Annotated in this window: 58 protein-coding genes, 4 tRNA genes and 2 pseudogenes (2 of these 64 cut by a window edge); 24 read left to right on the forward strand and 40 right to left on the reverse strand. The window is 67.6% G+C overall.

The genetic code is table 11. The annotated features are described in order from the left end of the window. Positions 1–462: the 5' portion of a 50S ribosomal protein L10 gene (rplJ, locus tag ACFWUR_RS04700; protein WP_378901898.1), read on the reverse strand. The gene continues 72 nt to the left of window position 1, outside the view; the window shows 462 of its 534 coding nt (coding positions 1–462); its start codon is at positions 460–462; its stop codon lies off the left edge, out of view. A 415-nt stretch (positions 463–877) separates the two neighbouring features. On the opposite strand from rplJ, the gene ACFWUR_RS04705 reads away from it, so the two are divergent. After that, complete coding sequence (locus ACFWUR_RS04705; protein ID WP_378901900.1) at positions 878–2,476, forward strand: MFS transporter; 1,599 nt, start codon at positions 878–880, stop codon at positions 2,474–2,476. A 96-nt stretch (positions 2,477–2,572) separates the two neighbouring features. Here the strand turns inward: ACFWUR_RS04705 and rplA are convergent, their stop codons facing one another. From rplA to ACFWUR_RS04755, 10 genes are all read right to left on the reverse strand, one after another. After that, on the reverse strand, positions 2,573–3,286 hold the full coding sequence (gene rplA, locus ACFWUR_RS04710) for a 50S ribosomal protein L1 (RefSeq protein ID WP_301903705.1): 714 nt from the start codon (positions 3,284–3,286) through the stop codon (positions 2,573–2,575). An 81-nt stretch (positions 3,287–3,367) separates the two neighbouring features. Next, a complete protein-coding gene (gene rplK, locus ACFWUR_RS04715) occupies positions 3,368–3,802 on the reverse strand; it encodes a 50S ribosomal protein L11 (protein ID WP_378709880.1) in 435 nt (144 codons plus the stop codon). A 216-nt stretch (positions 3,803–4,018) separates the two neighbouring features. Continuing rightward, on the reverse strand, positions 4,019–4,840 hold the full coding sequence (gene nusG, locus ACFWUR_RS04720; protein WP_378902489.1) for a transcription termination/antitermination protein NusG: 822 nt from the start codon (positions 4,838–4,840) through the stop codon (positions 4,019–4,021). 112 nt (positions 4,841–4,952) lie between these two features. Beyond that, positions 4,953–5,324, reverse strand: coding sequence for a preprotein translocase subunit SecE (gene secE, locus ACFWUR_RS04725; RefSeq protein WP_378901902.1), 372 nt, complete (start codon positions 5,322–5,324; stop codon positions 4,953–4,955). A gap of 31 nt (positions 5,325–5,355) precedes the next feature. Beyond that, positions 5,356–5,428: transfer RNA gene (locus tag ACFWUR_RS04730), tRNA-Trp, on the reverse strand. Positions 5,429–5,622: 194 nt separating this feature from the next. Next, positions 5,623–6,696 carry a fused (3R)-hydroxyacyl-ACP dehydratase subunits HadA/HadB gene (locus tag ACFWUR_RS04735; protein ID WP_378902492.1) on the reverse strand — a complete coding sequence of 358 codons (1,074 nt, stop codon included), beginning with the start codon at positions 6,694–6,696 and terminating at the stop codon, positions 5,623–5,625. Between the two features lie 160 nt (positions 6,697–6,856). Then, on the reverse strand, positions 6,857–7,027 hold the full coding sequence (gene rpmG, locus ACFWUR_RS04740; protein WP_056814348.1) for a 50S ribosomal protein L33: 171 nt from the start codon (positions 7,025–7,027) through the stop codon (positions 6,857–6,859). A gap of 36 nt (positions 7,028–7,063) precedes the next feature. Further along, positions 7,064–7,139: transfer RNA gene (locus ACFWUR_RS04745), tRNA-Met, on the reverse strand. Between the two features lie 59 nt (positions 7,140–7,198). Then, positions 7,199–7,271, reverse strand: a tRNA-Thr gene (locus ACFWUR_RS04750). A gap of 242 nt (positions 7,272–7,513) precedes the next feature. Continuing rightward, positions 7,514–7,596 (reverse strand) — tRNA-Tyr (locus ACFWUR_RS04755). 176 nt (positions 7,597–7,772) lie between these two features. Here ACFWUR_RS04755 and ACFWUR_RS04760 point away from each other — a divergent pair. Beyond that, positions 7,773–8,264, forward strand: a complete 492-nt coding sequence (locus tag ACFWUR_RS04760) for a YajQ family cyclic di-GMP-binding protein (protein WP_101465562.1) — start codon at positions 7,773–7,775, stop codon at positions 8,262–8,264. Between the two features lie 117 nt (positions 8,265–8,381). Here the strand turns inward: ACFWUR_RS04760 and htpX are convergent, their stop codons facing one another. Together htpX and ACFWUR_RS04770 are read right to left on the reverse strand one after the other, a co-directional pair. Beyond that, positions 8,382–9,245: a zinc metalloprotease HtpX gene (gene htpX, locus ACFWUR_RS04765; protein ID WP_378901904.1), complete on the reverse strand. Its 864-nt coding sequence runs from the start codon at positions 9,243–9,245 to the stop codon at positions 8,382–8,384. A gap of 174 nt (positions 9,246–9,419) precedes the next feature. Then, on the reverse strand, positions 9,420–10,442 hold the full coding sequence (locus ACFWUR_RS04770) for a polyprenyl synthetase family protein (RefSeq protein ID WP_378901907.1): 1,023 nt from the start codon (positions 10,440–10,442) through the stop codon (positions 9,420–9,422). 145 nt (positions 10,443–10,587) lie between these two features. Here ACFWUR_RS04770 and ACFWUR_RS04775 point away from each other — a divergent pair, with 145 nt between their 5' ends. The 3 genes and pseudogenes from ACFWUR_RS04775 to ACFWUR_RS04785 all read left to right on the forward strand — a co-directional run bounded on the left by ACFWUR_RS04775 (position 10,588) and on the right by ACFWUR_RS04785 (position 12,799). Continuing rightward, positions 10,588–11,865, forward strand: a complete 1,278-nt coding sequence (locus ACFWUR_RS04775) for a geranylgeranyl reductase family protein (protein WP_378901910.1) — start codon at positions 10,588–10,590, stop codon at positions 11,863–11,865. A 41-nt stretch (positions 11,866–11,906) separates the two neighbouring features. After that, positions 11,907–12,373 (forward strand): annotated as a pseudogene (locus ACFWUR_RS04780) (helix-turn-helix transcriptional regulator). A gap of 9 nt (positions 12,374–12,382) precedes the next feature. Further along, on the forward strand, positions 12,383–12,799 hold the full coding sequence (locus tag ACFWUR_RS04785; protein WP_378901912.1) for a VOC family protein: 417 nt from the start codon (positions 12,383–12,385) through the stop codon (positions 12,797–12,799). A 43-nt stretch (positions 12,800–12,842) separates the two neighbouring features. Here ACFWUR_RS04785 and ACFWUR_RS04790 read toward each other — a convergent pair whose 3' ends face one another. Beyond that, on the reverse strand, positions 12,843–13,340 hold the full coding sequence (locus tag ACFWUR_RS04790; protein ID WP_378901915.1) for a DUF2505 domain-containing protein: 498 nt from the start codon (positions 13,338–13,340) through the stop codon (positions 12,843–12,845). A gap of 83 nt (positions 13,341–13,423) precedes the next feature. On the opposite strand from ACFWUR_RS04790, the gene ACFWUR_RS04795 reads away from it, so the two are divergent. From ACFWUR_RS04795 to ACFWUR_RS04810, 4 genes are all read left to right on the forward strand, one after another. Continuing rightward, positions 13,424–13,864, forward strand: coding sequence for a DUF3592 domain-containing protein (locus tag ACFWUR_RS04795; RefSeq protein ID WP_378901918.1), 441 nt, complete (start codon positions 13,424–13,426; stop codon positions 13,862–13,864). Positions 13,865–13,936: 72 nt separating this feature from the next. Beyond that, on the forward strand, positions 13,937–15,079 hold the full coding sequence (locus ACFWUR_RS04800; protein WP_378901921.1) for a glycosyltransferase family 4 protein: 1,143 nt from the start codon (positions 13,937–13,939) through the stop codon (positions 15,077–15,079). A 111-nt stretch (positions 15,080–15,190) separates the two neighbouring features. Next, positions 15,191–15,904, forward strand: a complete 714-nt coding sequence (locus tag ACFWUR_RS04805; protein WP_378901924.1) for a demethylmenaquinone methyltransferase — start codon at positions 15,191–15,193, stop codon at positions 15,902–15,904. A gap of 198 nt (positions 15,905–16,102) precedes the next feature. Further along, the gene (locus tag ACFWUR_RS04810; protein WP_378901927.1) at positions 16,103–20,389 is read left to right on the forward strand and encodes a molybdopterin-dependent oxidoreductase; all 4,287 of its coding nucleotides are present in this window, start codon (positions 16,103–16,105) and stop codon (positions 20,387–20,389) included. A gap of 21 nt (positions 20,390–20,410) precedes the next feature. On the opposite strand, the gene ACFWUR_RS04815 is transcribed toward ACFWUR_RS04810, so the two are convergent. Further along, a complete protein-coding gene (locus ACFWUR_RS04815) occupies positions 20,411–21,454 on the reverse strand; it encodes an aldo/keto reductase (RefSeq protein WP_378901930.1) in 1,044 nt (347 codons plus the stop codon). Between the two features lie 82 nt (positions 21,455–21,536). Here ACFWUR_RS04815 and ACFWUR_RS04820 point away from each other — a divergent pair, with 82 nt between their 5' ends. Then, positions 21,537–22,169 carry a TetR/AcrR family transcriptional regulator C-terminal ligand-binding domain-containing protein gene (locus ACFWUR_RS04820; RefSeq protein ID WP_378901933.1) on the forward strand — a complete coding sequence of 211 codons (633 nt, stop codon included), beginning with the start codon at positions 21,537–21,539 and terminating at the stop codon, positions 22,167–22,169. Between the two features lie 67 nt (positions 22,170–22,236). Here ACFWUR_RS04820 and ACFWUR_RS04825 read toward each other — a convergent pair whose 3' ends face one another. Further along, the gene (locus ACFWUR_RS04825; RefSeq protein ID WP_378901936.1) at positions 22,237–22,824 is read right to left on the reverse strand and encodes a TIGR03086 family metal-binding protein; all 588 of its coding nucleotides are present in this window, start codon (positions 22,822–22,824) and stop codon (positions 22,237–22,239) included. A gap of 182 nt (positions 22,825–23,006) precedes the next feature. Here ACFWUR_RS04825 and ACFWUR_RS04830 point away from each other — a divergent pair, with 182 nt between their 5' ends. Then, positions 23,007–23,237, forward strand: coding sequence for a hypothetical protein (locus ACFWUR_RS04830; RefSeq protein WP_378901939.1), 231 nt, complete (start codon positions 23,007–23,009; stop codon positions 23,235–23,237). Between the two features lie 30 nt (positions 23,238–23,267). On the opposite strand, the gene menD is transcribed toward ACFWUR_RS04830, so the two are convergent. From menD to ACFWUR_RS04845, 3 genes are all read right to left on the reverse strand, one after another. Beyond that, positions 23,268–24,899 carry a 2-succinyl-5-enolpyruvyl-6-hydroxy-3-cyclohexene-1-carboxylic-acid synthase gene (gene menD / locus ACFWUR_RS04835; protein WP_378901942.1) on the reverse strand — a complete coding sequence of 544 codons (1,632 nt, stop codon included), beginning with the start codon at positions 24,897–24,899 and terminating at the stop codon, positions 23,268–23,270. Between the two features lie 266 nt (positions 24,900–25,165). Beyond that, a complete protein-coding gene (locus ACFWUR_RS04840) occupies positions 25,166–25,423 on the reverse strand; it encodes a hypothetical protein (protein ID WP_378901945.1) in 258 nt (85 codons plus the stop codon). A 363-nt stretch (positions 25,424–25,786) separates the two neighbouring features. Further along, the gene (locus tag ACFWUR_RS04845) at positions 25,787–26,233 is read right to left on the reverse strand and encodes a DUF6918 family protein (protein WP_056814402.1); all 447 of its coding nucleotides are present in this window, start codon (positions 26,231–26,233) and stop codon (positions 25,787–25,789) included. 141 nt (positions 26,234–26,374) lie between these two features. On the opposite strand from ACFWUR_RS04845, the gene ACFWUR_RS04850 reads away from it, so the two are divergent. The 5 genes from ACFWUR_RS04850 to ACFWUR_RS04870 all read left to right on the forward strand — a co-directional run bounded on the left by ACFWUR_RS04850 (position 26,375) and on the right by ACFWUR_RS04870 (position 31,060). Next, positions 26,375–27,268 (forward strand): 1,4-dihydroxy-2-naphthoyl-CoA synthase, encoded by an 894-nt coding sequence (locus tag ACFWUR_RS04850; RefSeq protein ID WP_378901948.1) that lies wholly within the window; start codon positions 26,375–26,377, stop codon positions 27,266–27,268. A 13-nt stretch (positions 27,269–27,281) separates the two neighbouring features. Then, complete coding sequence (locus ACFWUR_RS04855; protein ID WP_378901950.1) at positions 27,282–27,674, forward strand: VOC family protein; 393 nt, start codon at positions 27,282–27,284, stop codon at positions 27,672–27,674. A 349-nt stretch (positions 27,675–28,023) separates the two neighbouring features. Continuing rightward, entirely contained in the window at positions 28,024–29,148 is a 1,125-nt protein-coding gene (menE, locus tag ACFWUR_RS04860) for an o-succinylbenzoate--CoA ligase (protein WP_378902495.1), read from the forward strand. Between the two features lie 104 nt (positions 29,149–29,252). Continuing rightward, positions 29,253–30,239, forward strand: coding sequence for an ATP-binding cassette domain-containing protein (locus ACFWUR_RS04865; RefSeq protein WP_378901953.1), 987 nt, complete (start codon positions 29,253–29,255; stop codon positions 30,237–30,239). After that, on the forward strand, positions 30,236–31,060 hold the full coding sequence (locus ACFWUR_RS04870) for an ABC transporter permease (RefSeq protein ID WP_378901956.1): 825 nt from the start codon (positions 30,236–30,238) through the stop codon (positions 31,058–31,060). The genes ACFWUR_RS04865 and ACFWUR_RS04870 overlap by 4 nt, the downstream gene beginning before the upstream one ends. A 55-nt stretch (positions 31,061–31,115) precedes the next feature. Here ACFWUR_RS04870 and ACFWUR_RS04875 read toward each other — a convergent pair whose 3' ends face one another. Continuing rightward, complete coding sequence (locus ACFWUR_RS04875; protein ID WP_378901959.1) at positions 31,116–34,679, reverse strand: BTAD domain-containing putative transcriptional regulator; 3,564 nt, start codon at positions 34,677–34,679, stop codon at positions 31,116–31,118. A gap of 113 nt (positions 34,680–34,792) precedes the next feature. Here ACFWUR_RS04875 and ACFWUR_RS04880 point away from each other — a divergent pair, with 113 nt between their 5' ends. Then, on the forward strand, positions 34,793–35,257 hold the full coding sequence (locus ACFWUR_RS04880) for an SRPBCC family protein (RefSeq protein WP_378901962.1): 465 nt from the start codon (positions 34,793–34,795) through the stop codon (positions 35,255–35,257). Positions 35,258–35,339: 82 nt separating this feature from the next. Continuing rightward, positions 35,340–36,209, forward strand: a complete 870-nt coding sequence (locus ACFWUR_RS04885) for a 1,4-dihydroxy-2-naphthoate polyprenyltransferase (protein ID WP_378901965.1) — start codon at positions 35,340–35,342, stop codon at positions 36,207–36,209. Between the two features lie 12 nt (positions 36,210–36,221). Here ACFWUR_RS04885 and ACFWUR_RS04890 read toward each other — a convergent pair whose 3' ends face one another. The 5 genes from ACFWUR_RS04890 to ACFWUR_RS04910 all read right to left on the reverse strand — a co-directional run bounded on the left by ACFWUR_RS04890 (position 36,222) and on the right by ACFWUR_RS04910 (position 38,978). Beyond that, on the reverse strand, positions 36,222–36,620 hold the full coding sequence (locus ACFWUR_RS04890) for a phage holin family protein (RefSeq protein ID WP_378901968.1): 399 nt from the start codon (positions 36,618–36,620) through the stop codon (positions 36,222–36,224). Positions 36,621–36,675: 55 nt separating this feature from the next. Next, positions 36,676–37,257, reverse strand: coding sequence for a Clp protease N-terminal domain-containing protein (locus ACFWUR_RS04895; protein WP_378901971.1), 582 nt, complete (start codon positions 37,255–37,257; stop codon positions 36,676–36,678). Beyond that, a complete protein-coding gene (locus ACFWUR_RS04900) occupies positions 37,257–37,478 on the reverse strand; it encodes a hypothetical protein (protein ID WP_019049431.1) in 222 nt (73 codons plus the stop codon). Before ACFWUR_RS04900 ends, ACFWUR_RS04895 begins: the two co-directional genes overlap by 1 nt. 91 nt (positions 37,479–37,569) lie before the next feature. Next, entirely contained in the window at positions 37,570–38,655 is a 1,086-nt protein-coding gene (locus ACFWUR_RS04905) for a PLP-dependent cysteine synthase family protein (RefSeq protein ID WP_378901974.1), read from the reverse strand. Then, positions 38,652–38,978 carry a DUF4229 domain-containing protein gene (locus ACFWUR_RS04910; RefSeq protein ID WP_378901977.1) on the reverse strand — a complete coding sequence of 109 codons (327 nt, stop codon included), beginning with the start codon at positions 38,976–38,978 and terminating at the stop codon, positions 38,652–38,654. Before ACFWUR_RS04910 ends, ACFWUR_RS04905 begins: the two co-directional genes overlap by 4 nt. Positions 38,979–39,152: 174 nt before the next feature. Here ACFWUR_RS04910 and ACFWUR_RS04915 point away from each other — a divergent pair, with 174 nt between their 5' ends. From ACFWUR_RS04915 to ACFWUR_RS04930, 4 genes and pseudogenes are all read left to right on the forward strand, one after another. After that, the gene (locus tag ACFWUR_RS04915; RefSeq protein ID WP_056814442.1) at positions 39,153–39,362 is read left to right on the forward strand and encodes a BldC family transcriptional regulator; all 210 of its coding nucleotides are present in this window, start codon (positions 39,153–39,155) and stop codon (positions 39,360–39,362) included. Between the two features lie 115 nt (positions 39,363–39,477). After that, positions 39,478–39,669, forward strand: a complete 192-nt coding sequence (locus ACFWUR_RS04920) for a hypothetical protein (RefSeq protein WP_378901980.1) — start codon at positions 39,478–39,480, stop codon at positions 39,667–39,669. A gap of 79 nt (positions 39,670–39,748) precedes the next feature. Further along, on the forward strand, positions 39,749–40,396 hold the full coding sequence (locus ACFWUR_RS04925) for a hypothetical protein (RefSeq protein WP_378901983.1): 648 nt from the start codon (positions 39,749–39,751) through the stop codon (positions 40,394–40,396). Between the two features lie 134 nt (positions 40,397–40,530). Beyond that, positions 40,531–40,785: pseudogene (locus ACFWUR_RS04930) on the forward strand (NUDIX domain-containing protein); the annotation flags it as partial. A gap of 473 nt (positions 40,786–41,258) precedes the next feature. On the opposite strand, the gene ccsB reads toward ACFWUR_RS04930, so the two are convergent. The 7 genes from ccsB to hemL form a co-directional block, all read right to left on the reverse strand. After that, positions 41,259–42,215, reverse strand: a complete 957-nt coding sequence (ccsB, locus tag ACFWUR_RS04935) for a c-type cytochrome biogenesis protein CcsB (protein ID WP_378901986.1) — start codon at positions 42,213–42,215, stop codon at positions 41,259–41,261. Positions 42,216–42,258: 43 nt separating this feature from the next. Then, positions 42,259–43,887 carry a cytochrome c biogenesis protein ResB gene (locus ACFWUR_RS04940; protein WP_378901989.1) on the reverse strand — a complete coding sequence of 543 codons (1,629 nt, stop codon included), beginning with the start codon at positions 43,885–43,887 and terminating at the stop codon, positions 42,259–42,261. Continuing rightward, entirely contained in the window at positions 43,887–44,696 is an 810-nt protein-coding gene (locus tag ACFWUR_RS04945) for a cytochrome c biogenesis CcdA family protein (protein ID WP_378901992.1), read from the reverse strand. Before ACFWUR_RS04945 ends, ACFWUR_RS04940 begins: the two co-directional genes overlap by 1 nt. Then, on the reverse strand, positions 44,696–44,926 hold the full coding sequence (locus ACFWUR_RS04950; RefSeq protein ID WP_378901994.1) for a hypothetical protein: 231 nt from the start codon (positions 44,924–44,926) through the stop codon (positions 44,696–44,698). Before ACFWUR_RS04950 ends, ACFWUR_RS04945 begins: the two co-directional genes overlap by 1 nt. After that, positions 44,923–45,564, reverse strand: coding sequence for a TlpA disulfide reductase family protein (locus ACFWUR_RS04955; RefSeq protein ID WP_378901997.1), 642 nt, complete (start codon positions 45,562–45,564; stop codon positions 44,923–44,925). The genes ACFWUR_RS04950 and ACFWUR_RS04955 overlap by 4 nt, the downstream gene beginning before the upstream one ends. Continuing rightward, positions 45,561–46,211: a histidine phosphatase family protein gene (locus tag ACFWUR_RS04960; RefSeq protein ID WP_378902498.1), complete on the reverse strand. Its 651-nt coding sequence runs from the start codon at positions 46,209–46,211 to the stop codon at positions 45,561–45,563. The genes ACFWUR_RS04955 and ACFWUR_RS04960 overlap by 4 nt, the downstream gene beginning before the upstream one ends. A gap of 86 nt (positions 46,212–46,297) precedes the next feature. Next, entirely contained in the window at positions 46,298–47,617 is a 1,320-nt protein-coding gene (gene hemL / locus ACFWUR_RS04965; RefSeq protein ID WP_378902000.1) for a glutamate-1-semialdehyde 2,1-aminomutase, read from the reverse strand. A 207-nt stretch (positions 47,618–47,824) separates the two neighbouring features. Here hemL and ACFWUR_RS04970 point away from each other — a divergent pair, with 207 nt between their 5' ends. Next, positions 47,825–48,211, forward strand: a complete 387-nt coding sequence (locus ACFWUR_RS04970) for a hypothetical protein (protein ID WP_378902003.1) — start codon at positions 47,825–47,827, stop codon at positions 48,209–48,211. Here the strand turns inward: ACFWUR_RS04970 and ACFWUR_RS04975 are convergent, their stop codons facing one another. The 5 genes from ACFWUR_RS04975 to ACFWUR_RS04995 form a co-directional block, all read right to left on the reverse strand. Further along, complete coding sequence (locus tag ACFWUR_RS04975; RefSeq protein WP_378902006.1) at positions 48,212–48,436, reverse strand: hypothetical protein; 225 nt, start codon at positions 48,434–48,436, stop codon at positions 48,212–48,214. Positions 48,437–48,512: 76 nt separating this feature from the next. After that, on the reverse strand, positions 48,513–48,776 hold the full coding sequence (locus tag ACFWUR_RS04980; protein ID WP_378902009.1) for a hypothetical protein: 264 nt from the start codon (positions 48,774–48,776) through the stop codon (positions 48,513–48,515). 212 nt (positions 48,777–48,988) lie between these two features. Beyond that, the gene (locus ACFWUR_RS04985) at positions 48,989–49,501 is read right to left on the reverse strand and encodes a hypothetical protein (protein ID WP_378902012.1); all 513 of its coding nucleotides are present in this window, start codon (positions 49,499–49,501) and stop codon (positions 48,989–48,991) included. Further along, positions 49,498–50,475, reverse strand: a complete 978-nt coding sequence (gene hemB, locus ACFWUR_RS04990) for a porphobilinogen synthase (protein WP_378902015.1) — start codon at positions 50,473–50,475, stop codon at positions 49,498–49,500. The genes ACFWUR_RS04985 and hemB overlap by 4 nt, the downstream gene beginning before the upstream one ends. A gap of 42 nt (positions 50,476–50,517) precedes the next feature. Next, on the reverse strand, positions 50,518–51,696 hold the full coding sequence (locus ACFWUR_RS04995) for a serine hydrolase domain-containing protein (protein ID WP_378902018.1): 1,179 nt from the start codon (positions 51,694–51,696) through the stop codon (positions 50,518–50,520). A 253-nt stretch (positions 51,697–51,949) separates the two neighbouring features. On the opposite strand from ACFWUR_RS04995, the gene ACFWUR_RS05000 reads away from it, so the two are divergent. After that, entirely contained in the window at positions 51,950–52,228 is a 279-nt protein-coding gene (locus tag ACFWUR_RS05000) for a hypothetical protein (RefSeq protein WP_378902021.1), read from the forward strand. A gap of 56 nt (positions 52,229–52,284) precedes the next feature. On the opposite strand, the gene ACFWUR_RS05005 is transcribed toward ACFWUR_RS05000, so the two are convergent. The 3 genes in view from ACFWUR_RS05005 to ACFWUR_RS05015 are tightly spaced (each overlapping or abutting the next) and all read right to left on the reverse strand, a layout consistent with a single transcriptional unit that may run on beyond the window. Then, complete coding sequence (locus ACFWUR_RS05005; protein ID WP_378902024.1) at positions 52,285–53,859, reverse strand: uroporphyrinogen-III synthase; 1,575 nt, start codon at positions 53,857–53,859, stop codon at positions 52,285–52,287. Beyond that, the gene (hemC, locus tag ACFWUR_RS05010) at positions 53,856–54,887 is read right to left on the reverse strand and encodes a hydroxymethylbilane synthase (RefSeq protein WP_378902027.1); all 1,032 of its coding nucleotides are present in this window, start codon (positions 54,885–54,887) and stop codon (positions 53,856–53,858) included. The genes ACFWUR_RS05005 and hemC overlap by 4 nt, the downstream gene beginning before the upstream one ends. Continuing rightward, positions 54,884–55,262: the end of a glutamyl-tRNA reductase gene (locus ACFWUR_RS05015; RefSeq protein ID WP_378902030.1), read on the reverse strand. It continues 1,094 nt past the right edge of the window; 379 of the gene's 1,473 nt are visible here — the last part of the coding sequence; the start codon falls outside the window, past its right edge; its stop codon occupies positions 54,884–54,886. Before ACFWUR_RS05015 ends, hemC begins: the two co-directional genes overlap by 4 nt.

Consider the following 55,262-nt stretch of genomic DNA (forward strand, 5'->3'; position numbering starts at 1 on the left):
GGGAGCGTTGAACAGACCGGCCGCCTTGGACAGGTTGCCCTTCATCGCGCCTGCCAGCTTGGCCAGCAGGACCTCACGGGTCTCCAGGTCGGCGATCTTCTCGACCTCGGCCACGGACAGCGCAGCGCCGTCCATGTAGCCACCCTTGATGACGAGTGCCTTGTTGTCCTTGGCGAAGGTCTTGAGGGCCTTCGCGGCCAGGACGGGCTCACCCGAAATGAAGGTGATGGCGGTCGGTCCGACGAACAAGTCGTCCAGGCCCTCGACGCCCGCTTCCGCGGCCGCGATCTTGACCAGGGTGTTCTTGGCGACGGAGTACGTGGCGTCGGCGCCGAGCGCACGACGCAGCTCGGTGAGCTTGCCGACCGACAGGCCACGGTATTCCGTGACAACAGTGGCCGTGGAGTTCTTGAACTGCTCCGCGATCTCCGCGACAGCGGTGACCTTTTCAGGTTTCGCCATACTTCGCCTCCTCTCTGATGTCGGTTTCGTTGGTGCACTACCGAATCAGGGGCCGGCGACAAAACGAACGCCCCGGACGCAAGGCGTACCGGGGCGCAAAATATCTTCGGCCTCAGCTCTCCCTGCGTGGGTCGCCGGCAATGTCGCCGGACCTTCGATCGACACCGAGAAATTCGGCATCAACGACCAACGGTCTTCGGTAGAACGAATGGGTGTGGTCTTCGACGATGTATGCACATCCCGCATGACCGTTGATCACTGTACCCGCACCGGGGCCCATCTGCCAAAACGGGTGCCAGCGGCCCGATTCGGGCGGATTTCTTGTGACACAGACCACTTCATCACTCAGATGTGTCAGTGATCCTACAAAGAAGGTGTTACGTCCAGTGACAGTAATCTGGTTCACTCCAATGCTATGGCAACCTCCATAGTCGCTCCACCAACGCTGCTGGACCGACGTTCGCAGCGGATTCTCGCGCTCGTCGTCATCTGTCTGGCCGAATTGCTGGTGGTACTCGACAACACCATCGTCAATGTCGCCCTCCCCTCGATCGGCGTCCAACTACGGACCGGAGTCTCCGGGCTGCAGTGGGTCGTCGACGCCTACACCCTCACCTTCGCCGGCCTGCTGCTGGCGGCTGGCAACCTCGGCGACCGCTACGGTCGCCGTCGAATCATGATCGTCGGCCTCGTCGGTATCGCGGCGATGTCGGTCGGCGGCGCGCTGGCCGAGTCGATGACTCAGGTCATCGTCGCCAGAGCCGCGATGGGCGTGTTCGCCGCCGCGGTCTTCCCCGCCACCCTGGCCCTGATCATCAACATCTTCACCGACCGGCGCGAACGCGCGCTGGCCATCGCCGCGTGGACCGCCATGGCCGGGTTCGCGATCGCCATCGGCCCGATCTCGGGCGGCTGGCTGCTCGAGCATTTCAGCTGGCATTCGGTGTTCTGGATCAACGTGCCGGTGGCACTGGTCGCCCTCGTCGCGACGCTGATCTGGGTGCCCGAATCACGCGCCGATCACATCGGCAAGCTCGATCTGATCGGCATCGGGCTCTCGATCGCGGGAATCACACTGCTGGTGTGGTCGATTATCGAAGCGCCGCACAATGGTTGGCTCTCGCTCACCACGCTGGGCACCGCGGCGCTGGGCACCGTCCTGCTGGCCGCCTTCGTCACCTGGGAATTGCGCACTGCCGCACCGATTCTCGATATGCGCCTGTTCCGCAACCGCCGATTCTCGTTGCCCGCGCTCGCGATCGCCATCGGCTACTTCTCGATGTTCGGGTTCCTGTTCCTGATCACGCAGTATTTCCAAGGCGTGCGCGAATACACCCCACTCGAATTCGGTATCGCCTCACTGCCGTTCGCGATCTCGATCGCCATCGGCGCGCCGATCGCCACGCTGCTCGCCCAACGCATCGGCACCACCGCGGTGATCGTGTTCGGCCTGCTGCTCACCGGACTCGGGCTCTATCTGGCCAGCCGCGTCACCGTCGACAGCACCTATCTCCTCGGGGTGCTGCCCTCGATGGTGTCGATGGCGTTCGGGCTCGGCATCGTGCAAGGGCCCGCCACCGAGTCGATCATGTCCTCGCTGCCACTCGACGAAGCGGGTGCGGGCTCGGCTGTCAACGACACCACCCGAGAGGTCGGCGGCACCCTCGGCGTCGCGGTTCTGGGCTCGATCGTGGCCTCGTACTACACCACCAGCATCGCCGCGCGCATCGACGCCATCCCAGTGGGCATCATGAACGACAGCGAGAAGAGCCTGGTCAAAGCCAGTCCACTGAGCGTGCTGGAGCTGCGCAAGCGCGAACTCGCGCCGTTCTTCGAGACCCAGCGCGAGAATCTCATCGTGGCGATGAAGACAGCCACCCTGCAGGGTTCGCACACCGCCGCGCTCGTGGCCAGCGGCGCGGTGGTCGTCTGCGCGGCGATCGTCGCGATCTTCCTGCCGTGGAAGCCGCAGGAGGGCGAGTCGGTGCTGCTCGGCTGGCGCGAGAAGGACTGACCGGTAGCGGGCCTGCCCCCCGAACGCCGCGAGGGTGGGAACGCGTGACGCGTTCCCACCCTCGCGGTGAGTCAGGGGTTACCTGTCAGCTGAAGCTCACGCATCCTCGTCGAGGAGGTTGCGGGTGCGGTTCGGGTCCACCGGGATGCCCGGTCCGGTGTTCGTCGAAACCGTGATCTTCTTGACGTAGCGACCCTTGGCGGTCGACGGCTTCACACGCAGGATCTCGTCCAGCGCGGCGCCGTAGTTCTCCACCAGCTTGGCGTCGTCGAAGGACGCCTTGCCGATAACGAAGTGCAGGTTGGCCTGCTTGTCGACGCGGAAGTTGATCTTGCCGCCCTTGATCTCGTTGACGGCCTTGGTCACATCGTTGGTGACGGTGCCCGTCTTCGGGTTCGGCATCAAACCACGCGGGCCGAGGACACGCGCGATGCGGCCGACCTTGGCCATCTGGTCCGGGGTGGCGATCGCGGCGTCGAAGTCGAGCCAGCCGCCCTGGATCCGCTCGATCAGGTCCTCGGCGCCCACGGCGTCGGCGCCCGCGGCCTCGGCCTCGGAAGCCTTCTCGCCCGCGGCGAACACGATGACGCGGGCGGTCTTACCGGTGCCGTGCGGCAGGTTGACGGTGCCACGGACCATCTGGTCGGCCTTGCGGGGATCGACGCCGAGACGGACGGCGACCTCGACGGTCGCGTCGGTCTTGGTGGTCGCGGTCTCCTTCGCCAGGCGCGCGGCGGCCAGCGGGGAGTACAGGTTGTCGCGATCGACCTTCTCAGCAGCGGCGAGGTACGCCTTGCTTCGTTTTGCCATGATTTTCTGTCCTTAAGTTTCTGAGTTCAGATGTGGTTTGTTCGGGCCTGGCCGGCCCTCCCACATTGCGAGCGAGTTCGCTCAGCCTTCGACGGTGATACCCATCGAACGCGCGGTACCGGCGATGATCTTCGCGGCCTGATCGAGATCGGTGGCGTTGAGATCCTCGGCCTTGGTCTTGGCGATCTCGCGGACCTGGTCCATCGTGACCTTGGCGACCTTGGTCTTGTGCGGCTCAGCGGAGCCCTTCTGCACACCGGCGGCCTTGAGCAGCAGGCGAGCGGCAGGCGGGGTCTTCAGCTTGAAGTCGAACGACCGGTCCTCGTACACCGAGATCTCGACCGGAATGACGTTGCCACGCTGCGACTCGGTCGCGGCGTTGTACGCCTTGCAGAACTCCATGATGTTGACGCCGTGCTGACCGAGCGCGGGGCCGACCGGCGGTGCCGGGTTGGCTGCGCCGGCCTGGATCTGCAGCTTGATGATCCCGGCGAGCTTCTTCTTCTTGGGGGGCATCTTTCTTCCTTGGCTTTCTGGGGTTCGGTTCCTTACGGTTGCCGTAAGCCTCGTATCCGCGCACGACTATGCCCCGACAAGTACTGCGGGGAAGTCAGAACACGAACCATCACACTCTACTCGACCTGACCCGCGACCCAGCAATCGGGTGGCGACCAGCACAAACGCCAACGGCACCGCTCGTAGGCGGTGCCGTCGACGTGAGTGTGGAAAATCCTAGATCTTGGAGACCTGGGTGAAGTTCAGCTCGACCGGGGTCTCACGACCGAAGATCGACACGAGCACCTTGAGCTTCTGCTGCTCGGCGTTGACCTCGGAGATCGACGCGGGCAGCGTGGCGAACGGGCCGTCCATGACGGTGACCGACTCGCCGACCTCGAAGTCGACCTCGATGGTGGGCTTGCCCGAAGCCGAGCTACCGGCATCCGAACCACCGGCGGCGGCCGCGGCGGCCTTCTTCTGCGCCTGCGCACCGGCCGGGACCAGGAACTTCACGACCTCGTTGATGGTCAGCGGGGTCGGCTTGGCGCCGGGGCCACCGCCGGTCATACCGACGAAACCGGTGACGCCGGGGGTGTTGCGGACCGCGCCCCACGACTCGTTGTTCAGTTCCATCCGGACCAGGATGTAGCCCGGCAGCACCTTGCGGTTGACGTTCTTCTTCTGGCCGTTCTTGATCTCGGTGACCTCTTCGGTCGGTACCTCGACCTGGAAGATGTAGTCCTCGAGGCCGAGGTTCTGCACGCGGGTCTCGAGGTTGGTCTTGACCTTGTTCTCGTAGCCCGCGTAGGAGTGCACGACGTACCAGTCGCCGGGCACGCGGCGCAGCTTGGTCTTCATCGACTCGATCGGGTCGGCCTCGGGATCGTCCTCGGTGGCGACTTCGTCGATCACGGCTTCGTCGACGACAACCTCGTCGGCCGCGGCGTCGTCGGCAGCGGCGGGCTCGGCGGCCTCGACCTCGTCGGTGGCGGTTTCCGCCACGACAGTGTCGTCAACCGGGAACTCGTCGTTGGTGTCGTTCTCCGGGGTGCTCACTGAGGCACTCGCTTCCTGTGTCGTCACGTACATCCTCTGGGCCGGGCCGGGTGCGCGGAGGCACACTCCGTCGTTCCGGCCCGGGGTCGGCTACCGGCGTGGGTGTCGGCGATCAGCCGAACAGCCAGTCGACACCCTTGACGAACGCCACGTCGATACCGGCGATGAACGCGACCATGAAGACCACGAACACCAGAACGACGGCCGTATAAGTGACCATCTGCTTCCGGTTGGGCCAGATCACCTTGCGCAGTTCCGCGATGACCTCTCGCAGGAACCTGAGCAGCCGCTTGAACGGGTTGCCCGACTTGCCGGCAGTTTTGTCTGCCTTGCGCGATGCCGACGGCCGATCGAGCGTGGCCACCGATCCGGTGTCTGCCGGAGCATCCGACGCGCGCACACGACGAGCAGACCGCTTGCCACTCGGTCGAGTGGCAGCGGCGGTGTCCTCGCCGTCTTCGCGAGTGTCCCGCTCGTCGCTCACGTCGATCCTCTCTCGTCGCTGGCATTCAGGGCAGGGGCGACAGGACTTGAACCTGCAACCTGCGGTTTTGGAGACCGCTGCTCTGCCAATTGAGCTACGCCCCTTCGGTTGGACCAGCCTGAGCTGTTGTGCCCAACCACATTCGATATTCGGTTGTCCCCAGTGTCACACAACATGCGCGCCGCTTCCATGAGGATTAGACCCTCGGGAAGATCAGCGCGCAGCATCTCGTGACCCCAGAGTCCCGACTATACGTTACCGCTTGCGGTTATCGCCAATCCGCCAACACTCGACCAGGTCACGACAGCTGAACGGTTGCCGTGGCGCGGCCGAAGATCTTCTTGCCCGCCGACTTCGCCGTAATGGCGACAACGGCGCTGCGGGTCTGCGGGTCGACCGACTTCACCTTGCCGGTGTATTCGACCTCGGCCGGAACGTCGGAACCGACGTAGACAGGGCTGGTGAAGCGGACGTTGTATTCCTTCACCGCGCCGGGATCGCCCAGCCACGACGTGACGAAACCGCCGCCCAAACCCATCGTGAGCATCCCGTGCGCGACCACGTTGTCCAGGCCGACCAGCCGCACGACCTCGTCGCTCCAGTGGATGGGGTTCGCGTCGCCGGAGACGCCGGCATAGTTGACCAGGTCGCCGCGGGTGAGCCGCACCACGCGTGCGGGCAGCTCGTCGCCGACCGACACGCTGTCGAAGGACAGCGCGTGCGCACTGAGCGTCGGTTCGGGTTGATTGGTGATGGGGTCGGGGGTGACCCCGACGGCCAGCTCGGACGGCGCGTGATGGGCGGGCTCGTCCTCGCCGAGTCCGTGCATGAGCACGTTCCGCACCGCGTCCGACATCCGCGGATCGATGTCACCGCCGCTGCGGCCGATCAGGGTGGTGTAGGTGGTGAGCACCAATTCGTCGTCCTGGGCGGTGACGATGTTCTTGGTGACGATGATGTCGCCGCCGAAGGCCTGCCGGAAAGAATGGAGATACACATCGCAGGTCAACCGGTCGCCCACCCGAATGGGGCGGTGGAATTCCAGGATCTGGTCGGTCTGCATGATCTGACTCAGGTCGTAACCGGTCACGATCTGCTCGAACAGTTTGCGCTGGGCGAGGATGCCCACCAGGGAGATGAAGGTGAGCGGGGCGAGCAAGCCCTCGTGGCCGTACTCGCGCGCGATGTCCTCGTCCCAGTGCACCGGGTGGTAGTCCTGCACGGCCCGGGCGTATTCGCGCACCTTCTCGCGGCCGACCTCGTAATAGTCGTCGACCCGGTAGTGGTGGCCGACCATCGACGCCGCGTGGGCGGCGGGATCGAATGATTCGGCGGCTGCGGCAGGGACCGCTTCGTGAGTTCCGGTGTTCACTGTCACAACGTGGACCTTACTCACTCGTAAGACTTCACCGAAGTCGACCGGCGCAAAACGTGACACGTCCGATTGCCGCATCGGCCTCGACTCCGCATGAACTTACCGGGAAAGCACAAAGGCCGGACTCTCGTCCGGCCTTCGGCAGATGTTTCAGAAACTAGCGCGACTCGCGGTGCGCCCGGTGGGTTCCGCAGTTCGGGCAGAACTTCTTGAGCTCGAGGCGATCCGGGTCGTTACGCCGGTTCTTCTTGGTGATGTAGTTGCGGTGCTTGCACTCGTCGCAGGCCAAGGTGATCTTTGGCCGGACATCGGTGGACTTCGCGGCCACGATTTGCCTTCTTTCCGGTCTGGGCTGAGTTGAAATTGGTAGCGATGGCCGGACTTGAACCGGCGACACAACGATTATGAGTCGTTTGCTCTACCAACTGAGCTACACCGCCACGGCGGACTAATATCCCGATGATGCCGCGGTAAGCCGCTCACCACCGGCAATCCGGCGAGCCCCCTAACGGAATCGAACCGTTGACCTTTTCCTTACCATGGAAACGCTCTACCGACTGAGCTAAGGGGGCATGACAACGTGGCACAGAGTCTGTATCGGCAAGCCGATCAGCGTGACCCCGTGCTCCGGCGTCCTGAACGAGATTACACACTCCTGCCCCAGAGCACCAAATCGGCAGCTCAAAGGCCATTTTGACGGAGTTCGACCCCCTGGAATCGGTCGCCTGATACCGAGGCTACCGGTATACGCGCGGGAGCATCCTCGCAAACCAAGGAACCCCCGCCGATCTTCATGATCGACGGGGGTTCGATGTGGCAGATGTAGGATTCGAACCTACGTAGGCATAAGCCGACGGATTTACAGTCCGCTCCCATTGGCCGCTCGGGCAATCTGCCGTGTGCGCCGTTTCCGGTGCGCTGAGCAGCTTACATCGTACCCACCGGGACATTGCAAACCGCCTGCACAGACCCCCTGCGAGCACCGGTTGACACCCCATGCGGGTAGAACTGTCTCGATGGCCGGTAGCACCGGCCCCGGGGTTCGCCGGACCTTCACAGGACAGGAGCGCAGTGTGGCTGATTCGTCATTCGACGTCGTGAGCAAGGTCGACCGTCAGGAGGTCGACAACGCTCTGCATCAGGCGGAGAAGGAGCTGAACTCGCGCTACGACTTCAAGGGCACCGAGGCGTCGATCGCGTGGTCGGGCGAAGAAGCCATCGTGCTGACCGCCAACGCCGAGGAACGGGTGCAGGCCGCGCTCGACGTCTTCAAGGAGAAGCTGATCCGTCGCGATATCTCGCTCAAGGCGTTCGACGCCGGCGAGGCGCAGCCGTCGGGGAAGGTGTTCAAGATCACCGGCACGCTGGTGCAGGGCATCGACACCGAGAAGGCGAAGAAGATCTCCAAGAAGATCCGTGACGAGGGCCCCAAGGGTGTGAAGGCGCAGATCCAGGGTGAGGAGCTGCGGGTCAGCAGCAAGAAGCGCGATGATCTGCAGGAAGTGATCTCGCTGCTCAAGGGCGAGGATTTCGGCATCGCCCTGCAGTTCGTCAACTACCGATAATTCGGCGTCCGGCACCACGGGTTTTCGGCCCCTCGTGCCTCGGATCCGCGGGGCGATACTCCGCCTTCGGCGTTACCTCGCGCCCCGCGGACTCGAGGCGGCCCGAACCCGTGGTGGTCAGTGCGGGTGACTACCGCCCGCCATCTCCTCCAAGCGCTTGATGCGTTCGTCCATCGGGGGGTGGGTGGAGTACCAGCGCGCGATGCGGTCGCCCGCGCGGAACGGGTTGGCGATCATCAGGTGCGATTCGCTGGTGATCTTGGGGTCCGGCGGGAGCGGTGCCACCTGTACCCCGCGTTCGATCTTGCGCAGGGCCGAGGCCAAGGAGAGCGGGTCGCCGGTGAGTTCGGCGCCCGACTGGTCCGCCTGGAACTCCCGAGACCGCGAGACCGCCATCCTGATCAGGCCCGCCGCGATCGGGCCGAGCAGTGAGACCAACAGCACGCCGATGATGTTCGGGCCGTTGCCGTCCCTGTTGCCGAACGAGCTCGCGAAGAACGCCATGTTCGCCAAGCCGGTGATGACCGAGGCCATCGCGCCCGCCACCGACGAGATCAGGATGTCGCGGTTGTACACGTGGGAGAGCTCGTGGCCGAGCACCGCGCGCAGTTCGCGTTCATCGAGCAATTGCAGGATCCCGCTGGTACAGCAGACCGCGGCGTGGCGTGGGTTGCGACCGGTCGCGAACGCGTTCGGGGCGCTGGTCGGACTGATGTAGAGCCGCGGCATCGGCTGGCGCGCCGTGGTCGCGAGCTCGCGCACGATCCGGTACATGACCGGTGCCTCCAGTTCGCTCACCGGTTGCGCGTGCATCGCCTTCAACGCCAGCTTGTCGCTGTTGAAATAGGCGTAGGCATTCATGCCGACGGCCAACACGATCGAGATGACCAGGATCGTCGGGCTGCGGAACATCGCCCCGATGGCGACGATCAACGCCGACATTCCGACCATCAACCCGAAGGTCTTGATCCCATTGGGCATTTCCGCCTCCCCGCGCCTTCTGCCGGTCGTCAGGCGCTTCGTTCGTCAGGCATCGGGCCTGCGGTCGACCACGGAACCGTGCTGGGCACACCCGGTGAGTTGCCCTGTGCCGAGGGAAACCTGTCGTCTCGTCGCGAGAGGACAACGAGCGCCGACAGGCGTTGGTTCCTCGGGTCAGCCCACGCGTTCGATGGTGTAACGGACCAGGCGGGTGAGCGCGTCGTTGGCGGGGCCGGCGGGGAGGGCGGCCAGCTCGGCGTCGGCAAGGTCGGCGTATTCGGCGAGCTTCTGCTTGGCCAGCGCCATTCCGGGTGAGCGGCGCAGCAGCACCAGCGCCTCGTCGACCTCGGCATCGGTTTCCAGGGGGCGGGTGAGCAGGGCGCGCAGGCGGTCGCCGTCGGCGCCGGGCTCGCGCAGGGCGTAGAGCACCGGCAGCGTGTGCACGCCTTCGCGCAGGTCGGTGCCCGGGGTCTTCCCGGACTGCTCGGCCGAGGAGGAGATGTCGATGATGTCGTCGGAGATCTGGAAGGCGGTGCCGACAGCGTCGCCGAGGCGGGCCAGGCGTTCCACGTGCTCGAGGCCCGCGCCGGAGAAGGTGCCACCGAAACGGCCCGAGGCCGCGATGAGCGAGCCGGTCTTCTCCCACACCACGCGCAGGTAGTGCTCGACCGGATCCTGGGTCTGCTTGGCGCCCATGGTTTCCCGCATCTGCCCGGTGACCAGCTCGGCGAAGGTCTCGGCGATGATGCGCACCGCGTCGGGGCCGAGGGTGGAGGTCAGACGCGAGGCATGGGCGAACAGGTAGTCGCCCGCCAGGATCGCGATGTTGTTACCCCAGCGCGAGTTGACGCTCTCCGCGCCACGCCGCTGGGTCGCCTCGTCCATGACGTCGTCGTGATAGAGCGTCGCGAGGTGCACGAGTTCCACGACCGTACCCGCGGTGACCAGCGCCGGATCGGTGGGATTGGGTCCGAGCTGGCCGGTGAGCACGGTGAACAGCGGCCGGAACCGTTTGCCGCCCGCCCTGGCCAGGTGCAGGGCCGCCTCCTGCAAGAATTCCGCACCGTCGGAGAGTTCGTCGACGAGCAGTTTCTCGACCGCGGCCAGTCCGTCGCGCACGGTGACGGCGAGTTCGGGATCGACGAGATCTACCCCGGCAACCACGGTGCTTTCGTCGCTCACAGCCGATGTGCTCATTATCTTCTCCCAGCGATGCGTCCGACCCCGACGGGTAGCAACCTAGCGTGTTCCGGCACTATGGCCGATGAACCCCGTCACACAGTGACAATTCCCGGTGTACCCGACACTCTCGCACAGCGGCCGACAGTGCCAGTATTGAGCCATGGGTTCACCGGATCTCACCCCTGCCGACCGTGCTCCACTGCCCGCTGCCGTCGAGGTACTGGTAGTCGGGGCCGGACCAGCCGGCTCGGCGTCGGCGGCGTGGGCCGCGCGCGCCGGACGTGATGTGCTGCTGCTCGATTCGGCCGTCTTCCCGCGCGACAAGACCTGCGGTGACGGGCTGACACCGCGCGCGACCGCCGAAATGGAAAAGCTGGGTCTCGGTGAGTGGTTGCGCGCGCACACGGTGAACCACGGCCTGCGGATGGCGGGCTTCGGCAAGCAGGCCCTGCTGCCATGGCCGGGCGGATCGTTCCCGACGTACGGAAGTGCCGTTCCCCGCACCGAACTCGACGACAAGCTGCGCGAGACCGCGATCAAGTCCGGTGCGCGGATGGTCGACGGCGCGAAGGTCACCGAGGTGCACCGCGACGACGAACGGGTCACCGGGGTGACGGTGCGCATCGGGGAGACCACCGACACGGTGCGCTGCCGGGTGCTGGTGGTGGCCGACGGCGTGCGCTCCCCCATCGGAAAGCAATTGGGCCGCACCTGGCATCGCCGCTACGCCTACGGCACGGCGGCCCGCGCCTACATCAAGTCCGGCCGCAGCGACGACCAGTGGATCTCCTCGCATCTGGAACTGCGCAATGCCGCCGACGAACTGGTTCCCGGCTACGGCTGGATCTTCCCGCTCGGCAACGGCGAGGTGAACATCGGCGTCGGCTCGCTGGCCACCGAGGCACGACCGTCGCATGTCGCGCTCAAGCCGCTGCTCGAGCACTACACCCGGCTGCGCCGCGAGGAATGGGAACTCGAGGGCGAACTGCGCGCGGTGGCCTCGGCGCTGTTGCCGATGGGCGGCGCGGTCTCGAACGTGGCAGGCCCGAACTGGGTGCTGGTCGGCGACGCCGCGGGGTGCGTGAACCCGCTCAACGGTGAGGGCATCGACTACGGCCTGGAAGGCGGGCACATGCTCGCGGACCTGCTCGACGAGCCCGATCTGACCCGGGTGTGGCCGCAGTTGCTGCGCGACCACTACGGTCGCACGTTCTCGGTGGCACGCAGGCTCGCGGGCCTGGCCACCCAGCCCAGAATGGTCCCGCTCGGTGGGCCGCCGGTGATGCGGTCGAAGTATCTGCAGCGCACCGCGGTTCGTGTGATGGGCAACTTGGTGACCGACGAGGACGTCGACCTGACCGCCCGCGCCTGGCGTGCGGCGGGACGGGCCTCGCTTCGCGCCGACGAACTCCCGCCGTTCTCCTCGACCTCCCCATGACCGGTAGGCCGACAACGGCCTGAGAACAGCCGTAGGAAGGGATGGTTGTGAGCACGACAGGTCGTCGGCCGGTGCTGGCGCTGCTACCGCATCTGCGGCGGGCGCGTGACCTTGTCGACCGCCGATACGCCGATCCGCTCGACTTGGACGAACTGGCCGGTTCCGCGGGCGTTTCCAAGTACCACTTCCTGCGCGCGTTCGCCGCTGTGTACGGCCGCACCCCGGCGGTGTATCTGGCGGAGCGGCGGATCGAGCGGGCCCAGGATCTGCTGCGCTCGACCAATGTGACCGTCACCGAGGCGTGCATGCTCGTCGGCTATTCGAGTCTCGGCTCGTTCAGCGCCAAGTTCCGTCAACTCGTCGGGGTGACGCGAGCGAGTACCAGGCGAAATTCGCCGACGGGGCACCGCACATTCCGGGCTGCTACGTCTTCATGCACGGGCTCTCCGACCGCGTCCGCCGCGACACCGCAATTTCGGAGAAGCCGGATGGCATCGCGCGACCCTAGCCTCGAACCATGACAACGATCACGAACGTTTCCCTGGTCACCGTGTACGTCACCGACCAGGACGCCGCCAAGCAGTGGTACATCGACAAGCTGGGTTTCGTCGAGAGCGCGGATGTGAGCATGGGCGACAACGGGTTCCGCTGGGTCACCGTCACCCACCCCGATCACCGCGAGCTCGAGGTGACGCTGATGGTGCCGGGACCGCCGCTGACCGACCACCTCGCCGACGCGATCCGGCGGGCGCTGGCCGACGGCACCCACGGCGCGCTCGGGCTGCGCACCGCCGACTGCCAGAAGAGCTACGAGGAACTCACCGCGAAGGGGGTCGAGTTCATCCAGCCGCCGTCCGAACGCCCGTACGGCACCGAGGCGATCATTCGCGACAACTCGGGCAACTGGCTGGTTCTGGTCGAGAACCGCAGCTGAGGCGGGGGTGCCGCTCGGTGGAGCGGCACCCGGCGCTGTCGGCTCAGAGCTTGGCGAACCAGTTCTCGATGAACTTGCGTTCGCTGTTGAGGACACGCTGGTGCAGCTGCTCGGCCAGTGGCTCGATGGCTCCGCCGACCAGTGGAACCTTCACCTTCACGGCGCCGACGACCTCGATTTCACAGCCCTCGGCGGTGGGGCGCAGTTCGTAGGTGCCCGACATCTCGGTGGTGATGCCGCTGGTGTTGCCGGTGAAACTGCCCTTGGCGGTCTCGCCGTCCAGTGGCTGCCAGTTGTCGGTGCGTACGAGGACGAGATCGCTCTTGAGCACCTTGCGCACAAGGGCGGGGACCTTGTCCTTACCGGGCGTTTCGGTCATATGGATGGTGATCGAGCCGGGGCCGTCGGGATGGGTGAGTTCGATGGTCGCGGTCTCGGCGGCGGCGAAGCGCGCCTGCCAGACCGCATCGTCGACGAGTGCCCGGTGAAGCTCTTCTACCGGGACGGTGTAGGGCACGGTGAAGCTGAATTTGCGGGACATGGGGGGAATGTTAGGTGAGGCCGGATCGAGGCGGCCGAGAACCACGGACTGCCGATGTCGGGGTGACCGGTACTGTGTGGCGGGTGTCGGAAACCAGCCTGTCGGAGCGGCGGAACAAGCGCCTGCGACGAGTTCGGGCGTGGGTGGTCGGTGCGGCCACGGTGGTCAGCGTGCTGATGGTGTTGCTGGTACTGGCGGCCTGGCGCAACGATTTCGAGATCGAGCGCCATCGCGGCGTCACCTCCGGCGAAGTGCTGTCCGCCGGCCGGTTGCGCTCGGCGGTGACCTATGTGACGCCCGACAGCGTGACCCACAATCCGAAGGTCGGCATTCTGTATCCGACGAATCTGACCGCTGGTCAGCGGATCAACGTGGAGTACAGCACGCGCGACCCCGACCTGGTCCGGGTGGCCGGGCGCGACGCGCGGGTGGCGACCATCCCGGCGGCGTCGGTGATCTTCGTGGCATGGGCGCTGGCCCTGCCGGTGCTGTGGCTCGTGCGACGCAAGCAGCGCGATTCGTAACTTCGTTTGCTGTTCGTCCCGGCTTCACGTCGGTGTGGGGGTGTCGCGCGGTGTGGCGGTCACCCTGGGAGAGTGCGCGTAGCCATCGTCTCGGAGTCCTTCCTGCCGAACATGAACGGCGTCGTCAACTCCGTGCTGCGGGTGTTGGATCACCTGGACCAGCACGGTCACGACGCGATGATCGTGGCGCCCGATACGCTGCGCGGCGCCCCACCGGCGCCGAGGTTCCACGGCCGGTTTCCGGTGCACCGGGTTCCCGCGATGATGGTGCCGAAGGTGAGTTCGCTGCCGGTGGGCCTGCCGCAACCGGGGATCACCGCCGCCATCGCCGATTTCGATCCCGATGTGGTGCACCTGGCCTCGCCGTTCCTGCTCGGCGCGGGCGGTCTCGCCGCGGCGACGCGGTTGGATCTGCCGACTGTGGCGGTGTACCAGACCGATGTGGCCGGGTTCGCCAAGAGTTACGGGCTCGGGCTGGCGGCACGGGCCGCGTGGGCGTGGACGCGCCGGATCCACGAGGGCGCCACCCGCACGCTGGCACCGTCGTCGGCGGCCGCGCACGACCTCGCCGAGCACGGCATTCCCCGAGTGCATCGCTGGGGTCGTGGGGTGGACATCGCCCGGTTCTCCCCGGCCGCGCGCAGCGACGAGTTGCGGGCGAACTGGCTGGGGTCCGGTGATCGGCTCGTCGTGGGGTTCGTGGGCAGGCTCGCACCGGAGAAGCATGTGGAGCGGTTGGCCGCGCTGGCCGGTGACCCGTCTGTCCAGCTCGTCGTGGTGGGCGACGGGCCGGAACGGGCACGACTGCGCGGGCTGATGCCGGATGCGGTGTTCACCGGCGAGCTGGGTGGCAGTGAGCTGGCCACGCACTACGCCAGCCTGGACGTGATGGTGCATCCCGGCGAACACGAGACGTTCTGCCAGGGCGTGCAGGAAGCGCTGTCCTCGGGTGTGCCGGTGATCGGGCCCGATGCCGGTGGGCCTCGGGATCTGATCTCGCACTGCCGCAACGGGTATCTGTTGCCGGTCGACCGGTTCACGGAACTGCTGCCGAGTGCGGTGTCCGCCCTGCGTGATGCGGGGCAGCGCGGCAAGTTCGCGGCGGCGGCGCGCAAGTCGGTGCTGCACCGCACTTGGCCTGCGGTCTGCACCGAGCTGATGAGCCACTACGCCGACGTCACCGGGATGCGGCAGCGATTGCCTCGCTCGGCTTGAACGTAGCGCCGCTGTCGTGCGCGAAGAACGCACGAACGCTTCGCGCCCGCGCGCACCAGGGTGGTGAATCCCACTGGCGCTATCGCGGCGAAAAAACTCTAAGCTCGGTTCGTGGCGACAACAGAGCAGCGAGAACCGATTCGGGCTTCGCTGGACAAGCAACCCCACGAGGTCGCGTCGATGTTCGACGGAGTGGCCAAGCGCTACGACCTCACCAATACGGTCATCTCCGGTGGCCAGGATCGGTACTGGCGGTGGGCGACGCGACGCGCTCTCGGGCTGCGGCCCGGTGAGCGGGTCCTCGACCTGGCCGCGGGGACCGGCGTCTCGACCGTGGAGCTCGGCAAGTCCGGCGCCTGGTGCGTGGCCGCCGACTTCTCGCAGGGGATGCTCGGGGCGGGTCGGTTCCGGCAGGTGCCGATGGTGGCGGGCGACGCGATGGCACTGCCGTTCGCCGACGATTCCTTCGACGCGGTGACCATCTCGTTCGGTCTGCGCAATGTCGCCGATATCGATCTGGCGCTGCGCGAGATGCTGCGGGTGACCAAACCGGGCGGGCGGGTCGTGGTCTGCGAGTTCTCCACGCCGGTGTTCGGCCCGTTCCGCACTGTCTACATGGAGTACCTGATGAAGGCACTGCCGCGGGTGGCGCGCGCGGTGAGTTCCAACCCGGACGCCTACGTGTACCTGGCCGAGTCGATCCGCGCCTGGCCGAACCAGCGCCGATTGGCTCGCCGGATCGCCGACGCCGGCTGGGACTCGGTGCAGTGGCGTGACCTCACCGGTGGCGTGGTGGCACTGCACCGCGGCTACAAATTGGGCTGAAACGGCGTCGACAGCCGGGGTGAGTCCGGTCACCCCGGACTGTGCGCGTCTGCGGGCCGGCGACCCGGAATGCGCCCTGATCAGGCGTGATATTCGGACCGCATCCTCACCGTCGAAATTTTGACGTGTGAGGTCGATTGTCACCTGGACATAACTTTCGGTAAATCCGGCGCAACGACACATGCGCATGATCGAGTCATGACAGGGGAAGCGGACGGCCGCGACACGGACACTGTGCGTACACAGTGCTCGTACTGCGGCGTCGGCTGCGGCATAAACGTCCAGACTAAGACTGATCAGTCTGGCGCGCGATTGATCGCGAAGGTCAGCGGTGACAAGCTGCATCCGGCGAACGCGGGCAGGCTGTGCACCAAGGGCGCCACCCACGCGGAGATGATGGCCGCTCCCGGCCGGATGGACACCGCCTACCGGCGTCCCGAGCGCGGCCAGGTCCCGGTTCCGCTGCCGGTCGACGAAGCCGTCCACGAGACCGCCACCCGCCTGCGCGCGATCCTCGACGAGCACGGCCCCGACGCGATCGCCCTCTACGTCTCCGGGCAGATGTCGCTGGAGGCCCAGTACCTGGCGACCAAGTTGGCCAAGGGCTACCTGCGGACCGTGCACATCGAAGCGAACTCGCGCCTGTGCATGGCCAGCGCGGGCACCGGTTACAAGCAATCGCTCGGCGCGGACGGGCCCCCTGGCTCCTACGACGACTTCGAACACGCCGACCTGTTCCTGGTCAGCGGCGCGAACATGGCCGACTGCCACCCGATCCTGTATCTGCGCATGGCCGAACGGCTCAAGGCAGGCGCGAAACTGATCGTGGTCGATCCGCGCCGCACCGATACCGCGGCCCGCGCCGACCTGTTCCTGCAGATCGCACCGGGCACCGACCTCGCCCTGCTCAACGGCTTGCTGCACCTGCTGGTGGCCGACGGTGCGATCGATTCCGCCTTCATCGCCGAGCACACCGAGGGCTGGGACGCGATGCCCGAGTTCCTCGCCGACTACCCGCCCGCCCGCGTCGCGGAGGTGACCGGCTTGGCCGAGGCCGATATCCGCACCGCGGCCACGATGATCGCCGAAGCCGGCGAGTGGATGTCGCTGTGGACCATGGGGCTCAACCAGTCCACACACGGCACCTGGAACACCAACGCCCTGGTCAACCTGCACCTGGCGACCGGCACCATCTGTCGGCCGGGCAGTGGGCCCTTCTCGCTCACCGGCCAGCCCAACGCGATGGGTGGCCGCGAGATGGGCTACATGGGCCCCGGCCTGCCCGGCCAGCGCAGCGTGCTCTCCCCCGCCGATCGCACCTTCGTCGAGACCGCCTGGCATCTGCCCCCCGGAACCCTGCGCACCGAAGCAGGCCCTGGCACCATCGACATGTTCGGCAAGCTGGCAGACGGCGAGATCAAGGCCGCCTGGATCATCTGCACCAATCCCGTTGCCACCGTTGCCAATCGCAAGACCGTGATCGCGGGTCTCGAGGCGGCCGAGTTGGTCGTGGTGCAGGATGCCTACGGCGAGACCGCGACCAATGCCTACGCCGATCTGTTGCTGCCCGCCGCGCTGTGGGCCGAAGCCGATGCGGTGATGGTGAATTCGGAGCGCAACGTCACCCTGTTGCGGCAGTCGGTCGACCCGATCGGCGACGCGCGACCGGACTGGTTGCTGATCGCCCAGGTCGCCACGGCGATGGGTTTCGCCGGCTTCGATTTCGCCTCCAGCGCCGAGGTGTTCGCCGAGTTGCGACAGTTCACCAACCCCGCCACCGGCTACGACCTCAGTGGCATGAGCTACGAGCGTCTGGCCGAGGGGTCGATGCAGTGGCCGTGCAACGACGCCGACACACCGCGCAACCCGATCCGCTATCTCAACGACGGCACCCATCAGCCGCTGCACGTAGCGGCCGACGGCACCACCCCGCGGCTCGCGTTCGCCACCGCGAGCAGGCGCGCGGTGTTCTTCCCCCGCCCGCATCTGCCCGCCGCCGAACTGCCCGACGACGACTACCCGTTCCTGCTCAATACCGGTCGGCTGCAACATCAGTGGCACACGATGACCAAGACCGGCAAGGTCGCCAAGCTGACGAAGCTGAACGGGGCGCCGTTCGTCGAAGTCCACCCCACAGACGCCCGACGCCTCGACCTGAAGCCGGGCGATCAGCTCGAGATCGCCTCGCGCCGGGGCCGTGCTGTGTTGCCGGTGCGCATCAGCGACCGGGTGCGACCTGGTGATTGTTTTGCTCCTTTCCATTGGAACGACGAACAGGGCGAATACCTGACGATCAACGCGGTGACCAATGACGCGGTGGACCCGGCCTCGCTGCAGCCGGAGTTCAAGGCGTGCGCGGTGGCACTGCGCCGGGTTGGCCCCGCCCCCACCGCCGAGCAGGCGCCCCCGCGACCCGCGCAGCTGCCCGCCGCACCGGCCGCGCATCCACTGGCCGGGATACTCGGCCTCGACGCCGGTACCTCGCCCACGCTCAGCGAGACCGAACGCATCTATCTCGGCGGCTACCTCGCCGCCCTGCAGTCACTGCCGGTGACCGGGCAGCCGGTGCTGCCGGTGAGCGCGCCGCTGTCGACACAGTCACGACTGTGGGTCGACGGCCTGCTGGCCGGCATGTACTCGCGCAATGCCGATGCCACCGCCGACGCCACCGACAGCCCTGTCCCCCACCCGGTCACGGTGCTGTGGGCCTCGCAGACCGGCAACGCCGAAGAGCTGTCCGCCACCGTCGCGGCCCGCCTCTCGGAGGCGGGTCTCACGCCGTCACTGCTCGATATGGATTCCTGCGAGCTCACCTCGATCGCCGGTGACGTTCTGATCGTCACCAGCACCTTCGGCGACGGTGGTCCGCCGGACAACGGTGCCGACTTCTGGAATCGGCTCGAAGACAGCATCATTCGGCTCAACGGTGTTCGCTACGCGGTGTTCGCGCTCGGTGACTCCTCCTACGACGATTTCTGCGGCCATGGCCGCAAGCTCGACACCCTGTTCGCCGAGCGGGGCGCGAAGCGACTACTGCCACGGGTGGACAGCGAACCCGATTTCGCCGACACCGCCGAGCAGTGGCTCGACGATGTCCTGGCCGCGATCACCAGCGGATCCCCCGACGACGGCGGCTCGGCCGGTGGTGCCCCGCAGGGTCGCGGCACCTCACCGGGCCCGTCGCGTGACCGTGACAATGCGGGCAGCCCCTCCAACAACCTCTTCCCTGACGGCGCCAACGGCGTCGCCCTGCACACGAATCCCACCCGCACGATGCCCTCACCAGCGGGTCGAGGTGGGGCGACCGTGCTCGACCGGCCGCTCGTGTCCGCTCCCGCCCGGGCACAGCGAACCCCTGCCGCACCGTTCACCCGCCAGTCACCGGTCCGCGCCACCCTGATGCGCAACGAGATCCTGAGCGCTCCCGGCTCGCCGAAAGAGGTGCGACGCTTCGGTTTCGACCTCCACGACCTCGAGGCCGGGTACGAGGTGGGCGATTCGCTGGGCGTACTGCCCGCCAACTGCCCCGATCTGGTCGAAGAATGGCTCGCTTGCACCGGCCTCGACGGCCGGCGCACGATCGAAGTCGACGAGCGCGAACTCACGCTCACCGATGCCCTGCGCACGCACTACGACATCACCAAGGTGAGCCAGGATCTGCTCGGCTTCATCGGCGAGCGCAACCCCCACCCGCAGTTGGCCAAACTGCTGCGCCGCGACAACCGCAACGAACTCGCCTCCTACCTGTGGGACCGCCAGGCCGTCGATGTGCTGCGCGATTTCCCGGTGCGCACCGATCTGGTCGACTGGCTGGGTGCCCTGAAAAAGCTGCAGCCCCGCCAGTATTCGATCTCCTCGAGCCCGTTGACCACCCCCGACGAAGTGCAGTTGACGGTGGGTGTCGTCCGCTACGGCGACCCGGTGGGCACCTCGGCCCGTCGCGGCGGTGTGTGCTCGACGTTCCTGGCCGATCGAGGCACCGGCGAGGTACCGATCTTTCTGCAGCGGGCACCGCATTTCCGTCCGCCGTTGGACCCAAATGCCCCGATGATCATGGTGGGCCCGGGCACCGGTATCGCTCCCTTCCGCGGTTTCCTGCACGAGCGGCGGGCCGTGGGCGCGACCGGGCGCAACTGGTTGTTCTTCGGCGACCAGCACGCGGCCCAGAACTTCTACTACCGCGCCGAGCTCGAGGACATGTTCCGCTCCGGCTTCCTCACCCGCCTCGACCTGGCCTTCTCCCGCGATCAGCGCGAACGGGTCTATGTCCAGCACCGGATGATCGAGCACGGCGCCGAGCTCTGGTCGTGGCTACGCGACGGCGGCCACTTCTATGTGTGCGGTGACGCCGCCCGCATGGCCAAGGATGTCGACGACACCCTGCTGCGAATCGCCCAGATCCACGGAAAGCTGGACGAGGCGGGCGCACTGGCCTTCAAAAAGCAGCTCGTGGCCGAGAAGCGGTACGTGCGTGACGTGTACTGACATGTCCCGCCCTGGGTCGGTTCAGGCCGCGCGGATCGCGGGCGGGTTGAGCCGGGCGAAGTCGGGCAGCCGGTGGTACGGGTAGTAGGGGTACGGGGGTGTCGTCGCGCTCGCGGCATCGAGAGCGGCGAGGTGTTCGGAGTCGAGCTGCCAGCCGACGGCACCGAGGTTCTGACGTAACTGCTCTTCGTTGCGAGCACCGATCAACACCGTGGCCACGGTGGGCCGCGTGAGCAGCCAGTTCAGGGAGATCTGCGGGACGCTGCGGCCGGTTTCGGCGGCGATCCGATCGAGCACATCGACCACGTCGTAGAGACGCTCGTCGTCGACGGGCGGGCCCGCCTGCGCTGTCTCGTGCAGTCGACTGCCTGCCGGAAGCGGCTGTCCGCGACGGACTTTGCCCGTGAGCCTGCCCCACCCGAGCGGGCTCCAGATGATGGAGCCGACGCCCTGATCGGCACCGAGCGGCATCAGTTCCCATTCGTAGTCGCGTCCGACCAGCGAGTAGTAGACCTGGTGCGCCACCGGCTTTTCCAGGCCGAGCGCCTCAGCGGTCGCGAGCGTTTTCATCAACTCCCAGCCGGCGAAATTGGAGACGCCGAGGTAGCGGATCTTGCCCGCCCGCACGAGATCGTCCAGGGCCGTGAGGGTTTCCGCCAGCGGTGTGCCCGCATCGAAGGCATGCAGTTGGAACAGGTCGAGATAGTCGGTGCCGAGGCGACGCAGTGACGCGTCGACGGCACGGATCAGCCTGGCGCGGCTCGACCCTGCCTCGTGCGGGCCGGGGCCGGTGGGGAGCGCCGATTTCGTCGACAGCAGCACTTGCTCGCGCCTGCCCTTGATCGCCGCGCCGAGGACCTCCTCCGACGCACCGTCGGAATACACGTCGGCCGTGTCGAACAGGGTGACACCGGCCTCCAGGCTGATGTCGAGCAACCGCCTTGCCTGCGCGGCATCGGTATCACCCCACGCGCCGAACAGCGCACCACGGCCGCCGAAGGTGCCTGCGCCGAAGCCGAGTGCCGGGACGAGAAGACCAGATGCGCCGAGCCGCCGGTATTCCATGAGAGCTCCTAAAGGGTCTATAGTTTCGTTAACACGATCGACAGTACACCCGACTCGCGCTAAATGAAACAGGAGTTCCGTTATGGACCACGACATCGCCTGGCCGGGCTCTGTTCGCCCTGGTGGACGGACCGCCCGGGTGCGCGAGTCCGTCCTGGAAGTGGCCGGCGATCTACTGGCGGACCGGGGGTTCGCGCACCTCGATCTGACCGAAGTCGCCACCGGTGCCGGGGTCGGCAAAACCACCGTCTACCGCCGCTGGCGTACCCCCGCCGGTTTGGTCGCCGATCTGCTCGTCGAAATGGCCGAGCAGTCGCTGCCCCGCGCCGACACCGGCTCACTGCTCGACGACCTGACAGCCAACGCCCGGCTGGTCGCGAAGACCCTCGCCGATGGTCGCCAGAGCAATCTCTTCCGCGCTGTCATAGCCGCCGCCACCTGCGACGATGCCACCGCCGCCGCGCTGCACACCTTCTACGACACCCGCCTCACCGAATGGGCACCCTGCGTCGAAGAGGCTGTCGTTCGCGGCGAAGCACCCGCCGGCACCGACCCGCGCGCCGTACTCTCGGCCGTCTCCGCGCCGCTCTACTACCGATTACTGGCCAGCGGGGATCCGATCGACGACGACATCGCCGACCGATCGGCCAGGGCTGCCGCTATCGCCACCGCCGCGGGAACGTTCGTCGTCACACCCGACGAGGTCAGCGCCTGACCGACGAGTACGCCCATACGCTGGATCAGCACAGGCCACCAGCGGAGGCCCGTGTCGAGACCGAGGTTCACACGACCGCGGAGCGCCAAGCGGGGTCGCGGCCGGTGAGACCGAGCAGTCGCTCGAATGCTGGTGCGTCGGCCGGGATCTCGACGACCGGGCCGAACAATCCGGGAGTACCCGCGGGGTCGGTGTCGCGCAGGAACTCGTGCAGGATCGCCATGTCCGCGGGGGCGACGCTCATCTGCTGTCCCGTCGCGACGGCGAGATCCCACGCATGGATGGTGATCTCGTCGAGCGCGACGATCGCCATCACCGGCGCGGGCAGCTCGACTCCACCGGCCTCGGTGTCGCCGTCCCAAGCCGCGCCCACACGCCACGCCACGGTCAACGTCTCGAGCTGCGCCGCGATGCGGGTTCGCCAGTCGTCGGGCAGCGGGCTGTCGGCACCGGCGGGCGGCGGCGCGGAGTGACCCACCGACTCCTTCGTCGCGGCCTGCCGGAAGGCCTCGGTCAGCCCGACCACATGGGCGAGCAGATCGCGCACCGTGGACTCACCGCACGGTGTCGGGTCGGCGAGCTGGTCGTCGGTGATGCCGTCGACGACCGCGGCAAGTGACCGAGCGGCGGGTTCGAGATCGAACTGCGGTTCCATGAGCACTCCTCATCGATGACTTCGCGGCTGCACTCGTGTAGACGGCCCCACTGTCGAAAAATCATCGGTGCGGGTTGCCGCGCGCACCGGATCGGCGCACCCTGGACAGCGCAGGATCCGATCAACGACACATCACGTCCGAGGCTCAACCGATCGAGCAGGCCGACGAACGAGGAGCACCGATGATCGACTACGAACCCACTCGCCCACTGGACGAGATCCCCGAGGCCGATCGCGTCGAACAGGAACAGTCCGCCTACCGCGACGACGACCCCGATGGTCCGGCCGACTACACCGACGAGATGGCGGCCAGAATCGCCCGTGACGCAGGCAGCGCGAATCCGGCGGACGTGATCGAGCAGACCATCCCCGTCCCGATCGACGAGGAGTTCGTTGTCGCCGACGAGGGCTGACGGGCAGCCGAGGCGACGGCGCGGGTTCGCCTAGCCGACGATCTTCGCCCGCAGGGCAGCGTGCAGTTCGCGCAGGCTGGACCGCTCGGTAGCGACCTCGAGCACCCGCAGCCCGTGCGCGTCGGTGGCCAGTTCCACGGCCAGTTCGGCGGGGTCGACCTGGCGGTGCGGGATGCGGTAGGCCGCGCACAAGGCGGCCAGATCCATGCCGTGCGGGGTGCCGAACACTCGCTCGAACACGCCCGCGTACTGCGGATCGCCCTGTTCGAGCAGCTCGAAGATGCCGCCGCCGTCGTCGTTGGCGACCACGATCGTGAGGTTGTCCGGGCGTGGTTCGCCGCGCCCGATCAGCAGGCCGGACGCGTCGTGGAGGAAGGTGAGGTCGCCCATCATCGCCACGGTGCGGCCCGGATGCGCCAGGGCGGCACCCACGGCGCCGGAGACCGTGCCGTCGATCCCGGCGACACCGCGATTGGACAGCACCCGGATGCCGGGGCGCGGAAACGAGACCAGGGCGGCGTCGCGCACCGGGTTCGACGCGCCGAGCAGCAGTTGATCGCCCTCGCGCAAGGCGTCCATCACCACGGCGGCCACGTGCAGGCCGGTCGCCTTCGGATGCGTGGCCAGCTCTGCCCGCACCACCGATTCGGCCTGCAGGTTCAGTTCGGCGCACCGGCCCAGCCAGTCGGGACGCGGCGCACCGGTGGTCACCGCGCGTGTGCCGGTGCCGACCACATTGCCGGACACGTCGGGCCAGCGCGGACCGGTGGTGAGCGCGAACACGGTGACGTTCGGATCGGCCAGCACGCGCGAGACCTGCCGGTGCAGGGTCGGGCGTCCGGTGATGATCGCTTGGGTCGGCTTCAGCAGCGACAACGCGAGCGGATGCAGGGCGGGACCGTGCATCGGCGCGGTCGGTTCGGCCACGGTCGGCAGCGCGGCGAGTTCGGGCAGCAGCCGCGCGCCGTGACCGGAGATGACGACGGTATCGGGCGTCAGGTCGATGTCGAGCGGCACATCGAGGGTGGCGTATTGGGTTGCCGTCCACGGCCGCTCGCCCTCGCGGCCGACGGGTAGCGGATCGTCGGACAGCTCGGGGACCAGCGGTTCACGCAGCGGAATGTCGAACTGCACGGGACCCGCGTTGCCGGAGCGGGTTCCGCGCGCGGCGGCGAGTACCCGGCACACCGTCGAGCGCCACACACTGTTCTGCCGAGGGAAGGCCGCCTCGCCCACCTCGGCCTCCGCCAGCCCGAGGCTGATCGTGGCACGCACCTGGGAGCCGAACAGCCCGAGCTGTTCCACCGTCTGGTTGGCGCCGGTGCCGAGCATCTCGTAGGGCCGGTTGGCGCTGACGACGATCAGCGGCACCCGCGCGTAATTGGCCTCCAGTACAGCGGGACCCAGGTTCGCGACCGCGGTGCCGGAGGTCATCACGACCGGAACCGGCTGCCCCGACGACACCGCGAGACCGATGGCGAGAAACCCGGCGGTGCGCTCGTCGACGCGCATGTGCAGCCGCAGCTTCCCGGCCGCGTCCGCCGCCTGCAGCGCGAAGGCCAGTGGCGCGTTGCGCGACCCGGGGCACAGCACCACTTCGCGGACGCCGCCACGGACGAGCTCGTCGACGACCACTCGTGCCTGCGCAGTTGACGGATTCACATTTACAGCCTGTCAGACCAGCGCGCACCCGTCTGCCCCCGGCCCGCGTTGCCTGCGTCACCGAGCCGGGCCCCGCACCGGCATTCGGACCCGCGACCGATCGCCGATAACACGGACCTGGATCAAGAGCTGTTCGAGAACCCGGTCGGTCGATATTCGTGGAATCGCAAAGAGAACAACAAAAGAAAGAAATCCGGCGACGAGCAAAGAGCTCGCCGCCGGAAATTCCGCCAACCGACAAAAGGCTGGTCGAATAAATGCTCAGATCACTCGGCAGGCGCGGTGAGATCCTGGATGCCGGTGACGGACTCGATGATGTTGAGGATCGCGGAGGTGGCGCTGTCGACCGCGGCACTGCCCGACTCGAGCACACTCGAACCCGCGGACGAGCCGGTCAGCATGTCGGCCGAGCCCGTGGCTGCCTCGGCGGACCCGGTCTCGGCGCTCGCGACGGCGGGACCGAAGAACATGACAGTGGCGGCAGCGGCAGCACCGGTGGCGGCGAGGGTCTTGCGAGAGATCATGTGAGCAAACTTCCTTTCGACCATTGCAATGCAGACATCTGAGCAATTCATATTCCGAATCGCCTGATTGGCAACGTAATCGATACGGCCGGGTGGTTGTCAATCGCGACGATGAATGCCGCGCGCTTGTCGAATTCGTGGCAACCCGCAATTATCCTGGCGTTCACCGAGGCGGTTATATTTCTCACACGGACCATCCCGGAATTTACCGCCGACCGGGAATCGGTGTGTCCGCCGCCACCGCGCACCCCTGTTACGTGAGTGTGGTCACCCTCGAACGCGAAAGGCCGGTGTGGTTCGGTCACCCGAACTCACACCGGCCTCGATCAGTCGATCGTGGCGAGGGCTACCCCGCCGTACTGCTCAGCCCGCGTGCTTCTGCACCAGATCGCCCACGCGCGGCAGTGCCTCGATGACGTGCTTCTTGGCCGAACCACGCATCGACGAGTACACCTTCTTCAGCGCCGGCCGGGTGGACGACTCGGCGCGGGCGTCGGTGACGGCCAGCAGCGACTCGGCGACCTCGTCGGACTTCGCGGCCAGCAGATCCGCGAAGGTGCCGGTGCCCGAGGTGGTGAACTCGGCCCAATACGGCTGGAGCTGATCGAGCAACTTCGGCGCCAGCGACGCGAGGCCGTCGGGAACGATGGTCGGGCTGATCTTCTTGACCGCCGCGTACCCACCCTTCACGGCGAGGCCGGACGCACCACCTTTGTCCGAGACCTCGGCGTCGAGCACCTCGACGGCGTCAGCAAGGAAAGCCGGACGTTTGGCGTCGTCGAGCAGGGATTCAGACAGTGCTGCAACCACTTTCAGGTTCCTCCGGATCGGTTCGATGTACGAGCAGGCGCAACTATACGCATCGGGTGCTCAGAGTATGCGGCGACCGCTCGAGCTGCGGTGTTGCGACCTCGTATCGAGCCCGCCGGCGATAGGGCAATAATCGTGTTCGTGACTTTCGATCCGAAGCTGTGGCAGCCCGTCCCCGGGTTCGAGGACCTGACCGACATCACCTATCACCGGCATATCGAGCAGGGCACGGTGCGGGTGGCGTTCGACCGGCCCGAGGTGCGCAACGCGTTCCGCCCGCACACCGTCGACGAGCTGTACCGCGCGCTCGATCACGCGCGGATGAGCCCCGATGTCGGTGCGGTGCTGCTCACCGGTAACGGTCCGAGCGAGAAGGACGGCGGCTGGGCGTTCTGCTCCGGAGGCGACCAGCGCATCCGCGGCCGCAACGGCTACCAGTACGCCGACGGCGAGACCGCCGACACCGTCGACGCGGCGCGCGCGGGTCGCCTGCACATCCTGGAAGTGCAGCGGCTCATCCGCTTCATGCCCAAGGTCGTGATCGCGCTGGTCAACGGCTGGGCGGCGGGTGGTGGACACAGCCTGCACGTGGTCTGCGACCTGACGCTCGCCTCGCGCGAACACGCGCGGTTCAAGCAGACCGACGCCGATGTCGGCTCGTTCGACGGCGGTTACGGCAGCGCCTACCTGGCGAAGATGGTCGGCCAGAAGTTCGCCCGCGAGATCTTCTTCCTCGGCAGGCCGTACACGGCCGAGGAGATGCACCAGATGGGCGCGGTGAACAAGGTCGTCGACCATGCCGAGTTGGAGAACGTCGCGCTCGAGTGGACCGCCGACATCAACGGCAAATCGCCGCAGGCGCAGCGCATGCTGAAGTACGCGTTCAACCTGCTCGACGACGGCCTGGTCGGTCAGCAGCTGTTCGCGGGCGAGGCGACCCGCCTGGCGTACATGACCGACGAAGCGGTGGAAGGCCGAGACTCCTTCCTGGAGAAGCGCAAGCCCGATTGGACGCCCTACCCCTGGTACTTCTGAGAACGGACACCCCATGGAGATTCTCAACAGCCGGATCATCGTGCGTCCCAGCGATTATGGGCGCACGCTGGCGTTCTATCGCGACGGGCTCGGCTTGGCGATCGCGCGGGAGTACCCGGGCGGCACGGTGTTCTTCGCCGGGCAGTCGCTGCTCGAGGTCGCCGCGCACGGTGGCAGCGGCCGGTCCGGCAGCTTCGACGGCGCCATCTGGTTGCAGGTGCGCGATGTCGACGACGCGGCGGCGGAGTTGTCGTTGAAGGGAATCGCGATCGAGCGCACTCCGGTGCTCGAACCGTGGGGTCTGCGGGAGATGTGGATTCGCGATCCGGACGGGGTCGCGATCGTGCTGGTGCAGGTCCCCGCCGAACATCCGATCCGGCGGGATCCGCGCTGGTCGGCGGAGTGAGAACGCAGTACCCGCGGCCGAGCCGAGTTGCCGATCGCGGCTCGGCCGCGCACGATAGCTGCGAGCAAGCGCCCGACCGATGTCGTCCGGACCGCAGTGCGAGTGGTGTCCATCTACTGAATCGCAGTGGCTATGTCTGGCTTTCCCGACCCGTTTCCCCGCAAACCGACCCGTTGGCCGGGTCTTGCCGGTCGCATGACACGATCGAAGCCGTGAGGGCGCGCGGCAAGCTGTATCCGGAGGTGGTGGGCATGTGGGAGCGCAGCGAGCGAATCATGTGCCGGCGCACAGGGCGCACGCCGAGCGCCGGCGAGGCCGCGGCGTGAGCAGAACCCTGCGGACGCTGCAGATGCCGACTGGTTCCGGGGTGAGCGAAGTGATGCCCCACCTGCGACAAGCCCTCGACGGCAGCGGTCCGGCCTGGTTGCCGATCCCGACCACCGACCGTCGTGAGGCCCGCAGGCTTTCCGACGCGCTCAAGCCGGGCGATCCCATCGATGACGATGTCGCACTGGTCGTGACGACCTCGGGCACCACCGGTATCCCCAAGGGTGCGCTGCTGGGCGCCGAGGCTCTGCGAGCCAGCGGCAACGCCACCCATGAGCGCCTCGGCGGGCCGGGTAGCTGGCTGTTGGCACTGCCGACCCATCACATCGCCGGCATCCAGGTGTTGCTGCGCAGCATTCTTGCCGGCACCGAGCCGACCGTGCTCGATGTATCGGGCGGGTTCCTGCCCGAGGCGCTGGCCGGAGCGGTCGGCGCGATGCGTGGACCGCGCCGCTATACCGCACTGGTGCCGACGCAGCTGATCAAATCGCTGGATTCGCCGGTGGCGGCCAAGGCGCTGGCCGAACTCGACGGTGTCCTGGTCGGCGGCGCGGCCACCCCCGCGCCGATCCTGGATCGGGCACGTGACCTCGGTATCACCGTGGTGCGGACCTACGGGATGAGTGAGACCTGCGGTGGGTGCGTCTACGAGGGCGTTCCGCTCGACGGCACCGAGGTGCGGGTCGAGGACGGTCGCGTCGTCCTCGGCGGTGCGATGATCGCGCGCGGCTACCGCAATCTGCCCGATCATCCGGCCTTCGCCGAGCCCGGTTGGTTCCGGACCGAGGACGCGGGCTCGTACGACGACGGGGTGCTCTCGATTTCGGGTCGCCTCGACGAGGCGATCATGACCGGCGGACTGCTGGTGATTCCGCAGGTGGTGGAGGCCGTGCTGGCCAACCATCCCGGAATCCGGGAGTGCATCGTGCTCGGCCTGCCCGATGAGCGACTGGGTCAGCGGGTCGCGGTCGCGATCGTGCCGACGCCGGGTGCCGAACCGACGCTGGACGAACTGCGTGCCCATGTGGTGGCCGAGCTCGACTCGATCGCCGCCCCGCGCGAACTGGCCGTCCTGACCGAGATCCCGCTCCGCGGCCCCGGCAAACCCGACCGCACGGCCCTGCGCAAGCTCCTGCTGGCCGAGTAGTCTGCGCGCCGGCGCGCGCGTGTTCTCGGCCGGACAACCGATGCAAGAGGTGCCGACAGCGTCGTGCAAGGGGCGTGCAAGTCGGGGTGGGCACGGTAGTGCTCATGACTTTCACACCCACTTCATCCCTGGCCGTCGAGGCGGACGGGCTGGTCAAGGTGTTCGGCAAGCAGCGGGCGGTCGACGGGGTGAGCCTGTCGGTGCCGCGCGGCGCGGTGTACGGCGTGCTCGGGCCGAACGGCGCGGGCAAGACCACGACCATCAAGATGTTGGCCACCCTGCTTCGTCCCGACGGCGGTAGCGCCCGGATCTTCGGCCGCGATGTCGTGGCCGAGCCGAACGCGGTGCGCTCGTTGATCGGTGTCACCGGGCAGTACGCCTCGGTCGACGAGATGCTCAGTGCCACCGAGAACCTGATCATCTTCGCCCGGCTGCTCGGCCTGAGCCGCCCCGACGCCCGCCGCAAAGCCGTCGAACTGCTCGCGGAGTTCGACCTCACCGAGGCCGCGAACAAACCGCTGAAGGCCTTCTCCGGCGGCATGCGCAGGCGCCTCGACCTCGCCGCAGGCCTCATCGCCGCCCCACCACTGCTGTTCCTCGACGAACCGACCACGGGCCTCGATCCGCGCACCCGCGCGCAGATGTGGGACACCATCCGCAGGCTGGTCCGCGAGGGTACGACGGTGCTGCTCACCACCCAGTACCTCGACGAGGCCGACCAGTTGGCCGACCGGATCGCGGTGATCGACCGCGGCAAGGTGATCGCCGACGGCACCGCCGACCAGCTCAAAGCCTCCATCGGCGGCGCGTCGATCCACCTCACCCTGCTCGATCCCGAACAGCTCGATGAGGCCCGCCGCATCGTCGGCGACTTCCTGGGCGTGAGCGCGCAGATCAGCCCCGAGGCCGGTCGGCTCACCGCACCGCTGCCCGACCCGAATCTCACCGCCGACCTGCTGATCCGGTTGCGCGACTGGGAGGTCGGGGTCGAGGAGATCACGGTCAGCAAGCCGACGCTCGACGAAGTCTTCCTCACCATCACCGGGCATTCGGCCCACGAATTCGACGACACCGAACGGAGCGCGGCATGAACGCTGTACTCACCGCTCCCGCGCAGACCGACGATCTGCCCCGGACCAGCGACCGAATCAGCCTGCGCGATACGGTCTCCACCTCGTTCACCATGGCCTATCGCGGCCTGCTCAAGATCAAACACAATCCGGAACAGCTCTTCGACGTGACGGTGCAGCCGATCCTGTTCACCGCACTGTTCACCTACATTTTCGGCGGCGCGATCTCGGGCAGCGTGTCGGGTTACCTGCCGGTGCTCATCCCGGGCATCCTCGTGCAAACCGTGGTGCTGACCTCCGTGGTCACCGGCACGCAGTTGCGTGAGGACATGGACAAGGGTGTGTTCGACCGCTTCAAATCCCTGCCCATCGCCCGGGTTTCGGCGCTGGCGGGCGCGCTGCTTGCCGATATGGTGCGCTACGCCATCGCCTCGACGCTGACTGTGCTGGTCGGGCTCGCCCTCGGCTACCGCCCCGGCGGGGGGCTGGCCGGTGTCGTCGCGGCCTGCCTGGTGGTCGTGGTGTGCTCGTTCGCGGTGAGCTGGATCTGGGCGCTGGTCGGCGTCACCGGCAAGAGCGCCGCGTCGGTGCAGGGCATCTCGATGATGGTGATGTTCCCGCTCACGTTCATGTCCGGCGCCTTCGCCCCGGTGAGCACCATGCCGGGTTGGATGCAGGCGCTCAATCACGCCAACCCGGTGTACTACATGGTCAACACCTGCCGGGAACTGATGAACTCCAACAGTTATGGCACCGATCTGGTCTGGTCGCTGGTCGGTTCGCTCGTGGTGATCGCGATATTCGCGCCGCTGGCGGCGCGGGCCTACATGCGTCGAGCCTGAACACCGCTACCCCGCAACGGCATTCGATCCTCCGAGTCGGATGCCGTTGCCGTTTTCAGTGCAGTCCGGCGATGATCTCGATGACGCGCATCGCGGCGTCGAGGCGGCGCGTGCCCGCCGCGCGATGCAGCGCGGCGTCCATCGCGGCCTCGCCCACCGCGCTCCGATGCAGCGCGAGGTGCGCGGTGAGTTCCATCGACGGATTGTCCTGCCTGGCCATCGATGTCTCTGCCAGAGCGAGCAGTTCGAGTCCATCCGCACGCCGGTTGTCGGTGGCGAGCAGGTAGGAACCGAGCGCGCAGGAGACCGCGCCGATCTGCGGCAGGTCGATGTACTGGGCCAACCGTTGATCAGCGGTCTCGATGATCTCCGACACCAGACCGGTGGCCGCCGTCGCCCGGCCGTGCAGCACATGGGCGCTCACGGTGGCGGCCGCGACCATCAGCGAACCGGGACCGGGCGTCGGTTCGAAATCGGGCCATCCGAGTAGCTCCAGCCCGCGGCGGTAGTGGCACAGTCCGGCGTCGATGTCGCCCTCGGCGAGTTCGAGTTCGGCCAGAGCGGTGGCGGCGTTCGCCAACCGGTGGTTGCGGCGGACGGTGGGGTCGTCGACCGGGCTGACGCCGGAATCATCGGGCCGCACAACGAAGTCGAGTTCGGCGCGGGCCTGTTCGAGTCGGCCGCTGCCGACCAACGCTGCCGCCAGGTAGCAGCGACTCTCCATGATCTCGTCGTGCACGCGCAGCTTGCTCATCAACTCCAGCGCGCGACGGTAATAGTGCACGGCATCGCCGTAACGCGCAGACTGGCCGCACAGTTGGGCCAGGTGCTGGCACACCGTCGACATACCCCAGACCTCCGCCGGGTCCATGTCGTCGAGTGCGCGCAGGGAGTCACGGGTCGAGCCGGCGATGTTGCCACCGTTTTCCCAGAAGTTGGCGCGCGCCACCAGCGCGGCGACCCGGACCTGTCGATGGTGTGAGCGCACACCCCGCGCGAACAGCCTGCCCAGCCGGAACTTCCTGGGCCGCACGGTGATCACCGCACCGAGGAAAGCCAGTCCTGGATCGAGTTCGGGGTCGGTCAGCAACCGCCGCGCGCGCGAACGCACGAGCGCCGTCGCGCGAGCGCCACCGTCTTTGAGGAACAGCATGTGCAGGCAGGTCAGCAGATGCGCGATCATCTGCAGGTCGGCGATCTCGCCCGAGGCCGGTGGCGGCGGGAGGGCGACCAAGCGCATCGCCCACCCGGTGAATTCCAGGTGCGCACCGCGCATCACCCACACCATCGCGACCACGGGAAAGACCGAGTACGCGGTGTCGGCGTCGGCTCGGTCGACAGCGGTGCGCAGCACGGCGACCAGGTTGTCCAGGTCGGCGGTCACCGCGAGCACCGCGGGCACCTGACCGCCGTCGCGGTAGCCGCGCACCGCACGCAGCGCGAATTCCCTCGCCCAACAAGCCATTCTGTCCCGAACGAGCGCGGACTCGGCGCCCTCGGTCTGCGCATCGACGGCATCGATCTGTTCGGCGCCGAACTCACGCACCGTTTCGAGCATGCGGTAGCGGACCCCCGCGCCGTCGGGGTCGTCGAGGACGGTGAGCAGGGACTGGCCGACCAACCCGTCGACCGCGGCGGCCACATCCGGGCCTGCGGCGACGATCTCGGCCGCGGACAGGGTGAACCCGGCCGGGAAACGGCTCAGCCTGCGCAGGGTGAGCTGCTGATCGGAGTCGAGAAGGTTCCAGCTCCAGGCGATCACCGCGTGCAACGTGCGGTGCCGGTGCGGTGCGGCTCGATCGCCGCTGCGCAACAGGGCGAAGCGATGTTCGAGCCTGGTCTCGATCTCGGCGACGCTCATCGTGCGCACCCGCGCGGCGGCCAACTCGATCGCCAGCGGGAGACCGTCGAGAGTGCGGCACAGCCGGATCACCGTGTCGGGATCCAGACGCACGTCGGGGCGCACCGCCCGAGCACGAGCCGAGAACAGTGCTGTCGCGGGCGAACCGGCCGCATCGATCGCCAAAGGGGCGAGCGGATAGACCGATTCGGCGGTGATGGCCAGCGGTGAGCGGCTGGTGGTGAGTATCGTCAACTGGGCACAACTGCCGACCAGATCGGCGACCACCTCGGCCGCGGCATCGATCACGTGCTCGCAATTGTCCAGAATCAGCACCATCGGTCGCGCCGCCAGCGCCCCACGCAGGCGTGCGCTCGTGTCGAGGTGCCTGCCCGGCCGGACAGCACCCGGATCGCGCACCTCACCGATACCCATCACCTGCCCGATCGCGACCTCGATGCCGGTGCGCGCTTCGGCATCCGCCTCCGATTCGGCCTGTACCGAGGCCAATTCGACGAGGACCACCGGCACCGAACGGGCCAGTCGTTCGCCCACCGCATGGGCGACTCTGGTCTTGCCGGTGCCGCCCGGCCCCGAGATGGTCGTCACCCTGCAACGCTGCGCCAGGTCGGTAATCGCGTCGAGATCGGCAGTGCGACCGAGCAATTCATTCGGTGCGGCACGCAGACCCCATGCTGTGCGGATTACCGGGGTGTGGTTCGGCGAGGACCGGTAGTTCGCCACTGCGACAGGCAGCGCGTTGCCCCTGCCCCGATCCACCCGCGTGAGATCGGTGGGCGATACGCCGGTCCACGAAGAGAAACTGTCACCGCTCGCCGACGTGCCGACCAGATCCCTCTCGACTTCCCCGGAACGCGGACGGTCAGCCGGGTACTGCCCGTCTGCGCTCTCATCGGCGGATCGGCTTCTCGGCATCGAGGCGCTCGGGTCGACCTCGGCGATGGCCAGTGGCGCGCGAGTTCCAGGGAGCTCGATCGACTCGCCACGCAGGATCGCGGTGTTGAGAGCGAGAAGGGCTGGGCCTGGGTCGGCGCCGAGTTCTTCGATCAGGCGCAGGCGGTACGTGGCGAAGACTTCGAGGGCTTCGCTGGATCGGCCCGCGGCGGCGAGCAGTCGGATCAGGGTCGTGTGGGCCGATTCGCCCAAAGGGTCGCTCGCGGCGGCGGCGCGAGCCAGCGGGACCGCGGCGGTGAAGTCGCGCCGGGTGGTGTAGGCGGTGAGTTCGGTGCGATCGAGATGGCGACGGAGCATGTCGGCGGCCGTGCGCAGATCGTCGGCCGGGGCGGAATCAGGAAGATCGGCGCCGGGTTCGCCGCGCCAGAGGGTGCGGGCCACTGCGATCGCGGCGAGGCTGTCGGCGGTGTTCGCGGCGGCCAGGAGTTCGTCGGCTCGGCGCGCCAGCGCGGTGACCGCGGTGAGGTCGACGCACTCGGCGGGCAAGGTCAGCCGGTAGCCCGCGGGGCCGATCTCCAGCGCGCCGTCGGGCAGCATCGCCCGCAGTCGCGAGACCTGGGTGTGCAGCGCGTTCATCGGCGCGCGGGGTGGTTGTTCGCCCCACACCGCCTCGATCAGCGTCGCAGCGCTGCGAGCCCGGCCGGGGTGCGCCGCGAGGGCGGCCAGCAGCAACCTGGCGCGGGCGCCGGGTAGCGCGATCATGGCGTCGTCGCGGCGGATCGCGATCACGCCGAGCACCCCCACGACAACGTGGGAGAGAGCCTCGGAGGGCGACCCCTCGGAGCCGCGGTGCTGTGCAGACATGCCGGATGTCATCGTAGGCGAGCCCGGCATCGGGTCCCCTGTTCGCGCCCGCCGCGACACCACCGTCGATGTGTCCCGCGATTTTGTCCCCACCGCGCTTTAGGCTCACGCACATGGGCAACTTCGAGGTGACTCGGCGCACCGTCATCGCCGCCGAACCAGCACGCATCCGCGCACTGATCGACAACTTCCACCAGTGGCGGCTGTGGTCGCCATGGGAGGATGCCGACCCGCAGCTCGCCCGCACCTACACCGGTCCGGAATCCGGTGTCGGTGCCCGTTACGCCTGGCGCGGCAACCGCAAAGCCGGTGCGGGCGTGATGGAGATCAAAGCCGCCGCCGAACGCGAGATCGGTGTGGAGCTCACCTTCGAGAAGCCTTTCAAGGCCACCAATTTCGTCACCTTCACCTTCGTGCCTGTCCACGGCGGGACCGACGTGACCTGGAAGATGACCGGCACACACAGCGGCCTGATGGGCGTGCTCGGCAAGGTTTTCCCGATCGACAGCTTCATCGGCAAGGACTTCGACAAGGGCCTGGCACGGCTCAAGACGATCGCCGAATCCACCCCCGCCTGACGCTGCGACCTTGCCCACGCTCCGGCCGTGCGCGAGGGACTCCGGGAGCGCGCGGCGTGGTTGTCGGATTAGGCTTCGATCCATGGCTACAGCAGCGGAATGGATCGAAGGCGCCCGGCCGCGGACGCTGCCCAACGCGATCGCGCCGGTACTGGCGGGCACCGGCGCCGCCGCCTCGCTCGACGCGGCCGTGTGGTGGAAAGCGGCACTGGCCCTCCTGGTTTCGCTGGCACTGATCGTCGGGGTGAATTACGCCAACGACTACTCCGACGGTATTCGCGGCACCGATGACGTGCGGGTCGGTCCGCTGCGGTTGGTCGGCTCGAAGCTGGCCTCCCCCACGGCGGTTCGCACGGCCGCTGTGCTCAGCCTGGCGATCGGCGCGGTCGCGGGCCTGGTGCTGGCGGTGACCACCGCGTGGTGGCTGGTGCTGATCGGAGCGCTGTGCCTGGCGGGCGCCTGGTTCTACACCGGCGGCAGCAAGCCCTACGGCTACAGCGGTTTCGGCGAGATCGCCGTGTTCGTGTTCTTCGGGTTGATCGCGGTGCTCGGCACCCAGTACGTGCAGGCGCTGCGGGTCGACTGGGTCGGCCTGTTGCTCGCGATCGGTGTCGGCGCGTTCTCCAGCGCGGTGCTGGTGGCCAACAACCTGCGTGACATTCCGACCGACACCGAGTCGGGCAAGGTCACTCTCGCCGTGAAGCTCGGCGATGCGCGCACCCGCACCCTGCACCTGGTGCTGCTCGCGGCGCCGTTCGTGGTCAGCCTCGCCCTGGTGGCACGGACACCGTGGGCGCTGGCCGGATTGCTCGCGTTGCCGCTGGCGATCCGGGCCAACGCCCCGGTGCGTACCGGCAAGGGCGGGCTGGACTTGATTCCGGCTCTGCGTGATTCCGGGCTGGCGCTGCTGGCCTGGTCGGCGCTGAGCGCACTGGCCGTCGGACTCGGCTGAGTCCGACGCCCGTTAGTCGTCGCCGTCCGGCACCAAGATGCCGAGCACCCAGTTGACCAGCATGATGATCACCCCGCCCCAGACGGCGGCCCAGAAGCCGTCGACGCGCAGACCGTAGTCGGTGATCTCGGTGATCTTGGCGGTGAGCCACAGCATCGCCGCGTTCACCACCAGCAGGAACAGGCCGAGGGTGAGGATCACGAACGGCAGCGACAGGAGTTTCACGATCGGCTTGATCACGGCGTTGACCGCTGTGAACACGAGGGCGACGATGAGCAGGACAAGGGCCTTGCCCCAGTTGCCCCACTCCGCCGACCACTCGGGCGGCACGTAGATATCGATCTTGTCGATCCATGCGGCCGCTGCCCAGATGGCTATGGCGTTGATGACCAACCGGATTGCTAGTTGCATACACGCCATGCTAAGCCCGGAAACGGACATTGCGGCGGGTCTGATGCGGCCGAATTCACGCGGCGCGGTCGAGCATTCCGTGGATGTCGGCGCGTAGGCCCGACACCGCGTCGTGCCCGCCGAGCAGGTCGACGGTGGTCGGTTGGGCTGCCCGCAGGATGCCGAGCACCAGATGCGTCGAGGATATCTCGCGGTCCTTGCGGAGAATCGCCTCGCGCAGCGCGAGCTCGAGCGACTTCTTCGCGTCGGTGGAGAACGGAATATGGACCCAGTTGGCGCCGAGCAGTCGGCCGAACACACCGCGCTTGGGTTCTGGTTCGGCTCGGTCCCAGGCGTCGGCGCCGAAGTTCTCGGCGACGCTGGCCTGCACGGCGTCGAGGTCGATGCCGATCGAGCGCAGCGCCTCGGCGTCGTCGGTGCCCAGCGGGGTCGCGGTCGCGCGCTGGGCGAGGGTGGCACGCGCGCTGTCGGCCGTAACACCCCGGGCGGTGAACACCGCTGCCAGGTCCGGCTCGGCCTCGGCGAGGACGCCGAGCAGCAGATGCTCTTGGCCGATCCGTTCCACTCCCAACAGCTTGGCCTGTTCCTGCGTGGCGATCACTGCCGCGCGGGCGTTCTTTCCGAATTTCTCGAACATCAGCGGGTTCCACCTTTCCGGTTGTGTTTTTGATGGACCGCTTGCTTGCTCACTTCCAGCGCTTCGGCGATGGCCTGCCACGACCAGCCGTTGGCTCTGGCATTGGCTACCTGGATGGTTTCGAGCCGGTCGGCCAGTCGGCGCAGCGCGAGCACGGCACGCAGCCCGACCGCTGGGTCCGGGTTGCCCGCCGCGGAGGCGAGGGTTGTCGCATCGGTCATGCCGTCAATTTTGATTGACAAAGGGCAGGTTTGTCAACAAAAATTGACATCGCTGAGCGCGAACAACCCTCGGGAACAGTGCGAGTAGAAGTCAGCCGTTCCAGCGGCCGGTGGTGGCGAATTCGGCGAGGATCTCCGCCGGACCGGTCAGATCGATGTTCTGGGCCGCCACCCAGTCGTCGTCGAAGTAGGTACCCGCGTACCGATCGCCGCCGTCGCACAGCAGCGTGACCACGCTGCCACTGCGGCCCGCCGCGACCAGCTCGGCGACGAGATGGAACGCACCCCACAGGTTCGTACCGGTCGAGCCGCCGACGCGGCGGCCCAGCGCGGCGCTCGCGTGCCGCGCCGTGGCGATCGAGGCCGCGTCGGGCACCACGATCATGCGATCGACCACCTGGCCCACGAACGACGGTTCCACGCGGGGACGGCCGATTCCCTCGATGCGCGAAGGCATTCCGGTCTCATAACCCGCGTCACCGGTCTCGTAGCCGCCGTAGAACGCCGAGTGCTCCGGGTCGACCACAGCCAGGCGCGTCGCGTGCCTGCGATACCGGATGTAGCGCCCGATCGTCGCGCTGGTGCCGCCGGTACCGGCGCCGACCACGATCCACTCCGGCACCGGATGCCTCTCCAGCGCCAGCTGTTCGAAAATGGACTCGGCGATGTTGTTGTTGCCACGCCAGTCGGTGGCCCGCTCGGCGTGGGTGAACTGATCCATGAAATGCCCACCGGATTCGGCGGCCAGACGCTTGGCCTCGGTGTACATGTCCGGCGGTCGATCGACGAAATGACAACGGCCGCCCTGCGCTTCGATGAGCGCGACCTTCTGCGGCGAGGTGCTCGCAGGCATCACCGCGACGAAATCCAGGCCGAGCAGCTTGGCGAAATAGGCCTCGCTCACCGCCGTCGAGCCCGACGACGCCTCGACCACCGTCGTCCCCTCGGTCACCCAGCCGTTGCAGATCGCGTACAGGAACAGCGAACGCGCCAGCCGGTGCTTGAGGCTGCCGGTGATGTGGGTCGATTCGTCCTTGAGGTAGAGCTGCACCGGCCAGTCGGCGGGCAGCGGATACCGCAGCAGGTGAGTGTCGGCGGAGCGTTGGGTGTCGGCGTCGATCAGCCGGACGGCGTTGTCGACCCAGTCACGCGGGGCACTGCGGTCGAGGTATTTCATGCCGATGTGCTGTCGTCGTCACCCCGCAGGCGGGCCCGCAGCTGCGCCTTGTCCTGGCGGCGGCGCGCGTCGACGACGGCGATGTCCTCGTTCACCTTCACCCGCAGCTTCTTGAACAGCGTCAGCGACAGCGGCATCGCGACGAGCAACGCGAACAGGGCCGCGACGATGATCGGCACATCGACACCGACCAGTTTGGCGACGCCCACGATCAGCGCGGCGATCACCACCACCAGCCCGAGACGGGCCAGCGTGTAGAGCGCGAGATTGCGCGCCAGTCGCTTCCCGGCGCCGGAACCCTGCTGACCTGTCGCTTCACTCACGACTACAGCCTAATGGGCGCCGGCGCGTCAGCGTTCATCAGCCGCACGCGGCCCCGTTCGGGGCTTTTGTCTATTACTTCCCCTTTACCAACAGTAGGTGGTTCGACTACATGGGGGTCGCAGTGCGACGATGACGCCACTGATGAGGGAACTGTCGAAACGGAGAGGTTAGCTATGACTGCGATCACCGTCGGCCTTCAGGACACTCTGCTGACACCAGGCCAAGTGGCCGCCATGTTCCACGTAGACCCCAAGACCGTCACCCGGTGGGCTCATGCCGGCAGGCTCGGCTCACTGCGCACCCCGGGCGGACATCGTCGTTTCCGCGAGTCCGAGGTTCTGCAGTTGCTCAGATCGCTCACCACCGAGGCAGCCCCCCGCTGACTCGTCGGCCGGCGCGAGCCCCGACGAGGGCTCGCGTTCGCCGAGAATTTCCCTCCCGTTGCGGATGTGCACACGGCGCGGACACGGCTACCCTCGATAGCAGGAGGTGAGCGACGTGACGTACCTGTTGGCACTCATCGCGATCGTGGCCATCGCGGTGCTGTGCTGGAAGGCGTTCGGCCCCGAAAAGCCCCGCCCCAATTCCGGCCCGCGCCCGCGCAGACCGGTTCTCGGCCCCGACGACGATCCGGAATTCCTCTGGCGCCTCGGCAAACAACCACGCGACGACTCCGGCCCAGCCGAGTGACCTCGCCATGTGCACAGCCGTGAGCTGACGCACATACCCCCGTTGCGCGTCGAAAGAGCTGGGTAGATAACGTATTCCGGTGATTGATGTGCAGCAGGGTTCTGTCCCGACCACCTGGCGCGCGGCCGACGGCAGCGCCGTGACGTTCACCGAGGCACGGTCGGAGTGGACTCGCGCCGCGCACGAGGTGCTGGCCGCCACCGCGACCCGGTTCAACAACTTCATCGTCAACACCGAGCTGGCCGAGCTGGTGCAGGAAGAGTCCGGCATCCGTACCGCGGTGAAGTGGCAGCACTGGCTACCCGTGGTGCTGGACAAGGTCGCCGAGCTCTGTCACAAGAACAACGAGCCGCCGCTGAGCGCGCTGTGCGTGCGCAAGAACCAGACGGTCGGCACCGGCTACCGCTACATCCTCGAACTCGCGGGTCTGCCCATCCCCGACGACCTCGAAATGCACGCCGCCGCGGCCCGCTGGCAGTGCTATCAGCACTTCGCCACCGACCTCCCCGCCGACGGCGGCCTGCCCACCCTCCCCCCGAAGGTCGCCGCCATCCGCCAGTCCACCTCCCAGGACCTGGCCACCGCCGAGGCAGCCGAAGCCGCCGTCAAGCGCACCCGAGCCCCCCGCAGCACCGCCGCCATCCCCAAGCCCGAACCGCTCCGCAAGCCCGTCTGCCTGAGCTGTCACGTAGAACTCCCGGCCAACAAGGTCTGCTACTACTGCTGATCGACCCTCACGAACACCGAAGGCCCAGAAGCTCTTCCGAGGCTCCGGGCCTTCCGCGTATCCAGGGTCCGGCCCGACAGAACGTCCAGGTCGATTCGGCGTAGCCGCGCAAGCCGCTGATCATCACGTCGATGATGAACACCCGCGCGGTTCAGCGCCCATTCGGGCACGATGTCCAGGTGGAGCAGCCTCGAATCCGGGTAGCCGCATACGTAATCAGGCGACGCGCCCTCCCTGAACTTCTGGTGTTCGACCACATCGGCATACCCGAGGCAGGCACCCAGATACCGGCCGGTGGGGTGCAGCCGGGCGAGGATCTCGAACAAGCGGTCCTGCGTGAGGTGGCCGAGGAAACCGGGCTGTCCGATGTCTCCGTGACACGTCGAATTGCCGTGGATCACCGCCCACACCCGCAGACCCGGCGTCCACGCCGAACCACCTTCTTCCGCCTCGACGCCGGCGCAGACACACCCGACACCTGTACGCATCAGGTCGACGGCACAGGCGACGACCACGGCATGAAGTTCGCATGTCGCTTCGTGGTGCTACCGCTGGAGAAGCCGTTGGCCGACAGACAGGACGCCTGGTTGGATCAGATCTCGACCTGAGCCGTGGTCGACGACCACAACACGGGACCTGGGCACGGCAGGCACCTTGACTCGTCATGACGGTCGACGTACTCCCCCGCTGTCGGCATCGCCGGGTCATGCGCGGTCGCACCATCCAGCACAATCACAGCGTTGTCTCAACTCGTACCGCTGTCGGGGCCGCGATCAATGATTGCCCGGTTCCACTGCGTACCGAAGCCGATCAGCAGGCCGCGACCGGTGACACAACGACCCAACACGCTGGTAGAAATCGTTTACGTCAACCCGGCGTAGCTGTGCAGGCCGCTGATCACCATGTTGATGATGAACAAGTTGAACAGCATCGCGACGAAGCCGGCGATGTTGATCCAGGCGGCCTTGGTGTCTCGCCAGCCGGAGGTGGCTCGGGCGTGCAGGTAGGCGGCGTAGAGGACCCAGGCGATGAAGGAGCAGGTTTCCTTGGGGTCCCAGCCCCAGAAGCGGCCCCAGGCGGCTTCGGCCCAGATGGCGCCGAGGATGACGCCCGCGCCGAAGAGGGGGAAACCGATGATGGTGGTTTTGTAGGCGAGCTGGTCGAGGGTGCGGGCGTCGGGGAGGCGGCGGGCGATGGTGCCGAGGATGTTGGTGGATTCCTCGCCCGCGGGCTCACGCATGCGGAACAGGTAGAGCAGGCTGGCCACGCCGGAGACCAGGAAGACGCCGCTGCCGATGCTGACGATGGTGACGTGGATCGGCAGCCAGAACGAGCGCAGCGCGGGGACCACGGGGGCGGCGTCGGCGTAGAGGATCGTGCCCGCCAAGAACATCAGGATCAGTACGGGGACCAGCAGGAACGCCCACATCGCGCGGTAGCGTTGGTCGCGCAGGAAGATCAGGCCGATCACCACGGCGGCCGCGGTGGCCATGGTGGTGAACTCGTACATGTTGCCGAGTGGGAAGCGGTGGGTCGCGAAACCGCGCAGCACGATCGAGCCGATGTGCAGCACCGTGCCGACCAGCAGGACCGAGAAGGCCATGTTGCCGAGGCGTTCGCCGAGCGGCTTGGCCTCCGGGGTGTCGATGCGGCCGGGCAACCCGGGGGCACCGGCGGGGACGAGTTCGCGCGCGGCGACCTGCTTGGCCCGTGCCGAGGCGTATTGCACGATCAACAAGACCGTCGCCAACGCGTAGATCGCGATGGCCGACATGAACGCGAAGTCGCTGTACCGTGCCAGCGTTTCGTCGATCTGCATCAGGATTCCGTCTCCCTGTCGAGTGACTGTGCCCTCGTCCGCATCAGTTCTGCGCTCCCAGCAACCGGGTCCGTAGTCGATCGAATTCGGCGCCCCAGCCGGCTTGGTCGCTTCTGGCCAGGCCACCCATTTCTACTACGGTGCGTCGTTGACCCACGGTACCTGGCGCGGCGTCCGTCGGGTACGCCCGGATCCAGATCCGGCGCCGTTTCAGCAGCAGCGACACCAGCAGGCCGGCCATCATCGTCAGCGCGCTCACCAGCACCCACTGCTGGGCGGGGTCGTGCGACACCTGCAGGTTCACGAATTCCTCGGCACCGTCGAAGGTGACCTTCGTCCCGTTGGGCAACGTGGTCGACTCGCCGGGACGCAGGTTGACCCGCGCTTCCTTGGACAGTCGACCCTGCTTGATCATCTCCGGGTCCAGTGAGAACAGCGACTGCGAGCGGCCGGTGTCGAGGCCGGTATTGCCGCGATAGATGTCGACCGCGACGGCCGGGTCGTCCATTCGAGGGAACGACGAGGTGAGCAGGCTGCCGTGGAACAGCGCGGTCGGCGCGAACAGGCCCTCGATGGCGATCTGGTTCTGGCGACGTTCCTCGTCGGTGGCGTACATGCCGCCGGGCGGATCGATGCGCAGCACACCGCTGGACAGGAAGGTCTGGGCGTCGTCGGGCCGCCACTGAATGGTCTCGGTGCGGGTCTGCCCGTCGGGGAAGGTGACCGTGAACGTCGGCGCGAACCCGTGCCCCTGCAGGTAGACGCGATCACCGGCGACGCGAAGCGGGTGGTTCACCCGCAACTCGGTGCTGCGCCATGTGTCGGTGCTGAGGTCGGCGCCGGCCTGGTATTCGATGTTCGAGTGGAACATCTCGGCCTGACCGGTGGGCAGGTAGTCGGCCTTGAAGTCCTTCACCTTGATGCACAGCGGCGTCATGCCGGTGCCGTCGTTGGTGTTGCCCGCGCGGAACGAGTCGAACACCGCAGGCGAGGTGGTGCAGAAACCGGGGCCGTTGTTGGCGATCACGATGACGTTGCCCTCGTACCCGAGCAGCTTGCCCAGCGCGATGGCGACCAGCAGCCCCACCAGCGACAGATGGAACACCAGGTTGCCGAACTCGCGCAGATAGCCCTTCTCCGCGGACAGCGTCACCTCGCCGTCGCGCTGACCGGGGCGCACCTCGGTGCGCCAACCACGCAAGGTGGTCCGCGCGGCCTCGATCACCTCGTCGGGAGTGCGGTCGTCGGTCTCGTCGGCGTGGTGCGGCAGGCGGCCGAGGTTGCGCGGTGCGGGCACCGGCGCCGTGCGCAGTGCCCGGTAGTGGTCCCAGCAGCGCGGCAGGATGCAGCCGACCAGCGAGATGAACAGCAGCACGTAGACCGCGGTGAACCAGAAGCTGCCGAACACGTCGAACAGTTCGACCCGGTCCATCCACGGGCCGAGGGTCGGGCGGTCGGCGATGTACTGGTCGACCTTCTGCGTGTTCAGGCTGCGTTGCGGCAGCAGTGCGCCGGGGATGGCGGCGAGGGCGAGCAGGAACAGCAGCACCAGTGCGGTGCGCATGCTGGTCAGGCCGCGCCAGGAATTACGGACCAGGGCCCAGGCCCGGCCCAGCAGCGACTGCCGGACGGGCGGGGTGGGGGTGGTCGGTGTGGTCAGCGTGTCAGTCATCAGATCGGAAGAGTCACCTCGGAGACGAACCCGTCACGCACCCAGCTGACGAACTGGTCCCATGCCCCCGTGACCAGCGCGACGCCGACGGCGACGAGCAGAACACCCCCGATTACCTGAATGGTGCGCGAATTGCGGCGAAGCCAGCCCACGCCGCGCAGCGCACCGGCCGACCCGAAGGCCAACACCACGAACGGCAGCCCGAGACCGAGGCAGTAGGCCACGATCAACGTCACTCCGCGCACGGCGGTGGTGCCCTCGGTACCCGCCGACACCGCCATCACGCCCGACAGCGTCGGCCCGAGGCACGGCGTCCAGCCGAGCGCGAACACCCCGCCGAGCAGCGGCGCGCCGAGGATGCTGGTGAGCCTGCGCGGCTCCATCCGCGTGTCGCGCTGCAGGGCGGGAACCAAGCCGATGAACACCAGACCCATCAGAATCGTCACCACACCGCCGATGCGCTGCAGCAGTTCCCGATTCACGTTGAGGGTCTGGATCACGCCGAAAACAGTGGCGGTGGCCAGCACGAACACCACCGTGAACCCGGCGACGAACAGTCCGGCGGCACCGGCGACCCGCATCTTCGCGCTACGGCGTTGCGCGGTGAGCGTGGCCTGGGTGCTGGTGGCGGGCGGCGCCTCGGCACCGACCAGACCGGCCAGATACGACAGGTAGCCGGGCACGAGCGGTACGACACACGGTGAAGCGAACGACACCAGGCCCGCGAGCAGGCAGGCTCCCAGCGCCAGCAGAAGCGGACCCGATGCCGCGGTCTGCTGGAAGGAATCCCCGACTGCGGCGAGCACCATCACTCGACGGTGTCCTCATCCTGCTGTTCGTCGCGCGGCAACGACAGGGTGCGCTCGGTCTCGGCCGGTTCAGCGGGGCCGAAATCGAACAGACCGGCACCCGCGACACTGCGCGGCACGGTCGCGATGCCGGCCCAACGGTCATCGACCGTCCAGCCAGCACCCATTCGGCGCGCGCCCTGACGGGGACGACACGCGGTCAGATTTCCTGGACGACGGCGGCTGCTCACTGTTTCTCCTCGGCGGCGATGCGCTCGATCACTGGCTGAAGGTCTTCGGCCAGGAGCGAGCGAAGGAAGACCGCGGCGACCCGGTGCTGACGATCCAGGATCAACGTGGTCGGAATGACACTGGTGGGAAAGTTTCCGCCGAGAGCGAGCAAGGTCCGCATCGACGGGTCGTAGATGGACGGGTATTCGATCTTGTTGTCCACTACGAAGTCCTGGGCTTTGTCGCGCTGATGGTCACGGACATTGATCCCCAGGAACGCGACGCCTCGGTCTTTGGTCGCCGCGAAGACTTTTTCCAGAGCGGGCGACTCGGCGCGGCACGGGCCGCACCACTGTCCCCACAGGTTCACGACCACGATCTGGTTCGGGAAATCGTCGACCGAGATGGTCTTTCCCTCGTTCATCAGATCGGGCCCCGACAGCGTGCCGATCGTCCCGCGCGTCGCGGGCGGATCGTAGGAGATATCCGTTTTACCACCGGGTGAGACGAATTCGAAGGTCCCACCACCGGTGGCTACCGCATCGGTACCCGTGGAACATCCCGCGGCGGCGATGATCACCACCAGGGCGGACAGGATCGCGGTCGCCGCCCGCGGCCGACGGCCACGGGCGGATCCCGATGCGGACGAGCGTGTCATGCGCCGTGTACCGACGGATCCGACGCGCCCGCGGGCTCGGAATAGACGATGTCGACGAGCGTGTCGCCCTGGTAGACCAGCGAGGTCAGCGAGGCGAGCGAGCACTGGCGATTGCGCGGGTCGTGCCACAGCCGCTGGCCCTGCAGGAATCGGCGCAGTGTCCACACGGGCAGCTGATGCGAGACCAACACCACCTCGTGGCCGGCGGCCTCGACACGGGCCTTGTTCACCGCGGCGAGCATGCGATGGGCGATCTGCAGGTACGGCTCGCCCCAGGACGGGGTGAACGGATCGCGCAGCTTCCACCAGTGCCGCGGCTTGCGCAGTGCGCCGTCGCCGACGGAGACGCGCAGGCCCTCGAAGGTGTTGCCCGCTTCGATCAGGTTCTCGTCGGTGCGCACGATCAGGTCGTGGGCGGCCGCGATCGGCGCCGCGGTCTCCTTGGCGCGCTGCAACGGCGAGGCGATCACCATGGCGATGTCGTGATCGGCCAGCGAGCGCGCGACCGCGTCGGCCTGCGAGCGACCGGCCACCGACAGGCTGAAGCCGGGCAGGCGGCCGTAGAGAATGCCGTTCGGGTTGTGCACCTCGCCGTGGCGCAGGACGTGCACGATGGTTTCGACGGTCGACGGGTCGTCGTCGAGCACGGGCGGGGCGGCGGCCGGGGCAGAATGGGGCGCCTCGTCGCTATCCGCCGGGACTGGGGCGAATTCTGCGTCGGGCTGGTCGGAGCTCACGCTAAGGATCCTTCGGGGGTTGCGGCCGCGGCCGCGAGGGCGGCGGCGGGCAGAGCGGCGGCGATACGGTCGAACGCGTCCTCGTCGAGTGCCGCGGAGACGAACCATGCCTCGAACGCGCTGGGCGGCGCGTACACGCCCGCGTCGAGCAGGGCGTGGAAGAAGGCGGGGTAACGCCAGGTCTGGCTCGCTTTGGCGGCGGCGTAGTCGGTCACCGGGCGCTCGGCGAAGAACACGCTCACCATATTGCCTGCGAACTGGACTTGATGCTCGACACCGGCCTCCGTCAGGGCTTTCGCGAACAGCGAGCCGAGGCGATCGGCGTTGCGGTCCAGTGCCGCGTACACGTCGGCGTCGGCCGCGCGCAGCGTCGCCAGGCCCGCCGCGACGGCGACGGGATTGCCCGACAGCGTGCCCGCCTGGTACACCGGGCCGAGCGGGGCGAGGTTGTTCATGATCTCGGCGCGACCACCGAACGCGGCAGCGGGCAGACCACCGCTCATCACCTTGCCGAAGGTGTAGAGGTCGCCGGCGACGCCTTCGCGGCCGTACCAACCCGACGCGCTGACCCGGAAACCGGTCATCACCTCGTCCATGATCAGCAGCGCGCCGTTGTCGTTGGCGAGGGTGCGCAGGCCTTCGTTGAAGCCGGGCAGCGGCGCGACCGCGCCCATGTTGCCCGCGGCGGCCTCGGTGATGACGCACGCGATCAGGCCGGGGTGCGCCTCGAAGGCGGCGGCGACGGCGGTGAGGTCGTTGTAGGGCAACACGATGGTGTCGGCGGCTTGGGCGCCGGTGACACCGGGCGAGGTCGGCAGTCCGAGGGTCGCCACGCCGGAGCCCGCGTCGGCCAGCAGCGCGTCGACGTGGCCGTGGTAGCAACCGGAGAATTTGATGATCTTGGACCGACCGGTGAAGCCACGCGCCAGCCGGACCGCGCTCATCGTGGCCTCGGTCCCGGAGTTCACCAGGCGGACTCGCTCGACGGGGTCCACGCGGGCGGCGATGGCCTCGGCGAGCTCGATCTCGGCTTCGGTCGGCGCACCGAACGACAGCCCGCTCGTCGCGGCCTTCTGCACGGCTTCGACGACGGCGGGGTGGGCGTGACCGAGGATCATCGGCCCCCAGGAACACACCAGATCCACGTAGTCGTTGCCGTCCGCGTCGATGAGCGTGTAGCCGCTCGCGGAGGTGATGAACCGCGGCGTGCCGCCGACCGAGTTGAACGCACGAACCGGGGAATTGACGCCACCCGGAATCACCGAGGCTGCCCGCTCGAAGAGCTGGGCGGAAACCGGTACCTGCGTAAGACTCACGGATTCCAGTGTCTCAGCTCGCCTCGGCACGCCGGACGACAGGGTGGAGCACAGTGACCCAGACCGCAGCGACCCACCGACGACACGCCCGACACGCCGCCCCTATCCGGAAAAGAATTCGATCTAGGCCCATTGGCCTGCGGCTACGCTCCGGGCGGCTCAGCACCTGAGCCTCAGCGATATCGGCTATCAGCGAGAGGGTATTTCATGCGTTTCGGCGTTACCAGCACTGCCCTTGGCACGGGGTTCGTCGCGGCGGGAGTGCTGCTCGGCGCGGGCTCGGCCACCGCCTTCGCACCGCAGGTCCAACCCGATCGGATCGGCGCTCAGCTCAGCCACGAGGAGACCGTGGCGCTCGGGGCCGGGCCCATTCCGGCGATCATCGCGATGCTCGTGCCCGCCCACCGGATCGGTGCGGGCCTGCACGCCGACACCGGTCTGTACCGCGACGCCGACGGCGGCATCCGCGCCACCCTGCGTCAGGTGGTGACGGAGGCGGCCGCCCATCCGGACGGCACCGTCTCCGTTTTCCTGAACGCGCCGGGCACGCGCGGCGGCCGCGTCGTCGACGTCTACCAGCAGTGGACCGGCTAGCTAGGTGTACATGCAGGGCACTTCGGCGGAGATCGTGTGCAGCTGGCACATGATGCCGTTGTAGATCCCGCTCGAGCCGGTCTCCGGGGCGAAACCGCCGGCGGCCGGCTCGGCGATCATCGGGGTGAGCGGCAGGCCGGGGGCCGCCTGGGCCGGGGCCGCGGCCAGCGCGATTGTCGCCACAGCGGCGGCTACGGTACAGATCCCTGCGGTCAGTCTGGTCATCGATTCCTCCTCGAGGGAGCTCGCGGTGCGAGCTCGCGTCCCGAACCCCCACGCGCACATCGGAATTCGGCTTCCTCTAGATCATCGGTCGGGCTCCGCGACGCGCTACAGAATTGAGGTAGATCCTGGTGACAGCGTCGATCACCAGCACCCCGCTCACGGTCACCAGCACACAGGCGAGCAACAGCAACGGCGGCACGTAGCGCACCGCGACGAAACCGGGATGTTCATCGGTGCCCGCGAATTCGGTCGTGCGCCGCGCGGCACGCCAACTGCCGACCGCGCAGGCCAGGAAGAGCACGGCGGAGCCGAGTTCGAACAGCGCGATCCAGCGTCTCATTCCTGCGATCCTGCCAGGGGCGAGGTCGAATCAGCTGACCAGGCTCGGCACCAGAATCAGCGCGATGACGACGAGGGTGAGCACAACCATCAACCCGATGACCAACAGGTCTCGTCGCAGGCTGTGTGGTTGCTCGATCACCACGCGCATCAATGCCTCCGCTCCCCCGGCGCTCAGCCGGTGTGATAATCCTCACCATACACTGCGCAGGGTCACTTACGGTGGGACAGGAAATACTTCGTCGACTCCGGCCGGTAGCTGAGATAGGCCGCGCCCGCCGCCAGCACGCCCTGCACGATCGCCGTGCCACCCGCCACGATCGTCGCGGGACCGGCGACGGCGGAGAAGGTGAACATGGTGGTGACGGCCCCGAGGCCGAGCCAGATCGCGACCACCGTGAGCACCGTGCGCGCCCAGGTCTTACCGCGGGCGAGCTGATGGGCGATGACCACCGTGACCCCCGCCAACAGCACCCCGACCAGCGCGGTCAGCCCGAAGGCCACCAGCACCATCACATCGACGGTGGACGCCGGGAAGTCGGGATCCGACTCCTGCATCTGTTCGAGGAATTGCTTGCTGAGCTCGTCGCGCTCCCCGGTCATGGTCGCGACACCGGCGCCGGTGTAGACGACGCCGAGGCCGGCGATCCCCCACCACAGTTGGCGGGCGGTGCCGACGTCCTCCGGCATGGGCAGGGTTTCGGGTTTGTTCGGTGGAACGATCACGACAGCCAGTGTGCTGCCTCGGTCGCCCAGTAGGTGAGCACGATGTCCGCGCCTGCCCGCCGGATGCCGATCAGCGACTCCAGGATCGATGCCCTGCGGTCGATCCAGCCCCGTTCGGCGGCGGCGGTGATCATCGCGTACTCGCCGGAGATCTGGTAGGCCGCGACAGGGACGGTCGAACGATCGGCGACGTCGCGCAGGATGTCGAGGTAGGACATCGCCGGCTTCACCATCACAATGTCGGCGCCCTCGGCCAGGTCGAGGTCGAGTTCGCGCAACGATTCGCGGCGGTTGGCCGGATCCTGCTGGTAGGTGCGGCGATCGCCGTCCAGCGACGAGCCGACGGCCTCCCGGAACGGGCCGTAGAACGCCGAAGCGTACTTGGCCGCGTAGGCGAGGATGGCGGTGTCGGTGCGCCCGACCGCGTCGAGTCCGCGCCGGATCGCGCCGACCTGACCGTCCATCATGCCGCTGGTTCCGAGCAGGTCGGCCCCGGCGTCGGCCTGCGACAGCGCCATCTCCACGTAGCGGTGCAGGGTGGCGTCGTTGTCCACCGCGCCGTCGGTGCCGATCACCCCGCAGTGGCCGTGATCGGTGAACTCGTCGAGACAGGTGTCGGCCATGATGACCGTCGCGTCCCCGACCTCCTCGGCCAGCGCGCGCAGACCGCGATTCAGGATCCCGTTCGGGTCACTGGCCTGCGAACCGGTCGCGTCCTTGTCCTCGGCCAGCGGCACCCCGAACAGCATGAGACCGCCGACGCCGGCGGCCACCGACTCCACGGCGGCCTTGCGCAGCGAGTCCAGCGAGTGCTGATACACCCCGGGCATCGAGCTGATCTCCCGTGGCTCGTCGAGCCCGTCGGCCACGAACATCGGCAGCACCAGCTGACGCGGCTGCAGCGTGGTTTCGGCGACGAGTCGACGTAACGCGGGTGTCCTGCGCAACCGCCGCGGGCGGTCGAAAGCGGTCATAGCCCGCAGAATACGCCTGTCGCCAGTTGGTCGCCGCAGCGCCTACAGCGGGTCGGATCCGCGGGCCAGTTCGCCCAGAATCTGCTCAAAGGTAGCGAAGACCGGCGAGGGCCCCGGCGAACTCCAGGCCTGGTTGGTGAGCAGGATCGCCGTCACCGCACCGTCGTTGGACCAGGTGGATCCCAGACCGCCGTCCCAGCCGTAGGCACCGGCGCGAGGACCGTCGGACTGCTCGCGCAGCTGGATGCCGACGCCGTATCCCCAGCCCGCGCTGCCGTCGGGGGCGGGCCCGCCGCGGTCGAGTTGCTCGGCGGTCAAGTGGTTGGTGGTCATCGCGGCGACGGCTCGTTCGGACAGAATGCGGGTGCCGTCCACTTCGCCGCCCTCGCGCAGCACGCGGGCGAAGCGGTGGTAGTCGGCGAGGGTGGAGACCAGGCCGTCGCCGCCACCTTCGAAGTCCGGTGGGGTACTCCACTGGCCGACGGTCGGGTCGAAGACGGTGCGGGCGCCGTCGATGTCGGAGTAGTGCGGGCCGAATCGGGCCAGCTTGTCCGGCGGGACGGAGAAGCCGGTGTCGGTCATGCCGAGGGGGCGCAGGACGCGATCGGCCAGGAACTCCGAGAACCGTGTGCCCGCTGCCCTGGCGATCAGAATGCCGAGGATCGAGGCGCCTACGTGATAGAGCCAGCGTTCGCCGGGCTGATACTGCAGCGGCAAGGTGCCCAGTCGCTGTATCCAGGTGCCGGGAGGCAACATCCGCGCGGGCGTGGGCGGGCCCCAGCCGAGACCGAGGTGACTCCAGGCGGCATCGAATGGCTTGGGTGAGAAGTCGGCGAAGTCCATCCCCCAGCCGAGTCGGAAGGTGAGCAGGTCCTCGACGGTGATCGGGCGGTTCGCCGCCACCGTATCGGTGAGTTCGGCGGCGGGATTCGCGAGCACCCGGAGATCGGCGAGTTCGGGGAGCAGCCGGTCGACCGGTTCGGCCGGGTCGAGGACACCGTCGTCGATCAGGATCGAGGCCGCGGCCGCGGTGAGCGGTTTGGTCATCGAGGAGATCCGGAAGATCGTGTCGGTGCGCACCGGCGCGTTGCGCGCGAGGTCGAGATGACCGATGGCGCCGCAACCGACGTCGTCTCCGGTCGCGACCAGCCAGGCCAGGCCCAGCAGCTCGTCGGCCGCGACGTGCGCGCCGAGCCGCTTGTCGATGTCGTCCACCGTCATCGCCTCTCCTCGGTTCGGGTTGCGCTACTAGACCACAGCGGTCCGACAGCTATCGCCGAATCACCACCCGCGGCGCTTCGGCGAGGTCGGCAACCGAGCCGGGCGAACCTGTGGATAACATCGAAACCCACTGGAGCTCAATGGCTTCCGCGCGAGATCGACGAAACCTGTCGGTACCTCTCGCTATAATCGAAAGCGTGTTCGAGGGTTCCGACGATCGGGGGCGGAACCCAACGCGACGGGAGGACGCCGAATGAATGCCATTGCCGCCAAGTCCACTTTCATCACCGCGCCGTACGTGCCACTGGAGAAGAAGCGACTGCCCGCGGGGCGTCCGCGCCGCTGGTACGTGGCGCACAATCGTCGGCTCAAGGCGATGCGGCTGACGATCGCACTGCTGGATTCCGGTGTGTACCTACCCAATCAGGCCACCAACGAGACGATCCGACGCACCGCCGAGAAGATCGACATCCGCCCGCCGTCGGATGCCACCTGCCGGTTGGTGCGCACGCTGCTGCGCTACAGCCGATGACCCTGATACGCCGAAAGCCCGCCGTTGCGGGCGGGCTTTCGGGGTATCTGTCGCGGTCAGCGGCTGCTGCTGCGGCGGCTCTTCTTGCGCGGCGGCGGCAGCAAGCCCTCGGCGCGCAGTCGCGACGCGTGCTCGGCCAGTGCCTCGACCAGTGGGCCCACCTGCGCCGTCTCCGGCTGCACGTCCACGCGCAGGCCGAACTCGATCGCGGTCTCGGCGGTCTTCGGGCCGATGCAGGCCACGATGGTGCGGGCGTGCGGCTTGCCCGCGATACCGACCAGATTGCGGACCGTGGAGGACGAGGTGAACAGGACCGCGTCGAAACCGCCGGTCTTGATCATCTCGCGGGTCTCCGCAGGCGGCGGCGAGGCGCGCACCGTGCGGTAGGCGGTGACGTCGTCGATCTCCCAGCCGCGCTCGCGCAAGCCCTCGGCGAGGGTCTCGGTGGCGATATCGGCGCGCGGCAGCAGCACCCGATTCACCGGGTCGAACACGTCGTCGTAGGGCGGGAAGTCGGCGAGCAGGCCCTCGGAGGACTGTTCACCGCTCGGCACCAGTTCGGGGTTGATGCCGAAGGAGCGCACCCTTTCCGCGGTGGCCTCACCGACACAGGCGATCTTCACGCCCGAGAACGCGCGGGCGTCGAGACCGAACTCGGCGAACTTCTCCCACACCGCGCGCACCGCGTTGGTGGAGGTGAACACCACCCACTGGTAGCGGCCGTCGACCAGGCCCTTCACCGCCCGTTCCATCTGGGCGGGGCTGCGCGGCGGCTCCACCGCGATCGTCGGCACCTCGATCGGGATCGCGCCGTGGGTAACGAGCCGTTCGCTCATCTCCCCCGCCTGATCCTTGGTGCGCGGCACGAGCACGGTCCAGCCGTAGAGGGCACGCGATTCCCACCACGACATCTTGGCGCGCTTGTCGACTTCCTTGCCGACCGTGACCACCAGCGGGCCGACCAGTTCGGAAGCGGCGTTGTTCAGCGAGGCCAGCGTGGCCTCGATGGTGCGCTGCTGACGGGTGGTGCCACGCACGGTCACCGCGACCGGAGTCTGCGGCGCCATCCCGTGCTCGACCAGCGCGCTCGCGGTCTCGGCCAGGTGGCCGGAGGTGGCGTGCAGCACCAGCGGGCCGGGGGCAGCCGCCAGCGCCGACCAGTCGACCTCGCCGCGCACATCGGCTTCGGTGTGCCCCGAGCCGAGCGCGATGCCCGCGTAGCTGGGCACGGCCGAGCCGTTGGGCAGGCCGGGCAGTACCTCGAACACCATGTGCGAACGGGTCACGGCGTTGACCTCGTTGATCACCGAATCGGTGGTCAACGGGTCACCGGTGACGATGCGGACCACGTCGTGACCGTTGCGTGCCTCGGCGATCAGCGTCTTGGCCACCTCGGCGGGTTCGCCGAGGGCCGGCCGCACGTCGACCGGGCTCTCGCCGTCCGCGCCGACCTCGACGGCGCTACCGATCAGGGCGAGCACCCCCTTGTCGACATCGGGGTCGGTGAACGCCAGCATCGCGCGCTCGAGCACCTCGCGGGCACGCACGGTCAGCAGGGCCGGGTCGCCGGGGCCGGATCCGACGAAGAGGATCCGCCCTGGTTGCTTCTTGGTAGCTCGGCTGCTGCTCATCGGTTGTTCTCCATCGGGCTGGAATTAGTGAAGTCGGTGGGCGCCGGTTCGTCTGTGACGCTCAGCAATGCGCGAGCACCCAGGTCCAGCAGTTCGCGCGCCAGCGTGCGACCGAGTTCGGCCGCGTCTTTCGGCGCGCCGACGATCGAGGCGCGCAGGACGTCGGAGCCGTCGATCGCGGCGGCACAGGCGCGCAGCGAGAGTTCGTCGAAGATCCGGCCGTCCTCGTCGATCGACTCGACGATCTCGGCGAGCGCTCCGATCGGTGCGGTGCAGCCTGCCTCGAGCTCACCGAGCAGCGAACGCTCGGCGAGCACCGCGGCTCTGGTCGCGGCATCGTCCAGACCGGCGAGTACCTCGATCAATTGCGGGTCGTCACTGCGGCATTCGACCGCCAGGGCGCCCTGCGAAGGGGCAGGCAGCATCTGCACCGGTTCGAGCGATTCGGTGATCTCGTCGGTGCGCCCGATCCGGCACAGGCCGGCGCGGGCGATCACGATGGCATCGAGTTCGCCCTCGCTCACCTTGCGCAAGCGGGAGTCGATGTTGCCCCGCAGCGGCAGGATGTCGAGGCCGAGGCCGAGCGCGCGTAGCTGGGCGGCCCGGCGCGGAGCCGAGGTTCCCACCCGGGCGCCGGCGGGCAGCTCGCCGAGGACCAAACCGTCGCGAGCCACCAGCGCATCGCGCGGATCCTCGCGCAGCGGAATCGCGGCGATGGTGAAGCGCGGGTCCTGCGCGGTGGGGAGGTCCTTGTAGGAGTGCACCGCGATGTCGATGCCACCGGCGGCGAGCTCGTCGCGCAGTGCGGAGGTGAACACCCCGACACCGATCTTCTGCACCGGGTCCGACGACAGATCGCCCGGTGTCTTGATGACCACCAGCTCGGCGGGCTGGCCCGCCGCGATCAGCGCATCACGGATGGTGCCCGCCTGTGTCAGCGCGAGCAGGCTTCCGCGCGTGCCGATCCGCCACGGCGCACTGGTGCTGCCTGCGGTCACGGTGTCCTCTTCCTGCACTGTCGTGGTCATGCGGTTTCCTCCTGCGCATGCCCGAGCGGCGCTGCGTGGTTTCGCATGCTGCCTGTGTCGGGTCTTGACTCGGTCAAGCGTGACGGCCCGTCGCCGAAGTGGCTTGTGGTGAAGTCGTCGGCCAGCGCGGACTCGCCCGCGGCGACCTCCATCGGGGCGGCAACCGCTTGTACCGCACCGGGTTTCAGTTCGAAAAGCTCACGCAACGCCTCGGCGTAGCTGTCGCCGCCCGGCGTGGATGCCAGCTGTTTCACGCGCACCGTCGGCGCGTGCAGCAGCTTGTCGACGACGCGGCGCACGGTGCGTGCCACCTCGTCGCGGGCCGGGTCGGCCAGGTCGGGCAGCCGCGAATCCAGGCGGAGCAGTTCGGCCTCC

The sequence above is a fragment of the Nocardia sp. NPDC058633 genome, from assembly GCF_042717045.1.
Lineage (GTDB): Bacteria > Actinomycetota > Actinomycetes > Mycobacteriales > Mycobacteriaceae > Nocardia.

Coding starts and splice junctions, on each gene's coding strand:
- ACFWUR_RS04790 (WP_378901915.1), bottom strand. CDS start 13,340: ATGTCCCGCAAATTCAGCTTCACCGTGCCCTACACCGTCCCGGTAGAA.
- ACFWUR_RS04900 (WP_019049431.1), bottom strand. CDS start 37,478: ATGACCGATGCGACAACCCTCGCCTCCGCGGCGGGCAACCCGGACCCA.
- ACFWUR_RS04705 (WP_378901900.1), top strand. CDS start 878: ATGGCAACCTCCATAGTCGCTCCACCAACGCTGCTGGACCGACGTTCG.
- ACFWUR_RS04825 (WP_378901936.1), bottom strand. CDS start 22,824: ATGGAACCGCAGTTCGATCTCGAACCCGCCGCTCGGTCACTTGCCGCG.
- ACFWUR_RS04940 (WP_378901989.1), bottom strand. CDS start 43,887: ATGACTGACACGCTGACCACACCGACCACCCCCACCCCGCCCGTCCGG.
- ACFWUR_RS04895 (WP_378901971.1), bottom strand. CDS start 37,257: ATGTTCGAGAAATTCGGAAAGAACGCCCGCGCGGCAGTGATCGCCACG.
- ACFWUR_RS04880 (WP_378901962.1), top strand. CDS start 34,793: ATGGGCAACTTCGAGGTGACTCGGCGCACCGTCATCGCCGCCGAACCA.
- rplK (WP_378709880.1), bottom strand. CDS start 3,802: ATGCCCCCCAAGAAGAAGAAGCTCGCCGGGATCATCAAGCTGCAGATC.
- ACFWUR_RS04970 (WP_378902003.1), top strand. CDS start 47,825: ATGCGTTTCGGCGTTACCAGCACTGCCCTTGGCACGGGGTTCGTCGCG.
- ACFWUR_RS04890 (WP_378901968.1), bottom strand. CDS start 36,620: ATGCAACTAGCAATCCGGTTGGTCATCAACGCCATAGCCATCTGGGCA.
- ACFWUR_RS04945 (WP_378901992.1), bottom strand. CDS start 44,696: ATGGTGCTCGCCGCAGTCGGGGATTCCTTCCAGCAGACCGCGGCATCG.
- hemB (WP_378902015.1), bottom strand. CDS start 50,475: ATGACCGCTTTCGACCGCCCGCGGCGGTTGCGCAGGACACCCGCGTTA.
- ACFWUR_RS04980 (WP_378902009.1), bottom strand. CDS start 48,776: ATGAGACGCTGGATCGCGCTGTTCGAACTCGGCTCCGCCGTGCTCTTC.
- ACFWUR_RS04810 (WP_378901927.1), top strand. CDS start 16,103: ATGACAGGGGAAGCGGACGGCCGCGACACGGACACTGTGCGTACACAG.
- ACFWUR_RS04865 (WP_378901953.1), top strand. CDS start 29,253: ATGACTTTCACACCCACTTCATCCCTGGCCGTCGAGGCGGACGGGCTG.
- ACFWUR_RS04870 (WP_378901956.1), top strand. CDS start 30,236: ATGAACGCTGTACTCACCGCTCCCGCGCAGACCGACGATCTGCCCCGG.
- ccsB (WP_378901986.1), bottom strand. CDS start 42,215: ATGCAGATCGACGAAACGCTGGCACGGTACAGCGACTTCGCGTTCATG.
- ACFWUR_RS04785 (WP_378901912.1), top strand. CDS start 12,383: ATGACAACGATCACGAACGTTTCCCTGGTCACCGTGTACGTCACCGAC.
- rplA (WP_301903705.1), bottom strand. CDS start 3,286: ATGGCAAAACGAAGCAAGGCGTACCTCGCCGCTGCTGAGAAGGTCGAT.
- ACFWUR_RS04770 (WP_378901907.1), bottom strand. CDS start 10,442: ATGAGCACATCGGCTGTGAGCGACGAAAGCACCGTGGTTGCCGGGGTA.
- ACFWUR_RS04830 (WP_378901939.1), top strand. CDS start 23,007: ATGATCGACTACGAACCCACTCGCCCACTGGACGAGATCCCCGAGGCC.
- ACFWUR_RS04815 (WP_378901930.1), bottom strand. CDS start 21,454: ATGGAATACCGGCGGCTCGGCGCATCTGGTCTTCTCGTCCCGGCACTC.
- ACFWUR_RS04915 (WP_056814442.1), top strand. CDS start 39,153: ATGACTGCGATCACCGTCGGCCTTCAGGACACTCTGCTGACACCAGGC.
- ACFWUR_RS04975 (WP_378902006.1), bottom strand. CDS start 48,436: ATGACCAGACTGACCGCAGGGATCTGTACCGTAGCCGCCGCTGTGGCG.
- ACFWUR_RS04820 (WP_378901933.1), top strand. CDS start 21,537: ATGGACCACGACATCGCCTGGCCGGGCTCTGTTCGCCCTGGTGGACGG.
- hemC (WP_378902027.1), bottom strand. CDS start 54,887: ATGACCACGACAGTGCAGGAAGAGGACACCGTGACCGCAGGCAGCACC.
- ACFWUR_RS04855 (WP_378901950.1), top strand. CDS start 27,282: ATGGAGATTCTCAACAGCCGGATCATCGTGCGTCCCAGCGATTATGGG.
- ACFWUR_RS04995 (WP_378902018.1), bottom strand. CDS start 51,696: ATGACGGTGGACGACATCGACAAGCGGCTCGGCGCGCACGTCGCGGCC.
- ACFWUR_RS05005 (WP_378902024.1), bottom strand. CDS start 53,859: ATGAGCAGCAGCCGAGCTACCAAGAAGCAACCAGGGCGGATCCTCTTC.
- ACFWUR_RS04840 (WP_378901945.1), bottom strand. CDS start 25,423: ATGATCTCTCGCAAGACCCTCGCCGCCACCGGTGCTGCCGCTGCCGCC.
- ACFWUR_RS04905 (WP_378901974.1), bottom strand. CDS start 38,655: ATGAAATACCTCGACCGCAGTGCCCCGCGTGACTGGGTCGACAACGCC.
- ACFWUR_RS04955 (WP_378901997.1), bottom strand. CDS start 45,564: ATGACACGCTCGTCCGCATCGGGATCCGCCCGTGGCCGTCGGCCGCGG.
- ACFWUR_RS05000 (WP_378902021.1), top strand. CDS start 51,950: ATGAATGCCATTGCCGCCAAGTCCACTTTCATCACCGCGCCGTACGTG.
- menE (WP_378902495.1), top strand. CDS start 28,024: ATGCCGACTGGTTCCGGGGTGAGCGAAGTGATGCCCCACCTGCGACAA.
- ACFWUR_RS04875 (WP_378901959.1), bottom strand. CDS start 34,679: ATGTCTGCACAGCACCGCGGCTCCGAGGGGTCGCCCTCCGAGGCTCTC.
- ACFWUR_RS04885 (WP_378901965.1), top strand. CDS start 35,340: ATGGCTACAGCAGCGGAATGGATCGAAGGCGCCCGGCCGCGGACGCTG.
- htpX (WP_378901904.1), bottom strand. CDS start 9,245: ATGCCCAATGGGATCAAGACCTTCGGGTTGATGGTCGGAATGTCGGCG.
- ACFWUR_RS04775 (WP_378901910.1), top strand. CDS start 10,588: ATGGGTTCACCGGATCTCACCCCTGCCGACCGTGCTCCACTGCCCGCT.